Origin of the sequence: Mitsuaria chitosanitabida ATCC BAA-476 = NBRC 102408 (assembly GCF_001598255.1) — a bacterium.
Lineage (GTDB): Bacteria > Pseudomonadota > Gammaproteobacteria > Burkholderiales > Burkholderiaceae_C > Roseateles > Roseateles chitosanitabidus.
Genome location: NZ_BCYP01000005.1, coordinates 57003 through 112807, shown reverse-complemented (window position 1 = coordinate 112807; position 55805 = coordinate 57003). Strand labels below are relative to the sequence as shown.

Here is a 55805-nt window from a genome sequence, read left to right as displayed (position 1 = left end):
TCCGTGGGCGAGGGGGCCGCCAGCGCTCAGGCGCTTGCGTTGCGGACACGCCAAGCAAGGCCCGCCCCCCATCGAACGGCGCCGAGCGCCACGCTTCCCCTCGCCCACAGCGTGGGAGAGGGGTTGGGGGTGAGGGCCGTTGAAGTCAGCGAGCCCGGATTCCCCCTCTCCCGCTTGCGGGAGAGGGCTGGGGTGAGGGTCTTCGGGGCTCCCGCGGACATGCGACCAAGCCGCCCTCACCGCTCCTGCGTCCGGTTGTTCCCGTCCCGATTCGGACCGTCGTTGCGCGGCGGGCGCGGCGGCTCGACGCGTTGCGGCGGCGGGGGTGAAGGCCGAGGCGCCTCGACGCGTGGCGCCTGAGGCGCCGGCCGGGGGGCTTCCACCCGGGGCGGCTCCATGCGCGGCGCCTCGACACGCGGCATCTCACGCTGCGGCTCCGGACGCGCCCGCTCGGGGCGTTCGAAGCGAGGCTGCTCCACACGCGGTTGCTCGACCCGCGGCTGCTCCACACGCGGCTGCTCGAAACGCGGCGGCGCGACCCGCGCGGGCTGATCCTCCCGTCGATCCTGACGATCGCCCCGGCGCCCGTCCTGCCCGCCCCGATTGCCGCGCTCGGCCTGCTCGCGATCGCGCGCTTCCTGCGCCGCGCGCCAGGCCTCGCGATCCCCTTCGCTGCGCTCCTGCGGACGACGCACGTCGCGGCCGCCCTGAGGCTGACCGGGCACGTTCGGCGTCGGCTGCGGCACGACCGTCGGCGCCTCCGGCGCGGGCCTCACGACGTTGCGGAAGGCATCGCCAGGGCGCCCCTCGTTGCGGACGTCCGGACGCGCATCCGGTCGGCCATCGTGGTCGCGGTCGATGAAGGGACGGCCGCCGGGCTGGTTGTCCGGCCGGCCATCATGGTTGCGATCGACGAAGGGTCGCCCATCCGGGCGACCATCCGGCCGCCCCTCCGTCTGCGTGCCCGGCCGCGGCGGCCACGAACGCTGCGGCTGCAGCGCGGCCGCGGGCAGCGGCGCGGCGACCGGCCGCTGTGTGTACAGCGGGCCGTGCTCGCGCTCGTTGCGATAGATCGGCGGCGGGCTGCCCGGGCGCACGACCGTGGCCAGGTGCGGATCCGGATTCGCCCGGCGCCAGTAGCCGGGGCTGTAGTGGTACGGCGGGATCCAGGCCTCGCGCGGCGCCAGCGGCACCCAGGCGCCGTAGCGCGGCGGCGGCGGGCGCCGGCCGCTGCCGATCGAGATCGCCATGCTGATGCTGCTGCCCCCCACCCAGCCGACCATCGCCGGCGAGTACACCGGCCGCCGCACGTACGGTCCCGGCACCCAGCACCAGCGGTCGCGCCAGTAGGCCCAGCGGCCGTAATGGAAGGGGGCGAAGCCCCAGGGCATGTCGTCGACCCAGGTCCAGCCCCAGCGGCTGCTCCAGACCCAGCGGCCGTAGCGATACGGCGCCCAGTCGGCGACGACCACCGTCGGCACCCACACCGGCCCGTAGTCGGGGCTCTGCTGCCAGGCACCGTACTGGCCGAGGTCCTCGGCGCCGGTCATCTCCGGCGAGACATAGGGCTGGCCGCCGACCACCGGCGCGGGCGGCGGCGGCATCGCGTCGCGCGCGTCGTCGAGGAACAGCCGGGCGAAGCCGTCGCGCTGCAGGGGCTGGCGCTCGGTGCGCGGGCCGTTGTCCCACCAGAACTCGGCCTGCTCGTTGGTCGACATCCAGACCGGCTGGGCGTCGGTGGCGCGCGAGTCGAAACGCAGCTTGCCCTGCCAGGCCTGCGCCTGCGAGCCGCGGTCCAGCTGGGACACGCGGTACAGGCCCTCGCGCTCGAAGGCGAAGCGGCCTTCCAGGGTGCGCAGCGTCCACTCGTCGGCGCCGTCCTGGCTGCGCAGCCGCAGCGCGGCCGAGCCCTTGATGATCTGCACTGCCACGCGGTTATCGGACAGCGCGTTGAACTCGATCTCGCTGCGCTGGTCCAGCCACAGCGTCGAGGACCCCACCGTGAGCGTCGCCCCGGCGCCGTCATCGGCGCGCAGCCGGTCGCCCTCGCCCACGGTCTGGTTGCGGTGCATCTCGACCCACTCGCGCGCGTCGGCGTCATAGAGCCAGACCGCGCCGCTGAGGTCCGCGATGCGGCCGGCCCGGGTCGGGGCGTCGGCCAGCGCGAGGCCGTGCAGCAGCAGCGCCGTCAGCGCCACCAGCAGCGCCACGAGCGCGCGTGCCGAGGGCAGGCGCGGGAGGAAACGGATCGGGGATCGGATGTTCATGGCAGCGGACACTCCACCGGGATCCTCGCTTAACGCCATCACGACAGCGCGGTGCACCGGTGCTTACAACTTGACGCCCTGTTGCCCGTGCGTCAATCGCCCTTCGGCCACTAACGGCCCCCTCGGCGATCCGCGGCAGGCTCGATCGCGCCGAGCGCTTCAGGGCATTCCGGCCGCCCGGCCGTCGGCGCTCCGGATTCCTCGACGATCAATCGTCGGTGTTGGGGTCCATGCCAGGGAACAGCACCTCGGTGAAGCCGAAGCGGCTGAAGTCCTGGATGCGCATCGGATAGAGCGTCCCGATCAGGTGGTCGCACTCGTGCTGCACGACCCGGGCATGGAAGCCCTCGGCCTCGCGATCGATGGCCTGGCCGTCCGCGTCCACGCCGGTGTAGCGGATGCGCGAGAGCCGCGGCACCACGCCGCGCAGGCCAGGCACCGACAGACAGCCCTCCCAGCCCTCCTCGGTCGCATCCGACAGCGGGGTGATCACGGGATTGATGAGCACCGTCATCGGCACGGGCGGCGCCTCGGGATAGCGCTCGTTGCGCTGGAACCCGAAGACGACGACCTGCAGGTCCACGCCGATCTGGGGGGCGGCCAGACCGGCGCCGTTGGCGGCCTTCATGGTGTCGAACATGTCCTCGAGCAGCACCTTCAGCGCCGGCGTGCCGAACTCGGTCACGGGCTGGGCGTGGCGCAGCAGGCGCGGGTCGCCCATCTTCAGAATCTCGCGGATGGCCATCGGCAGGTCCTCGGCGGCGCATGGGCGCCGCGATGCGTGAACAGGGGGAGGCGGTCGTCACGGACGGCCCGGTGGCGGCTTGCGCCCTCGCCCGTCACGGGCGCGACGCGGTCACCGGGCCGATCGCGTAACCTCCGGGCCATTCTAAGAAGCCTGCCAAGACCGCAGCGCCGACACGACCCCGCGCCCGCCTCGGGCGCGCCCCGCGAGAACGGAGACCCGCGATGACCCGCCCCACCGCCACGAACGCCGCCAGCGCCACGCCCGTGACGACCGCCCTGCCCGACTACCTGGAGCCGATCGACCACGGCGTCTACGCCATCGACACGGCCTTCCAGCGCGACCATTTCGATGCCGCCTTCCTGGTCGTGGACGCCGGCCGCGCGGCCTTCATCGACACCGGCACACGGCTCGCGCTGCCGCGCCTGCTGGGCGCGCTGGAGGCGCTGGGGCTCGCGCGCGACGCGGTGGACTGGGTCATCCCCACGCACGTGCACCTGGACCATGCCGGCGGCGTCGGCACCCTGATGCAGGAGCTGCCCGCCGCCACGATGCTGGTGCATCCGCGCGGCCTGCGGCACATGGTCGACCCGAAGGCCCTGTGGCTGGGCGCGACGGCGGTCTATGGCGAGGAGGAGATGAAGCGCTCCTACGGCTCGCTCGTGGGCGTGCCCGAATCGCGCGCGCAGGCAAGTCATGACGAGCAGCGCATCGCGCTGGGCGGACGCACGCTGCGCCTGATCGACACGCCGGGACATGCGCGGCACCACCACTGCGTGTGGGACGAGAGCAGCCGGGGCTGGTTCACCGGCGACACCTTCGGCCTGTCCTACCGCGACTTCGACGATGCCGAGGGGCGCGCCTGGATCATGCCGACCAGCACGCCGGTGCAGTTCGAACCCGAGGTGCTGAAACACTCGATCGCCCGCATGATGGCGGCGCGACCGGCGCGCATGTACGTGACGCACTACAGCCGCATCGGCCGCGACGAGGCGGACGTCGAGCGCCTGGCCGCGCTGCTGGTCGCGCAGATCGACGACATGGTCGAGATCGCGACGCGCCTGAAGGACGCGTCCGATCGCCACGACGCGATGAAGCGCGAGCTGCTGGCGCTCTACCAGCGCCGCGTGAAGGACCACCTCGGCGACGCCATGCCGCCGACCCGCGTCGCCGCGCTGCTCGCGCTGGACGTCGAACTCAACGCGCAGGGGCTGGGGGTGTGGCTGGACAAGCTGGCCAAGGGCCAGCCAGACAAGGCCTGACCCCGCCAGGCTCGACGCCGGAGCGACAACGGCGGCACGAGGCCGCCGTTCTTCGTCCTGGTCATCGCCCTTGCGGGCGATCACGCGGCGATGACCGCGTCGCGCTCAAGCGTCCAGGTTGAGTTCCTGGATCTTGCGCGTGATGGTGTTGCGGCCGATGCCCAGCTTCTGCGCGGCCTCGATGCGACGGCCGCGCGTCAGGTCCAGCGCGGTCAGGATCAGGCTGGCCTCGAAGCGGCGCGTCAGCACGTCCCACACGTTGGGCTCGCCGGCCGCGAGCAGGCGGCGCGCCTCGCGCGCCATCTCCGCGACCCATGCGTCCGGCGACGGCGGCAGCGTCACGCCGCCTACCGGCATGGCCGGCATCGCCGGCAGGCTCGTCAGACCGCTGGCCGAGGGGACGACGTCCATCGGCAGCGCGGCCCCGGCCACCGGCGCGGTGGGCACGGCGAGCAGCTCCTGCGGCAGGTCCTTGGCCTCGACCACCAGGCTGGGCGCCATCACGCTCAGCCAGTGGCAGATGTTCTCCAGCTGCCGCACATTGCCCGGGAAATCGAAGTTCACCAGGCGCTGCAGCGCCGCCTCGGACAGGCGCTTGGGCTCGACGCCCAGCTCGTTGGCGCTGCGCTGCAGGAAGTAGCGCGCCAGCAGCGGCACGTCCTCGCGGCGCTCGCGCAGCGGGGGCAGCCGCAGGCGGATCACGTTCAGGCGGTGGAACAGGTCCTCGCGGAAGCGGCCTTCCTTGACCAGCGTCTCGAGGTTCTGGTGCGTCGCCGCGACCACGCGCACGTTGGCCTTCTGCGGGCTGTGGCCGCCGACCCGGTAGAACTGGCCGTCCGACAGCACGCGCAGCAAGCGCGTCTGCAGGTCCAGCGGCATGTCGCCGATCTCGTCGAGGAACAGCGTGCCGCCCTCGGCCTGCTCGAAGCGGCCGCGACGCGTCGCCTGCGCACCGGTGAAGGCGCCGCGCTCATGGCCGAAGAGCTCCGACTCCAGCAGGTCCTTGGGGATCGCCGCCGTGTTGATGGCGACGAAGGGCCCTTCCGCGCGCGGGCTGTGCTTGTGCAGCGCGCGCGCCACCAGCTCCTTGCCCGAGCCCGACTCGCCGGTGATCAGCACCGTCACGTGGCTCTGGCTCAGACGGCCGATGGCGCGGAACACGTCCTGCATCGCCGGCGCCTGGCCCAGCATCTCGGGCATCTCGACCTTCTCGGCCTCGCCCACGGTCTCGCGCTGGCTCTCCTCCTGCGCGCGCCGGATCAACTCCACCGCGCGCGGCAGGTCGAAAGGCTTGGGCAGGTACTCGAAGGCCCCGCCCTGGAAGGCGCTCACCGCGCTGTCCAGGTCCGAGTACGCGGTCATGATGATCACCGGCAGGTCCGGCAACTGCTTCTTGACCGTGCTCAGCAGCTCCAGGCCCGATCCGCCCGGCATGCGGATGTCCGACACCAGCACCTGCGGCGTGTCGTCCTCCAGCGCCGCGAGCACCTCGCGCGTCTGGCTGAAGCTGCGCACCGGCAGCCCTTCGCGCGTCAGCGCCTTCTCCAGAACAAAACGGATCGAATGGTCGTCGTCAACAATCCAGATCGACTTCATCTAAGGCTCCCCTTTCCCCCGTTGTCGGCTTGTGGCCGCGGCTCAGGGCAAAGGCAGGGTGATTCGGAAATCGGTCCGGCCCGGTTGGCTGTCGCAGTCGATCATCCCCTGGTGCTGTTGGGCGATCGTCTGCGCCAGCGTCAACCCGAGACCAGATCCCCCATCCGTTCCCGACACCAATGGGAAGAAGATGCGGTCCTTGATCTCCTCGGGCACGCCCGGGCCGTTGTCTTCGATATGCAATTCCAATGCCAAGCGCCAGCGCTGCTTGCCGATCGTGACCTGCCGGGCCACCCGGGTGCGCAGCACGATCAGCGCGTCGCCCTGCGCGATGCGGTCCCGCAGCGCATGCGCGGCGTTCTGGACGATGTTGAGGACGGCCTGGATCAGTTGCTCGCGATCGCCCCGGAAGTCGGGCAGCGAGATGTCGTAATCGCGCTGGATCGTCAGCCCGCGCGGGAACTGCACCAGCACCAGCGAGCGCACCCGCTCGCAGATCTCGTGGATGTTGACGTCGCCCACCACCTGCGCGCGCCGGTACGGCGCCAGCAGCCGGTCCACCAGCGACTGCAGCCGGTCGGCCTCGTGGATGATGACCTCGGTGTATTCCTCAAGCTCGGACCAGAGCGCCGTGGGCTGCAGCTCCAGCGCCAGCAGCTGCGCCGCGCCGCGGATGCCGCCCAGCGGGTTCTTGATCTCGTGGGCGAGGTTGCGCGTGAGCTCCTTGGTCGCGTGGACCTGGTCCAGGTTGCGCTCCTCGCGGTCCTGGCGCGTCTGCTGCGCGTTCTCGATCAGCTCGATGACCAGGCGCTCGGGGTCCTCGGTCTGGCTGACGATGACATGCACCGGCAGCAGGTCGTCATGCGTGCGCGGCCCGCGCCGGATCACCGCGTCGAAGCGGGAGCTGGAGAACGCGTTGCGGCTCACGCCCTCCAGCGCCTCGATCAGGCGGCCCGTGTCGACGAACCACTCGAGCAGGTTGCTGCCCTGCACCGCGCGGCGCGGGAGGTTGAACAGCGTCTCGACGGCGGTGTTGGCGAATTCGCAGACGCCGTCGGGACGGACCACCGCCACCAGGGTGGCGAGCAGGTCGAAGCAGCCGTAAGGCGTGTCGTTCGGTAGGGACTTCGGATTCATTCGGTGTCGCCCTCGTCGCGAGGGCTGGCGGCCTGCGCCCGACGCCGACATCCGTCGTCGTCAAGGGGGAGGCAGCTTGGCCAGCTCGCGCTTGATGGCCTGGACGTCGCTTTCCTGGCGCGTGACGCCGGCCTTGAGCTCGGCCACGCGGTCCTGGTACTTCTGGTAGTTGCGCTCGTCGCCGCGGCGCTCGGGCTGGCCGTTGTTGTACTCCTGCTGGAGCTTGGCCAGACGCGACTCGGCGTCGCGCAGTTCGTTCTCGAGCACAAGGCGGCGATCGCTGTCGCGGACCTTCTGGTCCTTGGGGTCGACGCGCAGGTCACTGGACATCCCCGACGACGAACCGGCGGTGGCCGGGGCGCGCGGCTTGACCGGCGCGATCACCGAGATCGGCGTGCCCTCGATGCTGCGGCAGCCCTTGTCGGCGGCCTCCTTGGGCGACAGCGCGTCGGTGTAGAGCACCGGGGGTCCCGGGCAGCGGTACACCACGCCCTGCGCCGATGCGCCGCCGGCCGCGCACAGCGCGGCCACGGCCAGCAGCCGCCAACTCCTCGCGCTCGCGAACCTCGAGGCTCCCGCGCGTCCCACCCGTTTCATCTGCAGCGTCATCTGCAATCCCTGCTTCTAACTGACCAGAGTCGGCGCCGATTGTGACGCAACGGGGTGGGGACTGTCTTGTTGCCGGGGACGGGTGCTGTTGCCAGGTGTACGCCTGCGCGCGCGACGACGCCGCGCAAAGGAAAAGGGACGGCCGAAGCCGTCCCCGCGCGTGCGACGCGATTCGCGGAGCGGGCCGTGCCGAGAAGGACATGGCGCTCTCCGCGCTCGCGATCACAGGGCGTAGTACATGTCGAACTCGACCGGGTGGGTCGTCATGCGGAAGCGCTGGACTTCCTGCATCTTCAGGTCGATGTAGGCATCGATGAAGCTGTCGGTGAAGACGCCGCCCTTGGTCAGGAACGCGCGGTCCTTGTCCAGGTATTCCAGCGCCTGATCCAGCGAGTGGCAGACGGTCGGGATCTTCGCGTCTTCTTCCGGCGGCAGGTGGTACAGGTCCTTCGTGGCGGCTTCGCCCGGATGGATCTTGTTCTCGACGCCGTCCAGGCCGGCCATCAGCAGCGCGGCGAAGCACAGGTACGGGTTGGCGCTGGGGTCCGGGAAGCGCGCCTCGATGCGGCGGCCCTTGGGGTTCGCCACGTAGGGGATGCGGATCGAGGCCGAGCGGTTCTTGGCCGAGTAGGCCAGCTTCACCGGGGCTTCGAAGCCGGGGACCAGACGCTTGTACGAGTTGGTGCCGGGGTTGGTGATGGCGTTCAGGGCACGGGCGTGCTTGATGATGCCGCCGATGTAGTACAGCGCGAAGTCGCTCAGGCCGGCATAGCCTTCACCGGCGAACAGGTTCTTGCCGTCCTTCCACACGGACTGGTGCACGTGCATGCCCGAGCCGTTGTCGCCGACGATGGGCTTCGGCATGAACGTGGCCGTCTTGCCGTAGGCGTGGGCGACGTTCTGGATGACGTACTTCTGCAGCTGCAGCCAGTCCGCACGCTCGACCAGCGAGCTGAACTTGGTGCCGATTTCCATCTGGCCCGCGTTCGCGACCTCGTGGTGGTGGACTTCGACGGGGATGCCCATCTGTTCCAGGATCAGGCACATCTCCGAGCGCATGTCCTGGCCGCTGTCGACCGGGGGCACCGGGAAGTAGCCGCCCTTGACGGTGGGACGATAGCCGCTGTTGCCGTGCTCGTATTCCTTGCCGGTGTTCCAGGCGGCTTCCTCGGACTCGATCTTCACGAAGCAGCCCGACATGTCCACGTTCCAGCGGACGCTGTCGAAGATGAAGAACTCGGGTTCCGGACCGAAGAAGGCGGTGTCGCCCAGCCCGGAGGACTTCAGGTAGGCCTCGGCGCGGCGCGCCAGCGAGCGCGGGTCGCGCTCATAGGCCTTGCCGTCGGTCGGATCGATGACGTCGCAGGTCAGGATCAGGGTCGGCTCTTCGAAGAAGGGGTCGACGTTGGCCGTGTTGGGGTCCGGCATCAGCAGCATGTCGGAGGCTTCGATGCCCTTCCAGCCGGCGATCGAGGAGCCGTCGAAGGCATGGCCCGACTGGAACTTGTCCTCATCGAAATGGGACACGGGCACGGTCACGTGCTGTTCTTTGCCGCGCGTGTCGGTGAAGCGGAAGTCGATGAACTTGACTTCATGCTCCTTCACCATGTTCATCACGTCGGCGACGGTCTTGGTGGCCATCAATCACTCCTAGGGGGCTGGATGAGAAAGAAAGATTCGTCGGGCCTGTGCCCAGCACGCGTTGATTTAGCAGTTTGCATGCCAACAAATGAAAGGGCCGTGACGGACAGGCGCCAGACCGGTGCACGGCGCGCAAGCCCTTGATGCCCAACGCGCCACGCCAGGGCGTCGCCGGCATCGCGGCCGCTCTCGCGCGCCGCCCTCGACAGAGGGGTCGGCGACAGGATCCCGAAGCGGTGCATCATCGCACCAATTCGGTGCCGACAGTGGCACCAAATTGGGCAATGCCCTCGCGGAGCGCGGCATAGGCGGCGTCCAGCGCGTCCGGTCCGCCCTTGACGCCCAGTTCGATGTGGCGCCCCCATTGCGGGTGGTCGACGCTGGGCAGCGAGAAGACCTTGATGCCGGGGAAGTCCTGCTCGATGCGCTCCATCAGCGGCGTGAGCGAGGCCTCCATCGCGCCCTGCACGATCAGCGAGCGCTCGCGCGTGACGACGGCCTGGTGCAGGTCGGCGTGGGCCTGGTCCAGCACCCACTCGATCATCGGATGGGCCATCACCGGGAAGCCCGGGACGAAGTAGGCGCGGCCGTCGATGGAGAAGCCCGGGATCTTGTTGTACGGATTCGGGATGATGCCGGCGCCCTGCGGGAACACGCCCATCTCCAGGCGGCGCCGGGTGTCCGGATGGTCGCGGTCGGGCGTGGTGCCCTGCTCCGCCGCCATCTGCTGGATGCGCTGCCAGATCAGCTCGGCGGCCTCGGGATGCAGCTCGAGCGGCCGGCCGAGCGCCGCGGCGGCGGCCTGGCGCGTGTGGTCGTCAGGCGTCGCGCCGATGCCGCCGCAGCTGAAGAACAGGTCGCCGCCGGCGAAGGCGGTGGCGTACTCGCGGATCAGCTGCTCGCGGTCGTCGCCCAGGTACTTGGCCCAGGACAGCGACAGGCCGCGCGCGCCGAGCAGCTCGATCACCTTGGCCAGGTGCTTGTCCTGGCGCTTACCGGACAGGATCTCGTCGCCGATGATGAAGAGGCCGATGTTCATGCGAAGGCTCACAGGGAGGCTGAGGGAGAGGTCGGAGGACCGGCCCTCGCGTTCCGCGCGGCGCCGGTCGCGGTGATCGGTCGGGCGCTCAGGGCCCCGTCGGGGCGGGCTTGTCCAGCGCGGGCCGGCCGGGCTCGGGGTCGTCGTCCAGGAGCGGGGGCTGCGTCGCGTAGTTGGCGGGCAGCGCGTCCATCACGGGATCGGGATCACGCGCGGCGACGGTGTCGGCGCGGCGCATCTCCTGCAGCGCCGCCAGCGCGTAATGCGCGAACCACAGCGAGCTGAAGGCGAAGACCAGCGTGTACAGCCACACCGACACCAGGATCAGCACCGGCGCGAAGGCGATGGTCAGCGCGCCCAGCGCCCAGATCGCCGCGGGGGCCGCGCCGAGGTAGCCGGTCGCCAGGCCCAGCAGCATCAGCGGCAGGCGATGCTCGTTGATCAGCCGGCGGCGCTCGGGCGCGGAGGCGTGCTCGGCCAGCACGTCGAAGGTGAAGACGCGGTAGCCCAGCCAGCCCCAGATCAGCGGGGGCAGGATCAGCGCCAGCGGGGGGATCAGCCAGAACGGGAGCGACGCGATCAGCGCCACCACCGCCACCACCGTGTGCAGCAGCGACCAGCTGAAGCTGGCGACGAAGCCGCCGCCGTGCTTGCGCTCCAGGCCGGGGAAGCGGCGCTGGCCGACCAGGTCGACCATGGAGGGCGTCATCATCAGCGCCACCAGCAGCAGGCTCAGCACGACCAGCGCGGGCACCGCCATCGCCAGCACGATCATCGGCGCGAGCACGGTGCGGAAGGACGCGGCGCCCAGGCTGTCCAGCCACTTGAGCAGGCCGTCGACCAGGCTCCAGGACTCCATGGTCGCGCGCACGCCGGAGACCGCGCCTTCCCAGAAGAAGTAGCCCAGCCCGAAGGCCAGCGCGGCCGACACGATCAGCGGCAGCAGGGACAGGCCGATCACCCGCGGGTGCAGGCAGTACGCGGCCGCGCGCCAGAACGAGTCGGCGATGCGGCTCATCGGCTTGATCATCAGTCGTTTCCTCCGGCCGGCGCCCGGCCCGTGATGTCGATGGGCGCGCCACCGGCGGGCGAATCGCCGCCGGGCGCGGCCGCGATCTTGTCACGTCCGAAGAGCCGTTTCAGTCCCAGCCACTGCTGCGACCAGAAGCCGCTGCCGTAATCGCGGCCGCCCTCTTCCGGGAGCTGGTCGCGCACGCCGGTCGGATCCCAGCGGTCCTCGAAGTTGGCGGTGCGGAAGATCACGTCCCACAGCGGGAAGAGCACGGCGAAGTTGTGGCCGCCCAGCGTGCCACGGCCGAAGCCCTCGTGGCCGATGCCGATCGAGTGGTGCAGGCGATGGAAGCGCCGGCTCACCAGCAGGCGCTCGCCGATCAGGCCGAAGCTCACGCGCAGGTTGGCGTGCTGCAGGTTCTCCAGCAGTTGCGAGATCGCCGTCAGCGCGACGAACTGGCCCGGCCCGACGCCGATCAGCCGCGCCACCAGCACCACCGCGCCGTCGATCAGGATGTCATCGAGCAGGTGATTGCGGCTGTCGCTCCACATCGTCATCTGGCGCTGGCTGTGATGCAGCGAGTGCAGCGACCACCACCAGTTCCACGAGTGCTGCGCGCGATGCAGCCAGTACTGGAGCAGGTCAAAGGCCAGCAGATAGACGATGAAGCTCAGCCAGGCCTGGTCGGTCACGCCGGGCCAGATCGCGTCGAGCTGGAACGTGGGGATGCCCTGCATGCGCATCTCGCCGACCAGGCTGTCGGCCAGCGGCTCGAGCGAGAAGAACATCGCCAGCCGGAACAGGCCCAGGCGCTGGATCAGCGTGTAGAGGATGTCGACGCGGATCGCGCGGCGGTCGGTCACGGCCTCGGCCGGACGCCAGCGCTGCAGCGCGCCGATGACCGCCAGCATGACGACGATCTGCAGCAGGCCGACGAGCAGCCAGCCGGTCGCGTCGAACGCGTCCTCCAGCAGGTTGCCGAAGCCCAGGTGAAAGACGATCGGCTGGATGACGCTCTCGAAGAGCGCCTGCTGCGCCTGACCGAAGAGATCGGTGAACCAGTCCATCACGGGTCGTGTCTCCTGCCCCCACACGTCAAGGGCTCAATGCCTCAATGCCTCAGCGGCTCGATCGCTCAACGCGGCCTGGGCGCGTCCTTGCCCGCCTTCAGCGCGAGCGCCTCCGCGGGCTTGCGCATCCACGCGGCGTACTCCGGATGATCGCGCAAGGGCGCGAAGCACATGCCGCGCGACTTCAATCCCTGCAACAGCGGCTCCAGCACCGCGGGCGCCCAGGGGTCCTGGCGCGACCAGATGCCCAGGTGCGCCATCAGGATATCGCCGGGCTTGATGCGGCGCAGCGCCTGCTCCAGCAGCGCCTGGTTGGGGAACTTGTCGCTGGGCAGCTCGTCGCCGAGAAAGCCGGCCGGGCTCCAGCCGACATGGCGAAAACCGCAGGCCTGCGCGGCCGCCAGCAGCGCCGGAGAGGTCCGCCCCGCCGGCGCGCGGAAGATCATCGCCATCGGCTTGCCGGTCATCTCGAGAAAGCGCTGGGCGGGCCGCCTCAGGTCCTCGCAGTACTCGGCCGAGCTCAGCACCACGGTCTGCGGCACCTGCTCGCCCGCCGCGCGTCGGAAGCGGAACCTGCCGTCGGGAAGATCCGCCGACCACGCGTCGTGATACCAGGTGTGCGAGCCGAAATCGTGGCCCTGCTCCGCCAGCGTCTTCCACCACGGGGCCCACTTGTCGTCCATGGTCTGGCCGCCGTCCATGGTCGGTTCCTGCGCGAGGAAGAAGGTGGCCTTGGCGTCGAAGCGCTTGAGCGTGTCGACGATCAGCGGGGCCACGCCCATGTGGCCGGTGTCGAAGGTCAGGTAGACGGGCTTGTCGCACGGGGGCGCCGACGACTCGGGCTGCGCGAAGCCCGGCAGCGTCACCGCCAGGCCGAGCGCCAGCGCGAGCGCGCGCCGCGGGAAGGACGGGATCTTCACGGTACTGCTCTCAGATCAGGTCGGGACGGACGGGGCGCACGGACGCCCGCGTCATTGACGCGGCATCTGGTCCAGCGTCCAGACGCCGTGCGGCGACTTGCCGACCTTGACCTGCGTGAGGATCTGCTTGCTCTGCAGGTCCATCACGGTGAGCTTGCGTGCCCAGCGCGACGTGAACATCAGCGTGCGGCCGTCGGGCAGGATCTCCATGTCGTCGGGGCCGCCGGGCGCCTTGAGCGTGTCCACCACGCTGAAGTCCGCCAGCGCGATCTTGCTGATGGTGTTGGCCGCGCGGTTGCTCACCAGCACATGCTTCTTGTCGCCCAGCGCGCGGAACGAGTGCGCGCCGTCACCCGTCTCCAGCTTCTTGACCAGCTTGGGCTGCGCGCCGGTGACGTCGTAGACCTCGACGCTGCGCTCGCCGGTCAGCGCGACCAGCAGGTGCTTGTCATCGGGCGTCAGGTACAGGTCGGCGGGCAGCTTGCCGACGGGGATCTTCCAGCGGGGGGCCATCGTGTTCAGGTCGATGGCCAGCAGCTCGCTGCTGTCCTGCAGGCTGGCGTAGACGACGCTGCTCTTGCTGTCGATGGACAGGTGGCTGGGCGTCTTCGGGGCGGAGAAGCGCTTGAACAGCGCCAGCGGCTGGGCCGCGTTCTGCGGCTGCCACTTGTAGATGTCGACGTGGTCCAGCCGGTTGCCGGCCAGCACCAGGTACTTCATGTCGGGCGAGAAGCGCAGGTGGTACGGGTCCGGGATGCCGCGCACGGTGCGCTGCACTTCGGCCGTCACCGGGTCCAGGAACGTGAGCGAGTCGCCCAGCGCGTTGGCCACGATCATGGTCTTGCGATCGGGCGTGAGGTAGAGGTGGTGCGGTTCCTTGCCCGTGGGGATGCGCTTGATCTCGCGGAAGTCCTTGGGGCTGATGACGCTGATGTCGGCGTCCAGCGAGTTGAGCACGAAGATCGGGCTGGTCGCGCCGTTGCCGGTGGTGGCGGACGCGGTCGCCGGCGTCAGGGACGCGGCGGCGGAGAGGGACAGGGCCAGGGCAGCGGCGATCGGCCGCGCGAGACGGAACAGCATGAAGTCCTCGGGTCCTCGGAGTCGTGGGGCGCGTGTGACGCGGGTGGCGCGTCGGGCCGGCCCGGGCATGGGCGAGCGTCGCGCAGCCCTGAAGTGTAGGCGGGTTGTCCCTGAGCCCTGGCTGAAACAGCGGCGCGAAGGCCCTGCTGATGCGGGGGCGCGCTCGCTGCGGGCACAAGTCTTGAGCTTTTCGGAACGCGGGGACGGTCCGGGCCGTGGGGACGCCGCCACGACCCCTCGACCCCGCCCGCGGTTGCATCCGGTTGCGGAAGACTTGCCGCCAGGGTTGCGGCAAGGATGCGCATGACGAACGTGGCGACGCGGGCTCGAGGCCCGCGTCGGGAAGCGTCGGACGCGCGGGCCCGACGGGTGGATCACTCGTCGTTGTCGCCGCCGAGGATGCCGCCCAGCAGGCCCGCGGCACCGAATCCACCGAGGAGGGAGCCCTCCTCGCGCGAGCCGCCGCGCTGCGGCGCGGCCGCGAACACGCGCGAGGCCAGGCGCGAGAACGGCAGGCTCTGCAGCCACACCTCGCCCGGTCCGGTCATCTTGGCCAGGAACAGGCCCTCGCCGCCGAACAGGGCGGTCTTGATCTTGCCCACGTACTGGATCTCGAAACTCACCGACGGGGTGTAGGCCACCACGCAGCCGGTATCCACCAGCACGGTCTGACCCGGCTGGAGGGTCCGACGAACCACGGTCCCCCCTGCGTGCACGAACGCCAGCCCATCCCCATCGAGCTTCTGCATGATGAACCCTTCGCCACCGAAGAAGCCCGTCGACAGGCGCTGCTGGACCGCGATGCCCAGCGACACGCCGCGGGCCGCGCACAGGAACGCGTCCTTCTGGCAGATCAAGGTCCCCCCCAGCTTGCCCAGATCCATCGGGAGGATCTTGCCCGGATACGGCGCCGCGAAAGCGACCCGCAGCTTGGTATGAGCCTGGTTGGTGTAGATCGTGGTGAAGAGCGATTCCCCGGTCACGAGGCGCTTGCCCGCGCCCAGCAGCTTCCCGAAGAACCCGCCCTGGTTGGCGGACCCGTCGCCGAACACCGTGTCCATGCCGATGCCGGCATCCATGAACATCATGCTGCCGGCTTCGCCGATCGCAGCCTCGCCGGGGTCCAGTTCGACCTCGACGAACTGCATCTCGGCACCCTTGATTTCATAGTCGACAACGTCCATGGCCATGGTGATCACCCTCTGTCACATCTCAACGAATGGGGCGCGATATTAACGTTTCGAGCCCTTTCTATACTGCGGTCATGACGCCCATGTCTCCTGACGAAAGCGCAACAACTCTCAAGCCCGGCGACAGCTACGTGCAGTCCTTCGCCCGGGGTCTCTCGGTGATCCGGGCCTTCGGCGCGGATGCCCCGCGGCAGACGCTGACGGAGGTCGCGCGCCGTTGCGGCCTCACCCGCGCCGGCGCCCGTCGCATCCTGCTCACGCTCCAGACACTGGGCTACGTGCGGGCCGAGGGCCGGCTCTTCGAGCTCACGCCCAAGATCCTCGACCTGGGCTTCGCCTACATCTCGTCGCAACCGCTGTGGCAGTTCGCCGAGCCGCTGGTCCTGCAGCTCTCCAGCGACCTGAAGGAATCGAGCTCGATCTCGGTGCTGGACGGTGGCGACATCGTCTTCGTCGTGCGCATCCCCGCGCGCAAGGTGATGACGACGACGCTGGGCATCGGCAGCCGCCTGCCGGCCTGGAGCACCGCGATGGGACGCGTCCTGCTGGCCGCGTTGCCGCCCGAGGAGCGCGACGCGCTGATCGACCGGGCCGAGCTGACCCCGTACACGCCCCGCACGGTGCGAACCCGCGAGGACCTGCGCGCCCAGGTCGAGCAGGCCCGGCGGCAGCACTGGTCGCTGGTGGACCAGGAGCTGGAGGACGGCGTGGTGTCGATCGCCGTCCCGATCACGGGCCGCGACGGGAAGGTCGTGGCGGCGATCAACCTGAGCACGCATGCGAACCGGACCTCGCCGGCCTTGCTCGTGGAGCAGGGGCTGCCGCGGCTGCAGGAGACGGCGCAGAGCCTGTCGCGTCTCTTGCAGATCAAGGGGTGAATGCCGCTCCAGGATGAGGAAGGGCTGCCGATGGCAGCCCTTTCCTTTGCCTGCTTCGAGCGGCGCGTTCCCCCGGCCCGAAGACCTGCGGTCTTCGGGCGTTCGGGCGTTCGGGCGGCGTCGTTCAGTCCACCGGACTGAACTCGGTCCGCCCTCACCCCATGTGCAAGCCCCCGTTGCAGCTGAAGTCGGCGCCCGTCGTGAAGCCCGAATCCGGCCCCGCCAGCCAGGCCACGACGGAGGCGATCTCCTCGGGCTCACCCAGGCGCTTGACCGGGATCTGCGCGACGATCTTCTCCAGCACGTCGGGACGCACTGCCTTGACCATGTCGGTGCCGATGTAGCCCGGGCTGACCGTGTTCACCGTGACGCCCTTGGCCGCGAGTTCCTGCGCCAGCGCCATCGTGAAGCCGTGCATGCCGGCCTTGGCCGCCGAGTAGTTGGTCTGGCCCGCCTGGCCCTTCTCGCCGTTGACCGACGAGATGTTGATGATCCGGCCCCAGCCCTTGTCCACCATGCCCGGCACCACCTGCTTGGTGACGTTGAACATGCTGTTCAGGTTGGTGTCGATGACGGTGTCCCACTCGTCGCGGGTCATCTTCAGGAACATGCGGTCCTTGGTGACGCCGGCGTTGTTGACCAGGACCTCGATCTTGCCGTGCTCCGCGATCGCCTTGTCGAAGGCGGCGACGGTGGAGTCCCAGTCCGCCACGTTGCCGACCGAGGCGTGGAACGTGTAGCCCAGGGCGGACTGCTCAGCCAGCCATTTCGCGTGGTCACGGCTGGGGCCGCAACCGGCGATGACCTTGAAGCCTTCCTTGTGGAGGCGCTGGCAGATGGCGGTACCGATGCCGCCCATGCCGCCGGTGACGTATGCAACTTTCTGACTCATCTTGCTTGCCTCCTGATCGGCGCCCCGCGCCGCCGCGTCCGCGGCCGGGGTGCCTCATGTAAGAACGGAACCGACGCGATGGAAATCGATGGGGCGCGTTCCGCGCGCGCGTCCCGGATCAGCGCTCGACGCAGAGGGCCACGCCCATGCCGCCGCCAATGCACAGGCTGGCGATGCCCTTCTTCGCATCGCGCTTGATCATCTCGTGCAGCAGCGTGACCAGGATCCGGGCGCCGGACGCGCCGATCGGGTGACCCAGCGCGATCGCGCCGCCGTTGACGTTGACCTTGCTCAGGTCCCAGCCCATCTCCTGGTGCACGGCGCAGGCCTGCGCGGCGAAGGCTTCGTTGATCTCGAGCAGGTCCAGGTCCTTGGCCTGCCAGCCGGCGCGGGCCAGCGCCTTCCTCGACGCGGGCACCGGGCCCATGCCCATGACCTTGGGGTCGACGCCGGCGCTGGCGTAGGACGCGATGCGCGCCAGCGGCGTCAGGCCCAGCGCCTTGGCCTTGGCATCGGTCATCAGCACCAGACCCGCGGCGCCGTCGTTCAGGCCGGAGGCGTTGCCCGCGGTCACCGAACCGGCCTTGTCGAAGGCGGGCTTCAGGCCGGACAGCGCCTCGGCGTTGGTCTTGCGGTTGATGAACTCGTCGGCGGAGAAGACGATCGGATCGCCCTTCTTCTGCGGGATCGTCACGGGCACGATCTCGGCCGTGAAGCGGCCCGCGTCCTGCGCGGCGGCCGCCTTCTGCTGGCTGGCCAGCGCGAGCTCATCCTGCTGCGAGCGGCTGATGTGGTGTTCCTTGGCCACGTTCTCGGCGGTGATGCCCATGTGGTACTGGTTGTACACGTCCCACAGGCCGTCGACGATCATGGTGTCCACCAACTTCCAGTCGCCCATGCGCTGGCCGTCGCGCGAGCCCGGCAGCACGTGCGGGGACAGGCTCATGCTCTCCTGGCCGCCGGCGATGATGATGTCGGAATCGCCATCGCGGATGGCCTGGGCCGCCAGCATCACGGCCTTCAGGCCGGAGCCGCAGACCTTGTTGATGGTCATGGCCGGCACGGTCACGGGCAGGCCGGCCTTGATGACGGCCTGGCGCGCCGGGTTCTGGCCCACGCCCGCGGTCAGCACCTGGCCGAGGATGACCTCGTTGATCTGGTCCGCCTGCAGGCCGCTGCGGCGCAGCAGCTCCTGGATGACGGTGGCGCCGAGCTCGCTCGCGGGCGTCTTGGCCAGCGTGCCGCCGAACTTGCCGATCGGCGTGCGTGCCGCCGCGACGATGACGATGTCCTGAGGTGAAGTCATGTCTCGCTCCTGGTTCCGGTTCTGCTGAATACAGCGGGGATGAATGCTTCTGGAAGGAAGTCTTCGGGGATGAATGCGGGGGTGAGTTCGGAGATGGATGGGAAGGCTGGCGGCGCGCGGTCCGTCACGCGCGCTGCTTGACGTAGCGGCCCGGCGCCGGCTCGATGGCCGGGTGGGCGCGGTTGCCCGGCGCGCGTGGCGCGGCCTTGAGCGCGCCCGCGTGGCCGGCCAGCCACTGGTCCCAGTCGGTCCACCAGCTGCCGGGATGCTCGGTGGCGTTCTCCAGCCACTGGCGCTCGTCGGCCGGCAGCGCCGTGCCCTTGCCGATCCAATGGCTGCGCTTCTTCTTCTCGGGCGGGTTGATCACGCCGGCGATGTGGCCGGACGCGCCCAGCACGAAGCGCTTCTTGCCCTTGAACACCTGCGTGCTGCGATAGGCCGCGTCCCAGGGGACGATGTGGTCCTCGCGCGAGCCGTAGATGAACAGCGGCGCCGTGATCTTGCCCAGGTCGATCGGCTCGCCGCAGACAGTCAGGCGGCCGGGGATGCGCAGCTCGTTCTGCAGGTAGGTGTGGCGCAGGTACCAGCAGTACATCGGGCCCGGCAGGTTGGTCGCGTCGCCGTTCCAGTACAGCAGGTCGAAGGCCGGCGGGGCCTCGCCCTTGAGGTAGTTGCCGACGACGTAGTTCCACACCAGGTCGTTGGGCCGCAGGAAGCTGAAGGTCGTCGCCAGCTCCTGGCCGTGCAGCAGGCCGGGGCCGTTGACCGCCTGCTCGCCCAGCGTCATCTCGCGCATGCGCACCGAGGGCTCGTCGACGAACAGGTCCAGCACGCCGTTGCTGCTGAAGTCGATCAGCGTGGTCAGCAGCGTGATGCTCTCGGCCGGCTGCTGGCCGCGCGCGGCCAGCACGGCCAGCGCGGTCGCCAGGATGGTCCCGCCCACGCAGAAGCCCAGCGTGTTGATGGTCTCCGTGCCGGCGATCTCGCGCACCACCTCGATGGCCTTGATCGCGGCCTGGCCGATGTAGTCGTCCCAGGTCCAGTGCACGCAGTCCGCGTCGGGATTGCGCCAGCTCACCACGAAGGTGCGGTGACCCTGCGCCACCGCGTGGCGGATCAGCGAGTTCTCCGGCTGCAGGTCGAGGATGTAGTACTTGTTGATGCAGGGGGGCACCATCAGCAGCGGCCGCGCATGCACCTTGGCGGTGAGCGGCTTGTACTCGAGCAGCTGGAAGAAGGCGTTCTCGAAGACCACGTGGCCTTCGGTGGTCGCGACGTTGCGGCCGACCTCGAAGGCCGACTCGTCGGTCTGCGAGACGTGGCCGCGCTGCACGTCGGCCATCAGCAGCTGCACGCCGCGGGCGATGCTCTCGCCCTGCGTGTCCAGCGCCAGGCGCTGCGCCTCCGGATTGAGCGCGAGGAAGTTGCTGGGCGACGCCGCATCGACGAACTGCTGCACCGCGAAGCGGACCCGCGCGCGGGTCTTGTCGTCGCCCTGCACCTGCTCGGCCATGCGCTGCAGGGTGCGGGCATTGAGCAGGTAGAGCTGGGCCGTGAAGTGGGCCAGGCGGTTCTCGTTCCAGGACGGGGCGGCGAAGCGGCGATCCTTCAGCGGGGCCGCGGCCGGGGGCTGCGCGGGATCGTGCGACTCGCCGAGCGCGCCGTTCCACAGCGCGCCGGCCTGGCGCAGGTATTCGGACTGCAGCTGCGTCCAGGCCTCGGGCTGGATCTGCATCGCCTGCAGCTGCTTGAAGGCATCACCGAATCCTTGCGCGAGGCTGCTGGCCGCCTGCGCCGCCTGTTCGGCGAACTGGTTGTCTACGCTCATGGGTCTCCTCGAACGGATCCGAGCAAGAAGCTTGCCACAGGCGATCGACGAATCGCCGCGTGGCCATCGCATATGCTCAGGCGCTTTTGTAGCCCGTTCAGCTTACCTTCGCGTGACGGTGTCGTCGCGGTGCCCCCCCCATGGGTAGGTTCTCCCTTTTCATTGACCAGACATGCTGCTCGTCGCGATCGCCTGGATGTATGTGATGCTGATGATGGCGCTCGCCGAGGCCTTCAGCACGCAGGGCTCGGTGCTGGGCGCGGTGATGACCTTCGTCCTGTATGGCGTGCTACCGCTGTCAGTCGTGATGTACCTGATGGGCACGCCGATGCGGCGCAAGGCGCGCCGCCGCGCGGAAGCGGCCCAGGACGAACAGGGGCGACGCGACGAGGCCCCGCCCGTCACGGCGCCTGTCGGGGACGTTCGTCCCGGATCGACGGCCGACGACCCGGCCGCGATCTCAGCGCAGCCGGATGACGGCGGCCATCCGGCCGCTGCGCCGTCCGTCGACACGTTCGTGCCGGAACGAAAAGAAGCGTGACGGCTCGCTGAGCGTGCACCAGCCGCCGCCGCTCACGGACGCGAGGCCCGCGGCCTCGAGTCGACGCCGCGCCAGCCCGTAGAGATCGGCGCGCCAGCGGGGCTCGCCCTGCTCGTTGGGCTGGAAGCGGAAGAGCGCCTGATCGCGATGCAGCGGTTCGACGTCGAACGCGGCAAGCACGTCGGCACCGACCTCGAAGCGATCGGGGCCGATGCCGGCGCCCATCCAGGCGTGGACCTGACCCGGCTCGCAGCCCGCGGCCGCGCTCATCGCTGCCACGGTGTTCTCCAGCACGCCGCCCGCGAGCCCGCGCCAGCCGGCATGCGCGGCGCCCACGACGCCAGGCGCCGCGAACAGCACGGGCAGGCAGTCCGCCACCATCACCGCGCAGGCCAGCGCCGGGTCGGTGCTGATGCTCGCGTCGGCGGGCTCGGGGTCGGCGTCGGGATGCGCGTGCTCGGGTCGCAAGCGCAGCACGGTCGTTCCATGCACCTGCTTGAGGAAGACCGGCGCGCCGCCGATCGCCGCCGCGACGCGAAGCCGGTTCTCGATCACATGCGCCGGGTCATCGCCGACGGAGCGGCCGAGGTTCAGGCTCGCGAGTCCGGCGCGTTCGGGCTGGTCCGCGCCGCTGACGCCGCCGGCCCGCGTGGTCATGAAGGCCTCGGCGCCGGTCACCGGCCAGTCCGGCCGCAGCCAGTCGGGATGCGGCGCGAGGTCGCGCGGCTCACTCGGCATCGGGGCAGGCGCTGGGCTGGGTCTTGCTGAAGGCGTCCAGCGTCATGCAATGCGCGTGGATCCTCATGACCGTGGGCACGTGGTCGAGGCGGCAGTTGAAACGCTGCGCGTTGAACACCTGCGGCACGAGCACGCAATCGGCCAGGGTCGGCGAGTCGCCGAAGCAGAAGCGGCCGGCGCGCCGCTCCGCGGTCAGGCGGTGCTCGACCACCGAGAGCCCGCTCTCGACCCAGTGCTGGTACCAGCGGGTCTTGTCGTCCTCGGACAGGCCCAGGTCCTTCACCAGGTAGCGCAGCACCCGCAGGTTGTTCAGCGGATGGATCTCGCAGGCCATGTCCTGGGCCAGCGCGCGGATGTAGGCGCGGGAGAGCGCGTCGCCGGGCAGGAGGCTGGGCTCGGGGTGGAGCTCGTCGAGGTACTCGATGATGGCCATCGACTGCGTGACGATCGCGTCGCCGTCCTTGAGCAGGGGCACCAGGCGAGAGGCGGACACGGCGGCGTAGGACTCGTTGAACTGTTCGTTCTTCGCGAGGTGGACCGAGTGGTAGTCGTAGTCCAGGCCCTTGATCGCCATCGCGATGCGCACGCGGTAGGAGGCGGACGAGCGGAAGTAGTTGTAGAGCTCCATGGCGGGCGATGATGCCACGCGAGGCCGCTACACTGCGCCCCATGTTTCAAGCGCGGCGATATCAGTACTGCCCCACGTGCGGCGGCCCGACCGAGTACCGCGTCCCGGCCGATGACAACCGGGAGCGCGCGACCTGCACGGTCTGCGGCGCGATCCATTACGAGAACCCGCTGAACGTCGTCGGCACGCTCCCCGTGTACGGCGAACAGGTGCTGCTGTGCAAACGCGCGATCGAGCCGCGGCTGGGCAAGTGGACCTTGCCGGCCGGCTTCATGGAGCTGGGCGAGACCCTCGCCGAGGGCGCGGCCCGCGAGACGCAGGAGGAAGCCGGCGCCGAGATCGAGCTGCAGAACCTGTACTGCGTGATGAACGTGGTGCGCGTGGGCCAGGTCCACCTGTTCTACCGCGCCAGGCTGCTGAGCCCGCGCTTCGATCCGGGTCCGGAGACGCTGGAGGCCCGGCTCTTCCACGAGCACGAGATCCCCTGGGACGAGATCGCCTTCCACACGGTCCGCGACACGCTGCTGCGCTTCTTCGAGGACCGCCACCGGGGCGAGGGATATCCGCTGCATACGGCGGATATCGGCTGAACCTCGGCGTCGCGATCAGCGCCCCCCGGGGCGGGCCGGACCACGCTCACCCCCTCAAGGCTTGATCCCCTGCGCCGACGCCCAGGGGCCGGTGATCCCGTCGAGCTCGCAATCCCACAGCGCCTGCGCGTCCAGCGCATCGGTCACGCCCTCGGCATAGACCTTCAGCGCCAGACTCCGCAGCATCACCACCAGACTGCGCACGAATGCCGCGCGGCTCACATCGGCCGACACGCCCGACACGACCGCGCTGTCGAGCTTCACGTAGTCCAGACCGGCCTGGAAAAGACGATCAATCTGAGCCAGTCCCGCGCCCGCGTGTTCCAGCCCCAGCTGGACGCCCAGCGGCCGCAGTTGGCGGCCCAGTTCCTGCAGCGCCTCGAAGTGCTGCGCGGCCGCCGGCTCGGCCAGCTCCAGACCGATCAGGCGGCGCACCGCCGCAGGCGCGGCCTGCACCAGCTCGCGCGCCCGGGCGATGAAGCTGCCGTCGTTCAGCGAGGCCGGCGCCACGTTGACGCAGCGCGCGCGTTGGTCGTGCTGCGTCGCCTGCAGCGCCAGCGCGATCGCCTGCAGATCGGCCTCGGCGCTCAGGCGATGGCGCAACGCCAGCGGCAGCCAGCGCGCGGCGGGCTCGAACTCGCCGACGGGATTGAGCTTGAGCTGCAGCGGGCATTCCAGGTGCAGCACCTGCCGGTCGCGTCCGATCAGCGGGAACTCCAGCAAGCGGCTGCGCTGCTGCTGCAGCGCATCGGAGATCAGCGCCTTCCAGGCGCGCTCGCCCTGGGCGACTTCCTCGGACGGCGGCGCCTCGCGCAGCTCCAGGACCACGCCCTCGCCCTGCTCCGCCTTGGCCAGCGCCGCGTCGGCGGCGGCGAACCAGGCGCTCATCGGCTGGTCGCGCATCAGCTCGACCGCGCCCATCGCGACGCCCACGCCCGGGCCCAGGTTCTGCAGGCCGGCGCGCAAGGCCTCGGCCAGCGCCTGCGCCGTGTCGCCGACCACGTTGGGCGCCGGCAGCCACAGCGCGAAGTCCGATCCGTTCAGGCGGCCGGCCAGGCAACCGCGGACCTGCTCCGGGTAGACGCGCAGCGCCTGGGCGATCGCCACCAGCGCCTGGTCGGTGGCGCCGTGACCCAGCCGTTGATTCAAGCCCTGCAGATCCTTGAGGCGGACCAGCACCAGCCCCGCCCGCAGCGGACCGTCGTCGCGCTCCAGCGCGGAGCTCAGCTCCGCCACGAACTGCCGACGATGCGACAACCCGGTCAGCTCGTCGCACAGCAGCTGGTGATGCAAGGTGCGCAGCTGCTCGGCCTGGGCCTCGAACATCTGCCGCGTGCGCAGCACCATGGTGTTCATCGCGCCGGTGAGCTTGCGCATCTCGGGGACGCGCGGCTCCAGCACGGTCTCGAAACGGCCTTGCGCCACGCCCTCGGCCTGCTTGACGGCGGTGTCCAGCGGCCGGCGCAGCCGCGACAGCACCGCCGCGGCGGCGATGCCGGTGATCACGCCCACCGCCAGCAGCCAGGAGGCGGTGCTCAGCGTCGAACGCCACAGCGCCTCGTGCACGTAGCCGGTCTGACCGCGCAGCTCGATCTCGCCGACGGCCTTCCAGCCGTCCGACAGCTTGGCCGCGCCCGGCGGCACGTTCAGCGGCAGCAGCGCCACGAACCAGCCCGGCGCGTGCGTGATCTGGGGCGTCTCCAGGTGGCGCTCGAAGACCAGCTTGCCGGTCGCGTCGCGCCAGCGCACGCTCTCGTAGGCGCCGCTGTCGAATTGCGCCGAGATCAGCAGCGACATCAGCTCCGCGTCGCCCTTCTGCTGCGACAGCGCCAGCGCCAGCGCGCTCGCGTTGTCGGCGTTCTTGAGCTGGGCCTGCGTCTGCAGCAGGTCGCGCAGCGACCAGGTGCTCACCGCCACGCCGCCCAGCGCCGAGGCCAGCACGGCGCCCAGCACCAGGCACCAGATTTGTCGAATCAGGGACATGTTCCGAATTCTCCGTCGCCCATCAGAAACCTTCCGCCTTCGCCTTGGCCAGCAGGTCGCGCCACATCGACAGCCGCACCAGCGGATTGCCCGCCGACGTGGCACCCACGCCCGTCCACAGGCCCTCGCCGTTGAAGCTGAACACCGGCGTCAGATCCGGCCGCTGCGACGCGGGCCGGACCTCGGGGTTGATATTGTCCAGAATCAGCGGCTCCGATTCCGGCTGCGCATAGTAGGCCAGCACCATGTGCGCCTGGGGCCGCCCCTGGAACTGCGCCCGCACGTACACCATGCGCAGCTTGGCCTGCGGCACGCCCGCGGCCTGCAGGCTCATGTACTTGCCGATGGCGTAGTCCTCGCAGTCGCCGGCGCCCTTGTCCAGCATCTCCAGCGGCGTGGCCCAGTAGTCGATCTGACCCCAGACCTCCATGTCGTCCTTGAAGGCGACCCGCTTGTTGAAGAAGTCGTTGACCACCGCCAGCCGGTCGCGCTCGTCGGGCAGCGTGGCGGCGCGCTCGGCCATCTGGATCATGGCCTTGACGGCGGCCTGGGTCTTGACCGGGTAGCGCGAGGCGGTCTCGGTCAGCTTGTCCTTGTCCCAGGCCCAGGCGACGGCGCTCCACAGCCCCGCCACGCAGGCCAGCACGGCCAGGGCCGGCCGGACCTGGTTCAGCGCGCGGGTGACGAAGCGTGACATGCGCAGCAATGTATCTGTCTCCGAACCCACCCACGGGCGAGGCGCGTCGCGGGCGCCGACAAGCGGCAATTTGCCGCACCCCCGTCACGCGCCGGTCCGGAGGGTCACCGGATAATCCGGCGCTCAGATGAAGACCGAAGCCGTCCACCAGGAACTGGACCGCGCCCGCGCCAACGGCCCGCTGCGCCAGATCCAGATTCCGCCCTGCCCCGAGCTGCTGCAGCGCCTGCGCGCGGCGATGTCCGGCGCCCAGCCCGACCTGAACGAAGTCGCCCGCATCGCCGCGGCCGACGTCGCCATGTCGGCGACGCTGCTGCGCGTGGCCAACAGCCCCTTGCACCTGGTGGCAGGCAACGTGCCTTGCACCACCGTCGGCCAGGCCATGTACCGCCTGGGCCTGGACGAGACCGTCGCGCTGATGCAGGCCTTCCTGATCCGCCACGCGATTCCGGTCAACAGTCCGCACCTGCTGCGCTTCTGGCAGCGCTCGACCAAGCGCGCCGTCGCCATGGGCTTCATCGCCGGCCAACTGCCGGGCATGCGCGTGGACCTGGCCCAAAGCTACGGCCTGTTCTGCCACGTCGGCATGCCGGTGCTGCTGCAAAGCGTGCGCGGCTACGGCGCGACCATGGTCGAGGCCGCCGCCCGCATCGACCGCCCCTACATCAAGACCGAGAACGTCAATCACCGCACCGACCATGCGGTCGTCGGCGCGCTGGTGGTGAAGGTCTGGCACCTGGGCCCGGAGCTGATGACGGCGATCCGCCTGCATCACGACTTCGACGCGCTGCGCGACGAGAGCGTCGAGCCCGAGGTCCGCACGCTGATCGCCGCCGGCCTGATCGCCGAGCATCTGATGCGCCAGCACGAAGGCCTGGACGAGGACGCCGACTGGGCGTCCAACCGCGAGGCCGCGCTGGGCTGGCTGCACCTGTCCATGGACGAGCTCGAGCACTGGGACGACGCGCTGCGCCCGCTGCTCGACGAGGCCTGACCGCGCGCCATCGCCGTTCGACGACGGTTCCAACCCCGGTTCCCGACGCCGGCTCCCCCATGCGACAAGGCACCCGCGAAGGGGCCTCGGTCATGGCGGTGGCGAAGCGGTCGAATCGGAATCAGCCGCGCACGGCGACCCGTGCGGCGGCCAGGTCCCAGCGGGCGTTGCCCACGCTCTTGAACACGCGCGTGCGGCCGTCGTCGACGGGCCGGTCGCCCATCACCAGGTCCTCGAGCGAGGCCTGAGGCTCGAAGCGGCCCGCGGCCAGCAGATCACCGGCCTCCGCCTGCGCGCCGACGGGATCGTCGACCCAGACCTGCGCGTCGCGCAGCAGTTCCTGCGGCAGCTCGACCATGTCGTCGCGGAAGGCACCGACGCCGATCACCACCGCGCCCTCGCCCACGCCCGGCCGCAGCACGGGGACGCGGCTGGTCGTCGCGCAGACGACCAGGTCCCAGGCATGACGGGTCTGGGACTCGGGCGGCAGCGGCTCGACGCCGAGTTCCTCGACGAAGGCCGGCACCGATTGGTGTCCCTGCACGTGGATCGTCGCCTGCGGATGCAGGGCCTGGATGGCCTCGACATGGGCGCGCGCCTGCACACCGCCGCCGACCACCAGCACGCGCCGCGGCGCCTGGCGGGCCAGGTACTGGAGCGCGAGCATGCTGACCGCGGCGGTGCGGCGCGCCGTCAGCGCAGGGCCGTCCAGCACCGCCAGGCGCTGGCCGGTGCGGCTGTCCATCACGACGACCTCGCCCGAGATCGTCGGCAGGCCCAGCGCCGCGTTGAGCGGGTGGACGCTGACCAGCTTGGTGATGGCCAGGCGCTCGCTCAGGCAGGGCATGACCAGCAGAACGCCGTCCTGCTGCAGCGCCAGGCTGTGCCGCGGCGGGCAGGTGAGCCGGCCGTCGCGGTTCTCGCGACAGACCAGCGCCACCTCCTCCATCAGCAGCGCCCAGGGCAGCGCGCGCGCCGTCGCGGCGGCGTCCAGCACCCGCATCGGCTTACTTGCGCGCCGGCGGCACGTCGGTGCAGGAACCGTGCGCCACTTCCGCGGCCAGGCCGATGGACTCGCCCAGGGTCGGATGCGGGTGGATGGTCTTGCCGATGTCCACCGCGTCCGCGCCCATCTCGATGGCCAGCGCGATCTCGCCGATCATGTCGCCCGCATGCGTGCCGACGATGCCGCCGCCGATGATGCGGTGGGTCTCCTCGTCGAACAGCAGCTTGGTGAAGCCCTCGTCGCGGCCGTTGGCGATCGCGCGGCCCGAGGCGGACCAGGGCAGCAGCCCCTTCTTGACCTTGATGCCGCGGGCCTTGGCCTCGTCCTCGGTCACGCCCACCCAGGCCACTTCCGGATCGGTGTAGGCGACGCTGGGGATCACGCGCGCATCGAAGCGCGACTTGGCCAGCGCGTCGTCGCCGAGCAGCTCGCCCGCGATGACTTCCGCCGCCACGTGGCCCTCGTGCACCGCCTTGTGCGCCAGCATCGGCTGGCCGACGATGTCGCCGATGGCGAAGACGTTGGACACGTTGGTGCGCATCTGCACGTCGACCGGGATGAAGCCGCGATCACTGACGATCACGCCGGCCTTGTCCGCGCCGATCTTCTTGCCGTTGGGCGTGCGGCCCACCGCCTGCAGCACCAGGTCGTAGACCTGCGGCTCCTTCGGGGCCCCCTCGCCCTCGAAGGTCACCTTGATGCCTTCGGGCGTGGCTTCGGCCGCCACCGTCTTCGTGTTCAACATGATGTTGTCGAAGCGCGGCGCGTTCATCTTCTGCCAGACCTTGACCAGGTCGCGGTCCGCGCCGGTCATGAGCGTGGGCAGCATTTCCACGACGTCCAGGCGCGCGCCCAGCGTCGAGTACACCGTGCCCATCTCCAGGCCGATGATGCCGCCGCCCACGATCAGCATGCGCTTGGGCTTGCTGGTCAGCTCCAGCGCGCCGGTCGAGTCGATCACGCGCGGGTCGTTGGGCATGAAGGGCAGGCGCACCGCCTGCGAGCCCGCCGCCAGGATGATCTTGCGGAACTTCAGCGTCTGGGTCTTGCCGGTGCGCTCCTGGCCCTCGCCGCCGGTCTCCTCGACCGACAGGTGGTTGGCGTCCAGCAGCTGGCCGTAGCCACGGATGACCGTGACCTTGCGCATCTTGGCCATCATGGCCAGACCGCCGGTCAGCTTGCCGATGACCTTCTTCTTGTGGGTCAGCAGCTTGGGCAGCTCGACCTTGGGCTCGCCGAACTCGACGCCCAGATCGGCGAAGTGCTTGACCTCGTCCATCACCGCGGCGACGTGCAGCAGCGCCTTGGACGGGATGCAGCCCACGTTCAGGCAGACGCCGCCCAGCGTCGCGTAGCGCTCGACGATCGCGACCTTCAGGCCCAGATCGGCCGCGCGGAACGCCGCCGAGTAGCCGCCGGGACCGCCGCCGAGCACGATCACGTCGTACTCGCCTTCGGCGGGACCCGTATAGGTCGCGGCCTGCGGCGCCGCCACGGGCGCGGGTGCCGGAGCGGTCGCGGACGGTGCCGCCGCGGGGGGCGGTGCCGGTGCGGCGGCGGCCGGTGCGGGCGCTGCCGCGGCGTCGGCCTCCAGCACGACCAGCAGGTCGCCCTGGTTCAGCTTGTCGCCCAGCTTGACCTTGAGCTCCTTGACCACGCCGGCAGCCGAGGACGGGATCTCCATCGAGGCCTTGTCGGACTCGACGGTCACCAGGCTCTGCTCCGCCTTCACCGTGTCGCCGACCTTGACCAGCAGCTCGATGATCGCGACGTCCTTGAAGTCCCCGATGTCGGGAACCTTGACTTCAACCAATGCCATGTCCGGTCCTTCCGATCAGAGGGCGATGCGGCGGAAGTCCGCCAGCAGGGACGCGAAGTACACGTTGAAGCGTGCGGCCGCGGCGCCGTCGATGACGCGGTGATCCCAGCTCAGCGACAGCGGCAGGATCAGGCGCGGCACGAACTGCTTGCCGTCCCACACGGGCTGCGTCGAGGACTTGCACACGCCCATGATCGCGACCTCGGGGGCGTTGATGATCGGCGTGAAGTAGGTGCCGCCGATGCCGCCCAGCGACGAGATCGAGAAGCAGCCGCCGGTCATGTCGGCCGGGCCGAGCTTGCCGTCGCGGGCCTTCTTGGCCAGCTCCGACATCTCCTGGCTGATCTGGAAGATGCCCTTCTTGTCGCAGTCGCGGATGACCGGAACGACCAGGCCGTTCGGCGTGTCGGCCGCGAAGCCGATGTGGAAGTAGTTCTTCAGCACCAGCGTGCCGTCGCCGTCCAGCGAGGCATTGAACTCGGGGAACTTCTTCAGCGCCGCGACGGTCGCCTTGATCATGAAGGCGAGCATCGTGACCTTGATGCCGGACTTCTCGTTCTCCTTGTTCAGCTGGACGCGGAAGGCTTCCAGCTCGGTGATGTCCGCGTCGTCGTGGTTGGTGACGTGCGGGATCGTGACCCAGTTGCGATGCAGGTTGGCGCCGCTGATCTTCTTGATCCGCGACATCTCCTTGCGCTCGACCGGGCCGAACTTCTCGAAGTCGACCTTGGGCCAGGGCAGCAGGCCCGGGAAGGCACCTCCGCCCGCGCCCGCCGGCGCGGCCGCCTTCTGCGCGACCGTCTGCGCCGTGCCGGCCATCACGGCCTTCACGAAGGACTGGACGTCGGATTCGGTGATGCGGCCCTTGGCGCCGGAACCCTTCACTTCGTCCAGCGGCACGCCCAGCTCGCGAGCGATCTTGCGGATGCTCGGCGAGGCATGCGGCAGCTTGCCGCTGGGCTTGGTCGGCTCGTGCGGGGGCAGCGCGGCGGTCGGGACCTGGCGCTCGGCCGGTGCCGGGGCGCTCGCGGTCGCCGGGGCCGGCGCGGCGGCGGCCTGCGCGGGCGCCGGCGCGGCGGCGGCCGGTGCCGGAGCGGCAGCGCCGCCCGTGGCTTCGATCACGGCGATCTTGGAGCCCTTGGCGACCTTGTCGCCCAGCTTGACCAGCAGCTCCTTGATCACGCCGGCGTGCGAGGACGGGATCTCCATCGAGGCCTTGTCGGACTCGACGGTGATCAGGCTCTGCTCCACCTTCACCGTGTCGCCGACCTTGGCCAGCACTTCGATCACCGCGACTTCGTCGAAGTCGCCGATGTCGGGCACGACGATGTCGACCGGACCGGCCGAGGCGGCCGGAGCGGCGGCGGGTGCCGGGGCCGGCGCGGCCTGCGGCGCGGGAGCCGCTGCCGCGGGAGCCGGCGCGGCGGGCGCCGGCGCGGCGGCGCCGGCGGCTTCGCTCTCGACCACGACGATCAGGTCGCCCTGATTGATCGTGTCGCCGATCTTGACCTTCACTTCCTTGACCACGCCCGCCACGGAGGACGGGATCTCCATCGAGGCCTTGTCGGACTCGACGGTCAGCAGGCTCTGCTCCACTTTCACCGTGTCGCCGGCCTTGACCAGCAGCTCGATGATCGCGACGTCCTTGAAGTCCCCGATGTCGGGAACCTTGACTTCAACCAATGCCATTTCTGATGTCTCCGAGTCCGACGCTTAGGCGTACAGCGGGTTGATCTTGTCGACGTTGATGCCGTACTTCTTGATCGCTTCGGCGACCTTGGCCTGCGGGATCTTGCCCTCGTCGGCCAGGCTCTTGAGCGAGGCCACGACGATGTAATGGCGGTTGATCTCGAAGTGCTCGCGCAGCTTGCTGCGGAAGTCGCTGCGACCGAAGCCGTCGGTGCCCAGCACCTTGTACGAGCGGCCGGACGGGATGAAGGCGCGGATCTGCTCCGCGTAGTTCTTCATGTAGTCGGTCGACGCGATCACCGGACCCTGCACCTTGCTCAGCTGCTGCGTCACGTACGGCACGCAGGCCAGCTCGGTCGGGTGCAGCAGGTTCCAGCGCTCGGCGTTCTGGCCGTCGCGGGCCAGCTCGTTGAAGCTGGGGCAGGACCAGACGTTGGCGCCCACGCCCCAGTCGGCTTCCAGCAGCTTCTTGGCTTCCTGGCTCTCGCGCAGGATGGTGCCCGAGCCCAGCAGGTTGACCGTCAGCGGTTGAGCCGCGGCTTCTTCCAGCAGGTACATGCCCTTGAGGATCTGTTCCTCGGTGCCGGCCTTCAGGCCGGGCATCGGGTAGTTCTCGTTGAGCAGCGTCAGGTAGAAGTAGACGTTCTCCTGGTTCTCGACCATGCGCTTCAGGCCCGAGTGCAGGATCACCGCCACTTCGTGCGCGAAGGTCGGGTCGTAGCTGATGCAGTTGGGGATGGTGCCGGCCAGGATGTGGCTGTGGCCGTCCTCGTGCTGCAGTCCTTCGCCGTTCAGCGTCGTGCGTCCCGAGGTGCCGCCCAGCAGGAAGCCGCGCGCCTGCATGTCGCCCGCCGCCCAGGCCAGGTCGCCGATGCGCTGGAAGCCGAACATCGAGTAGTAGACATAGAACGGGATCATCACGCGGTTGTTCGTCGAGTACGACGTCGCCGCGGCGATCCAGCTGGCCATGCCGCCCGCTTCGTTGATGCCCTCTTGCAGGATCTGGCCGGCCTTGTCCTCGCGGTAGTACATGACCTGGTCCTTGTCGACCGGGGTGTACAGCTGGCCCTTGGGGTTGTAGATGCCGATCTGGCGGAACAGGCCTTCCATGCCGAAGGTGCGCGCCTCGTCGACCAGGATGGGCACGGTGCGCGGACCCAGTTCCTTGTCACGCAGCAGCGTGGTCAGGAAGCGGACGTAGGCCTGGGTCGTGGAGATCTCGCGGCCTTCCGCGGTCGGATCCAGCACGGCCTGGAAGGTGGCCAGGTCGGGCACCTTCAGCGATTCCTCGGCCTGCGGGCGGCGCTTGGGCAGGTAGCCGCCCAGCGCCTTGCGACGCTCCTGCAGGTACTGCATCTCGGGCGTGTCGTCGGCCGGCTTGTAGAACGGGATCTTGGGCAGCTCGCTGTCCGGGATGGGGATGTTGAAGCGGTCGCGGAAGGCCTTGATGTCCTCGTCCTGCAGCTTCTTGGTCTGGTGAGCGGTGTTCTTGCCCTCACCGATCTTGCCCATGCCGTAGCCCTTGACCGTCTTGATCAGCATGACGGTCGGCTGGCCGACGGTGTTCACCGCCTGGTGATACGCGGCGTAGACCTTCTGCGGATCGTGGCCGCCGCGGTTCAGGCGCCAGATGTCCTCGTCGGACATGTTCTCGACCATCTTCAGCAGCTCGGGGTGCTTGCCGAAGAAGTGCTTGCGCACGAACGCGCCGTCATTGGCCTTGTAGGCCTGGTAGTCGCCGTCCAGCGTCTCCATCATGACCTTGCGCAGCAGCTCCTGCTTGTCGCGCGCCAGCAGCGGATCCCAGTACGAGCCCCAGATCAGCTTGATCACGTTCCAGCCGGCGCCGCGGAATTCGCTCTCCAGCTCCTGGATGATCTTGCCGTTGCCGCGCACCGGGCCGTCCAGACGCTGCAGGTTGCAGTTGACGACGAAGATCAGGTTGTCCAGCTTCTCGCGCGCGGCCAGGCCGATCGCGCCCAGGCTTTCCGGCTCGTCCATCTCGCCGTCGCCCAGGAAGACCCAGACCTTGCGCTTGGAGGTGTCGGCGATGCCGCGGGCATGCAGGTACTTCAGGAAGCGCGCCTGATAGATGGCCATCAGCGGGCCCAGGCCCATGGACACCGTCGGGAACTGCCAGAACTCGGGCATCAGCTTCGGATGCGGGTAGCTGGACAGGCCCTTGCCGTCGACTTCCTGGCGGAAGTTGAGCAGTTGCTCTTCGGTGATGCGGCCTTCCAGGAAGGCGCGGGCATAGATCCCGGGCGCGCTGTGGCCCTGGATGTAGAGCAGGTCGCCGCCGTGGATGCCGTCTTCGCCGTGCCAGAAGTGGTTGAAGCCGCAGCCCAGCATGGTCGCCAGCGAGGCGAAGCTGGAGATGTGGCCGCCCAGGTCGCCGCCGTCCTCGGGGTTGTGCTTGTTGGCCCGCACCACCATCGCCATCGCGTTCCAGCGCATGTAGGCGCGCAGCCGCTCTTCGATGTCGATGTTGCCGGGGAAGCGCTCTTCCTTGTCGGCGGGGATGGTGTTGACGTAGGCCGTGTTGGCCGAGAACGGCACGTCGATGCCGGCCTGGCGCGCGTGATCGATCAGGGTCTCGAGCAGGAAGTGGGCGCGGTCGCCCCCTTCCTCACCGATGACGGCGGACAGGGCGTCCAGCCATTCCTTGGTTTCGAGAGCGTCGGTGTCATTGGCGGCTGCGCCGAGGAACGACTGGGGCTGCGCGGACATGGTGTGTCTCCTGGTTCTCTGAATCACCGACCTTCCGGCCCGCCGACGCATCGGTCCATCGATGCGTCGCGGTGGTCTCGGGGGCAAACGGCGCTCGCGTGGAGCCCGGAGCTTACGCATTCGGGCGCGCGCCGCCACCTGCCGGAAGGGCTATGGCGGCGGAGTGTCGCATAAGGCCGGCATTTTCCAAATAGCGCGATGCGTTTTCATATTATGGGATTTATAAGGTGTTTTCCCGAGGGTCGGCGCGCGTTTCCCTTTCACGATGCGATCAGGGAATGCCCGGGTCCGCCAGGCCCGGGCGAGGCGATGTCGGCTTGGATAATCGCGGTCTATGTTGTCCCGCCTCGATGTCCAAGGCTTCCTGCGCCGCGCCCTGAATCCCGTCAAACGCCTGGTCTCGGCGTGGTGGCGTCGGCAATCGCCGTCGCGGCAGGACCGTTTCGCGACGCTGGGCCCGCTGCTGTCGGTGGTGCTCTTCCTGGCGGCCATCGTCTCGGCCTTCTGGTACCTGCGCAACGAGGAAATCGAACGCGAGGCCGAGGCCGTCAAGCGCGACACCGAGATGGCGCAGCAGCAGATCCGCTCGCGCCTGATCGACAACGAGGACCAGCTCATCCCGCTGCAGCGCGACCTGGCCAACCGCGCGATCGACAACCTCGAGTTCACGCAGCGCGCGATGGCCATCGCGCGCAACCGGCCCGAGATCACCCACATCACCTGGCTGAACCAGCGCCGCGAGCGCCGGGTCAGCGTGGCCGCGATCGGCGAGCAGGCCGATTCCCTGATGACGCTGGACGGCAACGACCCGTCCATGCCCAACGGCCACGCCGGCAGCGAGCCCGAGCGCGCCTTCCAGGCCGCGCGCGACCGCCGCACCCGCGTGTACTCGGGCTCCTTCGGCGACGCCAACAACACCACCGTCTTCCAGCTGCAGCTGCCGCTGAGCGACCGCAACGGCTTCGCCGGCGTGCTGATCGCCGAGTACTCGGTCGAGGGCCTGCTGCGCTACTCGGTGCCCAACGAGCTGACCTCGCGCCACGCCGTCGCGGTGCTGGACCCGCGCGAGCAGGTCGTGGCCAGCACCGTCACGCCGATGCCGGGCCGGCGCATCGCCCGCGCGCCCATCTATTACGAGGTGCCGATGGCGCCCGCGCCCGGCCTGGTGCTGCGCGGCCAGGGCTACCGGACCTCGATCGGCCTGATCTCCAACACGCTGTTCTGGATGGTGATGGCGCTGTCGGTGCTGACCGTCTGGATGCTGCTGGGCACCTGGAAGCACATGCGCCGGCGCGCCCAGGTCCAGAACGCGCTGGCCGCCGAGACCAACTTCCGGCGCGCGATGGAGAACTCCATGCTGACCGGCATGCGCGCCATGGACCTGGAGACGCGCATCAGCTACGTCAACCCGGCCTTCTGCGCGATGACCGGCTTCGCCGAGTCCGAGCTGATCGGCCGCAAGCCGCCCTTCCCCTACTGGCCGCCCGACCGCTACGAAGAGAACCTGCGCCTGCTGCAGCAGGAGATGCAGGGCCGCAGTCCGGCCGGCGGTTCGGAAGTGAAGGTGATGCGCAAGGACGGCAGCATCTTCGACGCCCGCATGTATGTCTCGCCGCTGATCGACCCCAAGGGCAAGCAGAACGGCTGGATGACCTCGATGACCAACATCACCGAGGCCAAGCGGGTGCGCGACCAGCTGTCGGCCTCGCATGAGCGCTTCACCACGGTGCTGGAGGGATTGGACGCGGCGGTGTCGGTGCTGTCGGTGCAGCAGGGCGAGCTGCTCTTCGCCAACCGCAGCTACCGGCTGTGGTTCGGCGCCGACCCCAAGGGCCACGCGATGCTGGCGGGCTCGCAGCTGACGGGCACGACGAGCAAGGAGCCCTCGTTCGAGAACGACGAGGAGGTCGACGACTACGGCGGCCTGCCCGCGCAGCACCTGACCGAGGTCGGCGGCGACTCGCGCGAGGTCTTCATCGCGCAGCTGGACATGTGGTTCGACGTGCGCGCCCGCTACCTGCAGTGGACCGACGGCCGGCTGGCGCAGATGCTGATCGCCACCGACATCACCGCGCGCCGTCACGCCGAGGCTCAGCAGCAGCAGCAGGCCGAGAAAGCGCAGGTCACCAGCCGCCTGATCACCATGGGCGAGATGGCCTCCAGCGTCGCGCACGAGCTGAACCAGCCGCTGACGGCGATCAGCAATTACTGCAACGGGATGGTCTCGCGCGTGCGCGGCGACAACATCCAGAAGGACGACCTGCTGGCCGCGCTGGAGAAGACCGCCAAGCAGGCGCAGCGCGCGGGCCAGATCATTCACCGCATCCGCGCCTTCGTGAAGAAGAGCGAGCCACAGCGTCAGCCCGCCTTCGCGGCCTCGATCGTCGAGGACTCGGTGGAGCTGGCCGGCATCGAGCTGCGCCGCCGCAACGTGCAGATCCACACCTACGTCGCGCAGCGGCTGCCGGTGATGCGCGTCGACCCGATCCTGATCGAGCAGGTCCTGCTGAACCTGCTCAAGAACGCCGCCGAGGCGATCGACAACGCGGCGCTGCCGCCCTCGCGCCGCCACATCGAGCTGCGCGTCGTGCCCAAGCACACCGCGGAGCTGGGCGCCAACATCGAGTTCTCGGTGACCGACATGGGGCCAGGTCTCCCCGTCGAGGTCATCGAGCGCATGTACGAGGCCTTCTTCTCGACGAAGGCCGATGGACTGGGCATCGGCCTAGGGTTATGCCGGTCCATCATCGAGTCCCACCAGGGCAGGATACGCGCCGAGAACCTCTACAATGGCCCGTCCATCGTCGGGTGCCGGTTCGCGTTCACGATCCCTGTGGACATCCCCCGGCCCGAGCCCACGGGCGCGGGCACTGCACACAACACCGCAGCAACACCATGAGCTTGATTCCGAAGAAGGGTAATGTCTACGTTGTCGACGACGACGAGGCTGTGCGAGATTCCTTGCAGTGGTTGCTGGAAGGCAAGGACTACCGGGTCAAGTGCTACGACTCCGCCGAGAGCTTCCTGAGCCGCTACGACCCGCGCGAGGTCGCCTGCCTGATCGCCGACATCCGCATGGAAGGCATGAGCGGCCTGGACCTGCAGGACAAGCTGATCGAACGCAAGAGCCCGCTCCCCATCGTGTTCATCACCGGCCACGGCGACGTCCCGATGGCGGTGCAGACGATGAAGAAGGGCGCCGTCGATTTCATCGAGAAGCCGTTCAAGGAAGAAGAACTGCTGTCGCTGGTCGAGCGCATGCTGGACCAGGCCCGCGGCGCCTTCGCGACGCAGCAGGAAGCCGCCAGCCGCGACGCCCTGCTGTCGCGTCTGACCACGCGCGAGGCGCAGGTGCTGGAGCGCATCGTCGCCGGCCGCCTGAACAAGCAGATCGCCGATGACCTGGGCATCAGCATCAAGACGGTGGAGGCGCACCGCGCCAACATCATGGAGAAGCTCAACGCCAACACCGTGGCCGATCTGCTGAAGATCGCGCTGGGCGCGAACACGCAGGCGAAGGCCGGCTGAGCATCGAGAGCATGGGGAGGCCGCTGCGAAGCGGCCTCTTTCGTTTCCGGGCAGAGCGATCCTCTGCCCTTGCGCTTTTCTGATTCCCGCTTTTTGATTCCGGAGTACCGACCATGACCGCACAACTGATCGACGGCAACGCCCTGTCCAAGCAACTGCGCGCCGAGGTGGCCACGCGCGCCGCCGCGCTGACCGCCAAGGGCGTGAAGCCGGGCCTGGCCGTGGTGCTGGTGGGCGACAACCCGGCCAGCCAGGTCTACGTGCGCAACAAGGTCAAGGCCTGCGAGGACGCGGGCCTGCACTCGGTGCTGGAGAAGTACGAGGGCACCATGACCGAGGCCGAGCTGCTGGCCCGCGTCGACGCGCTCAACAACGATCCGAGCATCCACGGCATCCTGGTGCAGCTGCCCCTGCCCAAGCACATCGACGCGCACAAGGTGATCGAGGCGATCGCGCCGGAGAAGGACGTGGACGGCTTCCATGTCGCCAGCGCCGGCGCGCTGATGGTGGGCCAGGACGGCTTCAAGCCCTGCACGCCCTACGGCTGCATGAAGATGCTGGAGTTCATCGGCTATGACCCGAAGGGCAAGCACGCGGTCGTGATCGGCCGCAGCAACATCGTCGGCAAGCCCATGGCCATGCTGCTGCTGCAGGCCAACGCGACGGTCACCGTCTGCCACAGCGCGACGCCGGACCTGGCGCACTTCACCCGCCAGGCCGACATCGTGGTGGCCGCGGTGGGCAAGCGCAACGTGCTGACCGCCGACATGGTCAAGCCCGGCGCCGTCGTGCTGGACGTGGGCATGAACCGCACCGACGAGGGCAAGCTCTGCGGCGACGTGGACTTCGACGGCGTGAAGGACGTGGCCGGCTGGATCACCCCGGTCCCCGGCGGCGTCGGCCCCATGACCATCACCATGCTGCTGGTCAACACCATCGAATCGGCCGAGCGCTTCGCCGCGGCGCGCTGAACCGCGCAGATCGGCGCCGGGCGATGATCCATCGCCCGATCCGCGCCCGCCGCCGGACGCCCGCCCGCGGCGTCCCGGCGGGCGCCCGCGTCGCTCCGGGAGGGGACGTCGCGCGATCGCGCCGATAGCCGCTCTTGAAGGCCGCGATAGAAACCCCAAGCTCATCACGGCCCCAAACGCTGAGACACTGTCCCGGCATCCCCGCCAGACTCACGAGGCCTGCATGAACGACTCTTCCGCCCCGACGTCCTCCACCCCCGCCGCCGACGCGCCCAACCCGCTGCTGTCGACGGCCTCGCTGCCGGACTTCGCCGCCATCGATCCGTCGCACATCCAGCCCGCCGTCAGCGCGCTGCTCGCCGAGGCCCAGCAGGCGCTGGACCGCGTCACCGCGAGCGACGCGCCGGCCGACTATGAATTCCTGTCCCGCACCCTGAACGTCGCCACCGAGCGCCTGGGCACCGCCTGGGGCGCCGTCGGCCACCTGAACGGCGTGGCCAACACCCCGGCGCTGCGCGAGGCCTACAACGCCATGCTGCCGGCGGTGACCGAGTTCTTCACCGCGCTGGGCGCCAACGAGTCGCTCTACGCGACCTACAAGGCGATCGCCGCGCAGCCGGGCTTGTCGCCCGAGCGGACGCAACTGCTCAAGCACGCCACGCGCGACTTCGTGCTGTCGGGCGCCGAGCTGCAGGGCGAGGCCAAGGAGCGCTTCGCCAAGATCCAGGAGCGCGGCGCCGAGATCGGCCAGGCCTTCTCCGAGCACGTGATGGACGCGACCGACGGCTGGTCCTACTTCGCGACCGCCGAGGAGCTCAAGGGCGTGCCGGCCGACGTCGTCGCCAACGCGCGCGCCGCGGCCGACAAGGAGCGCGCCGACGGCAAGACCGTCCCGGAAGGCACGCACAAGCTGAGCCTGCACTTCCCGGTCTACATGCCGGTGATGCAGTACGCCGAGGACCGCGCCCTGCGCGAGCGCCTGTACCGCGCCTACGTCACCCGTGCCAGCGAGCTGGGCGACAAGCCCGAATGGGACAACAGCGCGCTGATGCAGGAGCTGCTGATGCTGCGCCAGGAGGAGGCCAGGCTGCTGGGCTTCCAGAACTTCGCCGAGGCCTCGCTGGTGCCCAAGATGGCGACCTCTCCGGCGCAGGTGATGGACTTCCTGCGCGACCTGGCCGCCCGCGCCCGTCCCTATGCGCAACGCGACCTGGACGAGGCCCGCGACTTCGCCAGGGCGGCGCTGCAGATGGACGAGCTCAAGGCCTGGGACCTGGCCTATGTCTCGGAGAAGCTGAAGGAGGCGCGCTACGCCTTCTCCGACCAGGAGGTCCGGCAATACCTGACCCTCCCGCGGGTGCTGGACGGCCTGTTCCGCATCGTCGACCGGCTCTTCGGCGTGCAGCTGGTGCCGGCCAAGGCCTCGGTGTGGCACGAGTCGGTGCAGTTCTGCGAGCTGCGCCGCGACGGTCAGCTGATCGGCCAGGTCTACCTGGACCTGTTCGCGCGCAACGGCAAGCGGCCGGGCGCCTGGATGGACGAGGTCCGCAGCCGCTGGGCGCGGCCGGACCTGGCCGGCACCGGCGCCGAGCAGATCCCCGTCGCGCACCTGGTCTGCAACTTCCCGCAGGGCGCCGACGGCAAGCCGGCGCTGCTGACCCATGACGATGTGACCACGCTCTTCCACGAGTGCGGCCACGGCCTGCACCACCTGCTGACGCGGGTGGCGGAGCTGGGCGTGTCGGGCATCTCCGGCGTCGAGTGGGACGCGGTGGAGCTTCCGAGCCAGTTCATGGAGAACTTCTGCTGGGAGTGGGAAGTGATCCAGCAGCTGTCCAGCCACGTCGAGACCGGCGAGCCGCTGCCGCGCGCGCTGTTCGACAAGATGCTGGCGGCCAAGAACTTCCAGGCCGGCCTGCAGACGCTGCGCCAGATCGAGTTCGCGCTCTTCGACATGAAGCTGCACGCGGAGCCGGGCTCCGAGACCCGCATCCAGGACCTGCTGGAGGAGGTCCGGGCCGAGGTGTCGGTGAATCCGCCGCCGGCCTTCAATCGCTTCCAGCACAGCTTCTCGCATATCTTCGCGGGCGGCTACGCGGCGGGCTACTACAGCTACAAGTGGGCGGAAGTGCTGTCGGCCGATTGCTGGAGCGCCTTCGAGGAGGAAGGCGTGTTCAATCCGGCGACGGGCCGCCGCTACCTGGACGAGATCCTGTCCATGGGCAGCGTGCGCGACGCGATGGACAACTTCAAGGCCTTCCGCGGCCGCGAGCCCACCATCGACGCCCTGCTGCGCCACCAGGGCATGGCCTGACCCCACGCGGCCACGCGGGCCGCGACAGGCGCCGATCGAGCCCCTCCTCGCGAGGGGCTTTTTCATGGCCGCCCGGACGAGGGGTTCTCCGCAGAGGCGGTGTCACGACTTCGCTGGCAACATCGTGTTCCGGGCGACGGCACCGGACCGTCGCCATCGAGGGAGACATCAGATGCCTTGCGACCGCCCGCTTGATTCATCGCCCGCCCGCGCCCGTCGCCTGAGCGCGCGAGTCCGGCGCGCGCTGAGCGCCGTGCCCCTGCTGGCCGCCGCCGGCGCCGCGATCGCGCTGTCGCCGGTGGCGCCTCCTCCTCCGCCGCCGCCGATGAAGGAAGTGCCCGTCGTGCCGCCCATCGTGCGGCCGCCGGAGCCGCGGCCCCTCCCTCCTCCACCGACACTGCCGCCGGTCAAGCCGCCGCCGCGCGAGCCCGCGCCGCGCTGGATCGCCTTCCGCGCGCCGGAAGCGACCACGCCGATCCGGTTGCGTCAGGTCGACGTGCAGGCCCGTCTCGGCGGCAGCACGGCGGTCACCCGCGTCGAGCTGACCGTCTTCAACCCCAACGCGCGCGTCCTGTCCGGCGAGCTGCAGTTCCCGCTCAACGCCGGGCAGGCGGTGACCGGCTTCGCGCTCGACATCAACGGCGTGCTGCGGCGCGCGGTGCCGGTCGAGAAGGCCAAGGGCCGGCAGGTCTACGAGGACACCGTCCGCGCGGGCGTCGACCCGGCGCTGCTGGAGGTCACCGAGGGCAACTTCTACAAGCTGCAGGTCTACCCGCTGCCCGCCGGCGGCACGCGCCGCGTGGTGCTGGAGATCCGCGAGTCCATCGAGGCGGCCGCCGCCGGCGCCGCGCCGGTGTGGCGCCTGCCGCTGCAGTTCTCGGGCGTGGTCGAGCAACTCGCGGTCGACCTGCGGGTGGACGGGCTGTCGCCGTCGCAGCTGTCGGCCTCCTGGGGCGCGGAACCGCTGACGCCCAGCGCGACGCCGGAGGGCACGCGCCTGAGCCTGCGGCGCGACGCCGCGGCCGCGGCGGGCGAGCTCCGCGTCGAGTTGCCCGCGCGCCTGCCGGCGCCGGTCGTGAGCACCGAGCGCTTCAAGGGCAAGACCTATCTGCTGGCGGAGGTTCCCGTCGACATCGCACCCTGGCCGCGGACCGCGCCGCGCACCGTGGGCCTGGTGTGGGACGCCTCGTCCTCCGGCGCCACCCGCGATCACGACCGCGAGTTCGCGCTGCTCGACGAGTGGCTGCGCCGGCTGGGGCAGGTCGAGCTGCGGTTGAAGGTCGTGCGCAACGATGCCGAGGCGGTGGAGCGCTTCGCGATCCGCGACGGCGACTGGCGCGCGCTGCGGCGCCGGCTCGAGCAACTGCCGTATGACGGCGCGACCGCGCTCGGCGCGATGACCGCGCCGGAGGGCGTCGACCTGACGCTGCTGTTCTCGGACGGCGTCGGCACCTGGGGAACAGGCTCGCTGCCAACGGTCGGCAAGCCGCTGTTCTCGTTCTCCGCATCGGCGGGCGCCGCCGAGTCGGCGCTGCGCCGCGCGGCGGAGGCCACCGGCGGCGCCTACGTCGACCTGCTGTCGACCTCGACCGAGGAGGCGCTGCGCCAGCTCGCGGAGGAACAGCCCCGCCTCCTCGACGTCACCGGCGTCGGCGCGGGCGAGTGGGAGATGAACTCCGTCCATCCGCAAGGCGGCCGGCTGCTGATCGCCGGCGTGATGGCCCAGGCGCAGGCACGGATGAAGCTCACGGTATCGACCGCGAACGGCTCGCCCCGCGTGATCGACGTGCCGTTGCGCGCGGGCGCGCCCGCCACCGAGGCCGGGGCCTCGGTGGCTCCGACCTCGCGGGACCTGGAGCCGGTCGGCCTGGCCGCCTATCGCTGGGCGAGCTTCCGGCTGGCGCGGCTGGACGCCGACCGCGGGATCCAGCGCCAGGCCGTGCGGCGGCTGGGCATGGACTTCGGGCTGGTGACGCGGGAGACCTCGCTGATCGTGCTGGACACGGTGGGCGACTACGTCCGCCACGAGATCGAGCCGCCCGCCGAGCTGCGCCGCGAGTGGGACAGCCTGGTGGCGCAGCGCACCAGCCTGCGGCAGCGTCAGCGGGCGGAGGCGCGGACCGACCTGATCGAGCGCTTCGAGGCGCTCGTGAAGTGGTGGAACGAGACGCCGGCCACGCGTGCCGCGGCGGCGCGTCGCGAGCAACTGGAGGCGAAGAAGGCCGCGCTGGCCGAGGCGCTTCGAGCGCCGCCGGTGACGCCGCCGCCGGAGCGCTCGATGCCGGTGCCCACGCCGGCCCCGGCCGAGCCGCAGAAGCAGGTGCCGGCGCCGATGGCCACACCATCGCCCTCGCCCTCGCCGGCGCCGATGCCCGCGCCCACTGTCGCGGCGCCGGCTCCCGCGCGCGATCCCAACGACGGGGTGCGACGCCCGATCGTGGCGGCGCCGGCCATGGACGCCGCGCAGATGGAGCGCCTGCGCGAGGTCGAGGCCCAATCCCGGCAGCGGTCGTCCTCGTCGGCATCGCCGGCCGCCGCGGCGGCTGCCGCGGCCGCGGCCGCGCGCGGCGACCGTTCCTCGACCGGCGCGCCGGGCGACATCGCGCTGCGCCCCTGGCGCGCCGACGAGCCCTACGCGCGGCGCCTGCGGGCCGCCGCCGACAAGGACCTGTATGCGATCTACCTGGACGAGCGGCCGTCGTACGCGAACAGCTCCGCCTTCTTCCTGGACGTCGCGGACCGCCTGGTCGAGCGCAAGCGGATCGACCTGGCGGTGCGGGTGCTGTCCAACCTCGCCGAGATGGACCTGGGCAACCGGCAGTTGCTGCGCATCCTGGCCTACCGGCTCAAGCAGGCCGGCCGATCGCGCGAGGCGATCCCGGTGCTGGAAGAGGTGCTGCGACTGGCGCCGGACGAGCCGCAGTCCTACCGCGACCTGGGTCTCACCTTCGCCGAGGCCGGCGAGCCGCAGCGCGCGGTGGACCTGCTGGCGGAGGTCGTGAACCGGCCGTGGCAGAACCGCTTCGCCGACATCGAGCTGATCGCGCTGGAGGAGCTGAACGCCATCGCGGAGCGCTCCCGCGCGAAGGGCAAGCCGCTGGACCTGTCGGCGATCGACGAGCGCTTGCGCCGTCCCTTGCCGCTGGCGCTGCGGGTGGTGCTGAGCTGGGACGCGGACAACACCGACATCGACCTGTGGGTCGACGACCCAGACGGCGAGCGCGCGTTCTTCCTGAACCCCAACACGCGCCAGGGCGGACGCATGTCGCGGGACTTCACCGGGGGCTACGGCCCGGAGCAGTTCGAGCTCCGCTTCGCCAAGCCGGGGACCTACACCGTGCGCGCCAACTTCTTCGGCCATCGGCAACAGGTGATCGCGCCGTCGACGACGCTGATGCTGCGACTGTCCACCGGCTTCGCGACACCGCGGCAACAGGACAAGGACATCGTCCTGCGCCTGAGCGGCACCGGCAGCGAGGTGGTGGTGGGGACGATCACGATCAAGTGACGGCGCCGGACTCGCGCGGCAACGATGGGAATCGTGGCCGCGCGGACCGGCTTGCACGCGTTCAGGGGAGAGCAACACCTGACCCGAGTCAGGCCGCGCGAGAAATCCACTGATCGGAGCCAGTACCAAATCGGCTGCACTCGCGCCGGCCGCGAGACCTGATGGCTAGCATCGACCGTCCGATGTTGAGACGCGAGTGTGGCGATGCAATTGACTCTGGCCTGGTGGAACACGGCGCTCTCGCCGACGCGCCGGCGCGATCGCGCGGAGCCGGCGCAACTGGAGGTCGCGGCGGGCGTGATCCGGCGGCTCATCGAAGCGGGCGCGGACCTGATCGTGCTGTGCGAGGTGTCGGAGCACAACATCGATCGCCTCCAAGATCGACTCGGCAAGTCGCTAGGAACACCGGGAACAAGGGCACCTACTTCCATGCCAAGGGCTCCATCACGCGCTGGAGGACCTTCGACCAGATGCTGTTCAGCGCGTCGCTGCTGAACGGACAGTCAGGCTGGCTGCTTCCCGAGGTCGACACCTGCGTGTTTCTCGACCCTCAGCTCGACAAGCTGGTACGCGACCGGGCAAGCATCTTCGACCATCTGCCCATCGTCGGGCGCATTCTCAGGAGTACCGGTCATGAATGATTTCAAGGAGGCCTTGGGCCTCGGACTGCAAGCGGCAGATCGCGCGACGATGGCAAGAGCCGAGATCGAAGCGATCTTCCTGGAACTGAATGCGGCACTCGAGGCGGCGACCGCCGGCCGCGCCAGCATCAAACGGACCAACCTGCCATCGATCGCCAGTCCCACGGCGAGAGCCTTGGCCAACGTGGAACACGGACGGCCCACGGCACTCGCGGTCTTCGGCGGCGGCGATCCTCCTCCGCGACGCGAGATCGCGAAGTGGCGCCAGCCCACGGGTGGATTTCCCTGCACGCTGGTGTGGGAGGAACGAAACGTGCAATGCGACGACGCGGAGGCCTTGCGAGCCGAGCTGATCGACCTCCTGCGATCGCCCACCGTCGGCTACGCCATCAAGTCCATCGTCGGCGTCGATTGATCGTCGGCGGACCGCCTACCGGCTCGCGTCGGCGGCCGGCTTCTTCCACGGCACCGTCTGGATCAGGCGCTTCACCTCGTCCGGCGGCAGGGGCTTGGAGAACAGCGTGCCCTGCGCCGCGGTGACACCGAGTTCCTCGAGCAGCGCGGCCTGCGGCTCGTCCTCCACCCCCTCGGCGAGGGTGCGCCAGCCCAGCGCGCGCGCCAGCGCGACGATGGCGCGCAGCTCGTCGCGGGCGCTCGCGTCGTCGGCGAGGCGCAGGACCAGGCCGCGATCGATCTTCAGCGTGTCGGCCGGCAGGCGCCGAAGCGCCGTGAAGGACGCGCCCCCCGCGCCGAAGTCGTCCACCGTCGCCCGGATGCCCAGCGCCGCGAGCGCGCTCAGCGACTCGGGCCGGGGCGACAGCGGCGTCACGCCGCGCTCGGCGATCTCGAGCCGCAGCTGCGGTCCTTCCGAGCCGCCCCCCAGCGCCTTCGAGGCCTCGCGGACCGCGTCGACGAAGTCCTCGCCGGCCAGCCAGTCCGTGCCGGACACGTTGACCGCGACCTCGCCCCGGAAGCCGATGTCCCGCCAGCGTCGCGCCTGCAGCGCCGCCTCGATCAGCGTCCAACGGCCCAGCGCCGGCATCTGCCCGCTGTCCTCGGCCGCCGGCACCACCGCGTCGGGCATCAGCACGCCGCGCTCGGGCTGGTTCCAGCGCAGCAATGCCTCGAAGCCCAGCAGCGATCGGTCGGACAGCGTCACCACCGGCTGATAGTGCAACTCGAACTCGTGCGCCGCCAGCGCGGGCGCGATGCGCTCCTGCAGCCAGCGGTGCATGGGCAGGAAGCGGGCGGCCACCGCGTCGAACAGGTGCACGTGACCCGCGCCGCCCAGTTGCGCGCGGGCCAGCGCGCTCTCGGCGGCCTTCAGCAGATCCAGCGGACTGAAGTTGGCCTGGCCCGTGTGCGCCCAGCCGGCGCAGGCGGTGAGCCGATGCGCGCCGGTGCGTCCCGAGGCGGCCCCCTCCTCGGGCGTGAGGGCGTCGAAGAGGAAGGGCTCCTCGATGCGCGCGAGCGCCCATTCGGGCACGCGCTCGACCAGCGTGCCGTCGGGCCCGACGCGAAGCTCGAACATCAGCGCGAAGCGATCGACATCCACGCGGGCGAGGACCCGACCCGGCCGGCCATGGCGCGGCATCAGGCGCTGGGCGCATTCGGCCAGCACGGCCTCGCCGATCGCCAGGCCGTGGCGATCGAGGAACTCGCGGAAGCCGTCGAGGCTCAGCATCACCACCGCGGCCGGCACGCCCGGCACCGGCGTCGCCAGGCGCTGGGCGAGCAGCTCGAGGAAGAGCGCGCGATTCGGCAGGCCGGTCGCGTGATCGTGCAAGGCATCGCGCGCCTGCGGCGCGTCCAGCCCGTGGAAGCGGTCGACATCGGCGATGTCGGTCAGCGTGCCGGCGACCCGCACCGCGCGCCCGTCCTGGAAGACGGCGCGACCGCGCACCAGCAGCGAGCGCGATCGGCCGTCATGGCGGAAACGCAGCACGTGATGCAGACGCGGCGCGCGCCCGGCGAGGTGCGTCTCGAGCGCGACGCCGAAGGCCGCGGCGGTCGGCTCGTCGAGCGCCTGCGTGAAGCCGGCCATGCCGTCCACGGCGGCCTCGTCCAGGCCCATCAGCGCGCGCCAGCGGGCCGAGACATCCAGGCGATCGCGTCCGATGTCCCAGTCCCAGAGACCGTCGTCGGCACCGCGCGCGGCCAGCGAAAGACGCTCCTCGTTCGCGCGCAGGCGGCGCGACGCCGACGCGCGCCGCACCAGCGCGGCGAGCGCGCGCAGCAGCAGCGCCATCGCGCTCGACGCCACGATCGCCAGCAGAGGCCAGGCGACGGGCAACAGCAGGCGTTCCTCCTCGAAGACCCATTGCGCGCCGGCGAGCCCGACGCCGATCAGCAGCAGGACGCCGAGCACACCGCGCCAGAGACGCCCGCGAGCCAGCAGCAGCACACACAGCAGCGGGAGCAGGCCCAGCGCCACGAGCGTCGCCGTCGCGGTCCAGACCGGGCGCATCGGCACGCGGCCGGTGAGGATGTTGTCGACCGCGGTCGCGAGGCGCTCCGGCGACGACACGGCGCCGAAGGGCGTGGGGCGGAAATCACCGCCCTCGCCCGCCGTCGTGCCGACGATGACGATGCGGTTGTGCAGCGCCTCCTCCGGCGCGCGGCCGTCGACGACCTCGCCGAAGGACAGCGTGGGGACGCTGCCCGCCGGGCCGATGGCGTTGACGGCCTGCCGGGTCAGCAGATCCACCGGCACCACGAGCGAGCCCCAGCGGATGTCGCGCGACCCGCGCAAGGTGGCCTCGGACCAGGGCTGGCGCATCGCGTCGCCCGCGATGCGCAGGGCCAGTGACGGATAGGCGTGGCCGCCGACGACCAGCGCCGACGCGATCTGACGCGGCGCGCCGTCGGCGTCGCGGAGCTCGAGCCAGTGACCGAGGGAGAAGGCCGCGGCGCGCAGCGGCTCCGGCGGCGCCTGCAGGGCGTCGACCCGCGCGGGACGGCGCGGCTCGCCCTCGACGTGAGCGAAGGCCTGAGCAGAGAGATCCGATGGCGTCGCGCGAGCGGAGGCCGGGGAGCCGGCTAGCGTGGTTGCGCCGGCTGCGTTGGTTGCGCCAGTCGCGCCGGTCCCGGCGGTTCCGGCGGTTCCGGCGGTTCCGGCGGTTCCGGTGGTTCCGGTGGTTGCGTTGTTTGCGCCGTTTGCGCCGTTTGCGCCGGTTCCAACCGTTGCGCTGCTTGCGCCGACTTCATCCGGCACGAGCGGCAGCAGCACGCGGATGCCGCCCCGCATCGCCGCGGCGAGGGCGTCGTCCCCGGTTCCGGAGTCGGTCATGCCCTGGTCGATCGCGATCAGCCGGGGACCGGCGGCGCGCAGTCGCTCGACCAGCGCGGCGAGTTGCTCACGCGTCGGCGATGGGGTGCCGAACCGTTCGGCGCTCCGGTCGTCGAAGGCGACCACCACCACCGGGTAGATGGTGCCCGGGGCAAGCGGACCGCGCCAGCGCATCTGCGCGTCGGCGGCCAGGCCGTCGATCGAGGCCAACGGGCCCGCCTGCGGGCGGGTCATCCAGAGTCCGATGACCGCCGCGGTCACCAGCAGCAGGCCCAGCAGCTGGACCCACGCCCCACGCGACGGCCACCGCGGGCGTCGCGGGCGTCGCGGCGCATCGGTCCCGGTCTGGCGTTGTCCCCTCATGTCATCGAGCTCCCGCTCCGGCGCAGGCCGGCTCGCGGCGATCGTATGCCAAGGGCGCGGGCGCCGATCTCCCGATCAGCGCCCGGAACGGCCGCGAGATCCCGCGGCCGTGACCTGGGGTCAGGGCTTGTCCTTGAAGTCCCCGACCGTGGACACGACGAAGCCGTCCAGCTTGATCCGCTTGCGCCAGGCCTGGTTGACCTGATCGACCGTCGCCGCCTGCACGGCCGCGTCGCGTTGCGCCGCCTGCGCCCAGGTCTCGCCCTGGTCCGCCTGCGTGATCAGCGCCATCGACAGCACGGCGTCCGACGCGCGCGCCTGCCGGCGGCCTTCCAGCACGTCCTTCTTCGCACGCTCCAGCTCCGAGGCGGTGATGCCGTCGCGGGTCAGGCGCTCCAGCTCCTCGCGCACCAGCGTCAGCATCTGCTCACGGTTCTGCGGCGCGAAGGTGCCGGAGATCGTCAGGTCGGCCTCGTCGCCGTAATGCGCGGCCGACAGCGACGCGCCCACCCCGTAGCTCAAGCCCGCCTGCTGGCGGATCCGCACGGACAGGCGGTTCTCCAGCGCGCCGCCGCCCAGGATGTGGACCGCCAGGCTCAGCGGGATGTAGTCCGCATCCCGATCGTTGAGAGGGAAGTCCACCCGCATCTTCATCGCCGCGCTGGTCTTGTCGCGCGCGATCGCGTCGAAGCGCGCGGCCGGGATCACGTCGGCCTTGTCCACCGGCTGGACGAACGCGGGCGCCGACGGCTTCTTCCAGCCGCCGAACAGCTGTTCCACGGCCGTGTCCAGTCCGTCCGGGATCGCGCCGACCACCGACACGCGCGCGTCGTTGGCCGACCAGTAGTCCGCATGGAAGCGCTTGAGGTCGTCCAGCGTCGTCGCCTTCACCGACGCGAGCTGCTCATCGATCGACATCACGTAGTCCGGGTCGCCCAACTTCACGCCGCGGGCCCGGTTGTAGTGGTCACGCGTGGCGGCCTGGCGCAGCACTTCCAGCTCCTGGCGCGAGCCCTCCAGCCCCGCGACCGACGCGCGCTGCAGGCGGTCGAAGGCATCGGCCGGCAGCAGCGGGTGCTGCATCAGGTCGGCCGCCAGGGCCAGCACCTCGATCAGCTTGTCCTTCTCGGTGCTGATGGTCAGCGTCGCGCCCTGGTCCTCGCTGACGACGTTCAGCTCGGCGCGCAGGGCGATCAGCTTGTCCTGCAGCGCCTGCTTGGACACGGACGGACTGCCCTCGCCCATCAGCGCGGCGATCAGGTCGGTGCCGTGATGGCGGAAGGTCTCGTGGCGCTCCCCCCAGCGCAGCTGCATGCGCAGCTCCACCGTGTTGCCGCGCGTCTGCTTGCCCAGCGTCAGCAGCTCGATGCCCGAGGGCAGGCGCTTGACGGCGCTGCGCTCGGCCAGACGCTGCGGCGTGGGGTCGAAGCGCTCGCCCTCCTCCACCTTGGGCGGGCCCTTCAGGTCGGCCAGGCGCTGTTCCAGCGGGGGCGCCACCGGGATCTCCACGCGCTCGACCTGGTCGGTCGGGAAGTAGCGGCCCAGCGTCCGGTTGGCCGGGCGCAGGTAGGCCTTGCGCACGCGCTCGACGTCGGCCAGCGTCACCTTGGGGATGTCCTCCATGAGCTGGAACAGCAGCCGCCAGTCGGTCGCGCCGAGGTTGGAGATCTGCTGGATCAACGCCTCGGGCTGCTTCATCTGTTCACGGTAGGAGACCAGCGCCATGTCGCGCACGCGCTTGAGCTCGGACTCGTCGAACCTGGCCTCGGTGCGGCCTTCGGCGATGTCGAGCAGCTTCTTCTCGACCGCCGCCTCGTCGCCGCCCGGTGGCAGCACGGCGAAGGCGCGCACGCCGCCCGGGTCCGCGTCGCCCAGCCCCTGCAGGCCGGCGGCCAGCGCCACCTTGGGCTCGACCAGCTCCTTGTAGAGCTGGCCGCTGGGCTGCAGCGACAGCATCATGCCCAGCACCAGCAGCGGCGCCGAATCCGGATGGGTGATCGCGGGCACGTGGTAGTAGGCCATCAGCGCCGGCTGACCGCCGACACGGCGGACCACCACGGTGCGCTCGCCGTCCTGCGGCGGCTCGACGGTGTAGGGACGCGGGATGGGCGTCGCGGGCGTCCTGATCGGGCCGAACAGCTGGCTCACGCGCGCCAGCACCGCCTTCGGATCGAAGCGGCCGGCGACCATCAGCGTCGCGTTGTCGGGCCGGTAGTAGCGCTTGTAGAAGGCCTGCAGGCGCTCGATGGGCACGTTCTCGATGTCGCTCTTGGGGCCGATGGTGTCGTGGCCGTAGTTGTGCCAGTCGTAGGCCGCGCCGATGACGCGCTTGTTCAGCACCGCGAAGGGCTGGTTCTCGCCGCGCTCGTACTCGTTGCGGACGACGGTCATCTCCTTGTCCAGGTCGGACTTGGCGATGAAGCTGTTGACCATGCGATCCGCTTCCAGCGTCAGCGCGAAGTCCAGCGTCGCCGGATCGGCGTTGAAGTTGGCGAAGTAGTTGGTGCGGTCCGAGGTGGTCGTGCCGTTGAAGCGCATGCCGCGACGCGCGAAGGCGTCGGAGATGTCCTTGTGCGCGGGCGTGCCCTTGAACATCAGGTGCTCGAGCAGGTGGGCCATGCCGTACTCGCCGGGCGACTCGTGGCGGCTGCCGACGCGGTAGGTGATGTTGACCGTCGTGGTGCTCTGCGCGTCGTCGGGGAACAGCAGCAGCTGCAGGCCGTTGGCCAGGCGGTACTCGGAGATGCCGCCGATCTCCCGCACGAACCGGGCCGAGGCGACCGGACCGGCCGGCGTCGCGCCGGTGCCCTTCGGGGCCTTGGCGGCCTTGGCGGTCGGGGTCGCCCTCGCGTCGAGCGGATCGGCCTGGGCGCCGGCCCAGACGGCGCCCAGCGCCAGCGTCAGCGGGAGCAGCGCCCAGCGGCGCGGAGACATCGAGAACTCGTTCCTCATTGATCGTTCCTGTACCGCGAACGCGCGGCGTCGCGGCGATTGTGGGGGCAGCGCGGCGCGCTCCCGGAGAGCCGCCGGCCGCCTGAAGCCACCCGGCAACACGGATGGCGACTCCCCCCTCTATGTGATCGCGGACGGGCGCCCTCGGCGCCAGCGCGCACGCTCGCCACGAGGCCGCCCGACCGCGCGGGGCTCGGCGGCCGCACAGTGGCCGGACCTTGGCGAGGCGTTCACACCTCGATCACGCGAGGGTGATGCAAGTCCCTGCCGGCGACCAGGGCTTGACGGGGCCCTCGACGACCCGATGGCGGGGTGGCGAGGATGCGGCCTTGTCCGACACGCCCGCGCGCCTGGAGCCGACGCGGCTCCACCGCCGCCGAGCCTAGGCTGATCGCCAGGTTCGCCGGAGAACGTCATGCGCCACTTCCCGCCCCTCCCGCAGGTTTTCCATCTCGGCCATCACGCGGCCGGGCGTCATCGCCCGGCGCATCACGGCGTGGTGTTCTGGCTCTCGCATGCCGCCTTGCTGCTGGCGCTGCTGCTGATCGCGACCGAGGTGTCCGCGCAGCAGGCGGGCGACCTGAAGGCGCGCTACGAGCAGATGGCGCCGCAACTGGCGCACAGCCCCTTCCAGAAGCCGATCGTGCTGAGCTCGGTGGATGACACGCAGCATCCGACCGGCGAGATGCATGCGGTGGTCGATCACGACTTCGGGGCCCTGGCGGGCGCGTTGCGCGACGCGGACGCGTGGTGCGAACTGCTCACCTTGCCGGCCAACGTCAAGAAGTGCGTGGTCGACGACGAGGCGCGGCCCTCGACGCTGCACATGGCGGTGGGGCGCAAGTTCGATCAGCCGATCGAGGACGCGTATGCGCTGGACTTCCGGTTCCAGGTCGTCGCCTCGCGGCCGGACTATCTGCTGGTGGAGATGAGCGCGGCCAAGGGGCCGATGGGGACGAGCGACTATCGGATGACGCTGGAGGCGATCCCGCTGGACGCGCGGCGCAGCTTCGTGCGGCTGCGCTATGCGTATGCCAACAACTTCGCGGCGCGCGTGGCGACGAGCGCCTATTTGGCGACGACGGGACGGGGCAAGGTGGGGTTCACCATCGTCGGCCATGAGGAGGACGGCGCGCCGCGCTACGTCGGCGGGATCCAGGGCATCGCGGAGCGCAACACCATGCGGTACTTCCTGGCGATCGAGTCGTATCTGGATACCTTGCCGGCGCCGCAGGATCAGCGCTTGGACAAGCGGCTGAGGGATTGGTTCGCCGCGACCGAGCGCTATGCGCGGCAGTTGCATGAGCAGCCGCTCGAGGAATACCTCGCGATGAAGCACAAGGAGGCGCGCCGGCAGATGGCGCAGGCGGCGGGGGAGTGACCGAGGTCTGCCTCGAAAGACCCTCACCCCCGCCCTCTCCCGCAAGCGGGAGAGGGAGCGAGAAAGACCGAGCGCTTCCGGCCCCCTCGCCCACTTGCGGGAGAGGGAGCGAGAAAGACCGAGCGCTTCCGGCCCCCTCTCCCGCTTGCGGGAGAGGGTTGGGGTGAGGGTCTTAAGGTCTCGGTCTCGGAATCTGTCTCGCCGCGAACTGGGCCCCGATGAGGATGGAGGCCATGAGCCACAGCGGTGCCGCCGCGACGCTCGCGGTGGCGAGGGCGCCGAAGCCCAGGGGCATGGCGACCGTCGCGCCGTTGGCGGCGAGCATGCGCAGGCCGAGGGCCTGTCCATGGCGATCCGGCGGCGTGACCTGGTGCATGGTCGCGAGGACCATGGGCTGGACCGCCCCCAGCGCGATCCCGAGCACGGCCGATCCGAGCATCAGTCCCAGCGTTCCCGGCAACCACGCATAGACCAGCAGCACGACCGTCGCGACGGTCATGGCGACCTTGAGCGCCCGGATCTCGTCGATGCGATGGGCCCAGCGGACGATGGCCAGGCGCACCAGCGTCGCGGCCGTGGCGAAGCTGCCGAGCACCAGCCCGATGCTGGAGGCCGAGAGCCCCTTCGCGTGACCGACGACGGGCACGACGAAGCTGTGGGCGTCCCAGCAGGAGGACATCGCGACGTTGACGATGAGCAGATGGCGCAGACCGCGATCGCGCAGCAGGTCCCAGGCGGGGCGCGGCTTGCTCTTGGACTCGGTCACCGCGATCGCCCGACGCGGCACCTGCCGCGCGACGCCCCACGCCGCGATCGGCAGCAGGGTCGACAGCACCAGCGCGGCGCTGAAGCCGGCGGTGTCGATGACGATGCCGGTGATCACCGGCGCCAGCGCGTTGGACAGCGCGGGGCCGAGCGCCACCCAGCTGAACACGCGCTTGAGCTGCGAGGCGTCGGCGGCCATCAGTCCGGCCTCGCGCTGGATGGCGACCACGGCGACCGCCACCGCGCCGCCGCAGAGCAGGCAACCGACGGCCATCAGCCAGAGCGCCCCGGCGAGCTGCGCCAGCAAGGCGATCACCGCGCCGCAGAAGGCCATCGCGATGCCGATGCCCACCGGGCGGTGGAAACCGAAGCGATCGGCGAGCCGACCCGCCCAGAGCGACAGCCCCAGCGGCGCGACCGCGAACAGGCTGAGCAGCACGCCGACGATCCAGCCGCCGTAGCCCTGATGCAGGACCCACAGCGTCGCCGCCACCCGCGTCGTCGCCATGCAGGCGTGGACCGCCACCAGCGACGCGATCACCGACGCGAAGCCGGTGCCCGCGTCCTGCGTCGTCGAGCCCGCGGCGGGATCGCTCATCCGGCGACGCCTTCCTCATCGGTGTCCGCGTCGGACTCGGCGCCGAGCTGCAGCACCCGCGTGATCTGGTCCTCGGGCAAAGCCTCGACGGCCTTCAGCTGTCGTGTCATGACTCGGGTCCGGCGCTCGGCCATCTCGATGTTGTTGCTGGCCTCGTCCAACTTCTTCTTCGTCTTGGCCAGCACGTCGCCAAACTTGCCGAACTCGGTCTTCACCGCGCCCAGGATGTCCCACACCTCCGCCGAACGCTTCTCCAGCGCCAGCGTGCGGAAGCCCATCTGCAGGCTGGACAGCGTGGCCAGCAACGTGGTCGGGCCGACCAGCATCACCTTGTGCTCGCGCTGCAGCGCCTCGCTCAGGCCGGGGCGGCGCAGCGCCTCGGCGTACAGGCCCTCGGTGGGCAGGAACAGCAGCGCGAAGTCCGTCGTGTGCGGCGGGCCCAGGTATTTCTCGCGGATGGTCTTGGCCTCGAGCCGCAGCCGCGTCTCGATCGCGCGGCCGGCCAGCTCGGCGGCCGGCGCGTCAGCACGCTCCTGCGCCTCGAGCAGACGCTCGTAGTCCTCGCGCGGGAACTTGGCGTCGATGGGCAGCCAGAGCGGCTTGCCGTCGTCGCGCTGACCCGGCAGCTTGAGCGCGAACTCCACGCGCGCGCCGCTGCCCGGCAGCGTCTCGACGTTGGAGGCGTACTGCTCCGGCGTGAAGACCTGTTCGAGCAGCCCCGCGAGCTGCACCTCGCCGAAGATGCCGCGCGTCTTCACGTTGGTCAGCACACGGTTCAGCGAGCCCACGTCGCGCGCCAGGGTCTGCATCTCGCCCAGGCCGCGGTAGACCTGCTCCAACCGCTCGGCCACCTGCTTGAAGCTCTCGCCCAGCCGCTGCTCCAGCGTGGCGTGCAGCTTCTCGTCGACGGTGGCCCGCATCTGCTCGAGCTTCTTCTCGTTGTCCTGCTGGATCGATTGCAGCCGCGCCTCGACCGTCCGGCGGGTCTCGGCCAGTCCGGCCTCGTTGCGCTGGGCCAGGGTCTGGAGCTGCTCGGTCAGCACGGTGGTCGTGCGCGAGGCCGCGGCGTCCTGCGCCTCGCGGGCCGACGCGGCCTGCTGGGCCAGCGCCTGCTGCAGCTGCGCCAGCTGCACGCGGAAGGCGTCGATCTGCTCGTTCTGCGAGCGCGCCGTGTCGCCGCCCTGCGCCATCAGCGCCTGCTGGAACTGCGTCAGCGTGGTCAGCGTCTCCTGGCGCAGGCCGGCGTTCCCGCGGCCGACCTCCTCGCGCAGGCCGGTGTTCACGCGGCCCAGTTCGTCGCGCAGCGCGCGCTCCAGGCGCTCGAGGCGTTCCCCCGACTGCTGCATCAGCGGGGCCAGCGCCGCCGCGGGGTCGCCGCCGGACTGTCGTCGCAGCAACCTGACGCCGACCGCGATGACGATGAGAAGGAGGAGGGACAGCAGGGCCGCGCCCGCGATGAGCGCGACCATCCAGAAGGGCAGATTCATGCGCCCGATTCTCTCAGCGCTTGAGCACCTCGGGATTCAGCGCCGTGGGCGGCACGCCACCGGTGAGCGCGGCGATCAGGTTGTCGACGGCGAGGTTGCTCATCGCGCGGCGCGTGGCGAT

The 55805-nt window shown here is 70.1% G+C and carries 41 protein-coding genes (1 of these 41 only partly in view); 13 read left to right on the top strand and 28 right to left on the bottom strand.

The features are described from left to right. Positions 1 to 236: 236 nt before the first annotated feature. Positions 237 to 2267 carry a DUF6600 domain-containing protein gene (locus MCHT01_RS02960; RefSeq protein WP_067062167.1) on the bottom strand — a complete coding sequence of 677 codons (2031 nt, stop codon included), beginning with the start codon at positions 2265 to 2267 and terminating at the stop codon, positions 237 to 239. Positions 2268 to 2475: 208 nt separating this feature from the next. Then, on the bottom strand, positions 2476 to 3012 hold the full coding sequence (def, locus tag MCHT01_RS02955) for a peptide deformylase (RefSeq protein WP_067062164.1): 537 nt from the start codon (positions 3010 to 3012) through the stop codon (positions 2476 to 2478). Positions 3013 to 3236: 224 nt separating this feature from the next. On the opposite strand from def, the gene MCHT01_RS02950 reads away from it, so the two are divergent. Continuing rightward, complete coding sequence (locus tag MCHT01_RS02950) at positions 3237 to 4274, top strand: MBL fold metallo-hydrolase (RefSeq protein ID WP_084451704.1); 1038 nt, start codon at positions 3237 to 3239, stop codon at positions 4272 to 4274. A 105-nt stretch (positions 4275 to 4379) separates the two neighbouring features. Here the strand turns inward: MCHT01_RS02950 and ntrC are convergent, their stop codons facing one another. From ntrC to MCHT01_RS02900, 10 genes are all read right to left on the bottom strand, one after another. Then, a complete protein-coding gene (gene ntrC, locus MCHT01_RS02945; protein WP_067062161.1) occupies positions 4380 to 5870 on the bottom strand; it encodes a nitrogen regulation protein NR(I) in 1491 nt (496 codons plus the stop codon). A 42-nt stretch (positions 5871 to 5912) separates the two neighbouring features. Then, positions 5913 to 7007, bottom strand: a complete 1095-nt coding sequence (gene glnL, locus MCHT01_RS02940) for a nitrogen regulation protein NR(II) (RefSeq protein ID WP_067062159.1) — start codon at positions 7005 to 7007, stop codon at positions 5913 to 5915. Between the two features lie 60 nt (positions 7008 to 7067). Continuing rightward, positions 7068 to 7616, bottom strand: coding sequence for a hypothetical protein (locus MCHT01_RS02935; protein ID WP_245643140.1), 549 nt, complete (start codon positions 7614 to 7616; stop codon positions 7068 to 7070). A 222-nt stretch (positions 7617 to 7838) separates the two neighbouring features. Next, the gene (gene glnA / locus MCHT01_RS02930) at positions 7839 to 9257 is read right to left on the bottom strand and encodes a type I glutamate--ammonia ligase (protein ID WP_067062156.1); all 1419 of its coding nucleotides are present in this window, start codon (positions 9255 to 9257) and stop codon (positions 7839 to 7841) included. 241 nt (positions 9258 to 9498) lie between these two features. Beyond that, entirely contained in the window at positions 9499 to 10296 is a 798-nt protein-coding gene (locus tag MCHT01_RS02925; RefSeq protein ID WP_067062153.1) for a competence/damage-inducible protein A, read from the bottom strand. A gap of 88 nt (positions 10297 to 10384) precedes the next feature. Continuing rightward, on the bottom strand, positions 10385 to 11326 hold the full coding sequence (locus MCHT01_RS02920; protein ID WP_245643139.1) for an EI24 domain-containing protein: 942 nt from the start codon (positions 11324 to 11326) through the stop codon (positions 10385 to 10387). Next, entirely contained in the window at positions 11326 to 12375 is a 1050-nt protein-coding gene (locus MCHT01_RS02915) for a sterol desaturase family protein (protein WP_084451702.1), read from the bottom strand. The genes MCHT01_RS02920 and MCHT01_RS02915 overlap by 1 nt, the downstream gene beginning before the upstream one ends. A gap of 68 nt (positions 12376 to 12443) precedes the next feature. Further along, positions 12444 to 13298, bottom strand: coding sequence for a polysaccharide deacetylase family protein (locus MCHT01_RS02910; protein ID WP_084451700.1), 855 nt, complete (start codon positions 13296 to 13298; stop codon positions 12444 to 12446). Positions 13299 to 13349: 51 nt separating this feature from the next. Beyond that, positions 13350 to 14378: a YncE family protein gene (locus MCHT01_RS02905; protein WP_148661355.1), complete on the bottom strand. Its 1029-nt coding sequence runs from the start codon at positions 14376 to 14378 to the stop codon at positions 13350 to 13352. Positions 14379 to 14752: 374 nt separating this feature from the next. After that, positions 14753 to 15568: a TIGR00266 family protein gene (locus MCHT01_RS02900; protein ID WP_067062183.1), complete on the bottom strand. Its 816-nt coding sequence runs from the start codon at positions 15566 to 15568 to the stop codon at positions 14753 to 14755. A 74-nt stretch (positions 15569 to 15642) separates the two neighbouring features. Here MCHT01_RS02900 and MCHT01_RS02895 point away from each other — a divergent pair, with 74 nt between their 5' ends. After that, a complete protein-coding gene (locus MCHT01_RS02895; protein ID WP_067062150.1) occupies positions 15643 to 16446 on the top strand; it encodes an IclR family transcriptional regulator domain-containing protein in 804 nt (267 codons plus the stop codon). A gap of 154 nt (positions 16447 to 16600) precedes the next feature. On the opposite strand, the gene phbB is transcribed toward MCHT01_RS02895, so the two are convergent. The 3 genes from phbB to phaC all read right to left on the bottom strand — a co-directional run bounded on the left by phbB (position 16601) and on the right by phaC (position 20472). Then, positions 16601 to 17338 carry an acetoacetyl-CoA reductase gene (phbB, locus tag MCHT01_RS02890; protein ID WP_067062148.1) on the bottom strand — a complete coding sequence of 246 codons (738 nt, stop codon included), beginning with the start codon at positions 17336 to 17338 and terminating at the stop codon, positions 16601 to 16603. Positions 17339 to 17456: 118 nt separating this feature from the next. Next, positions 17457 to 18644: an acetyl-CoA C-acetyltransferase gene (locus MCHT01_RS02885; RefSeq protein ID WP_067062145.1), complete on the bottom strand. Its 1188-nt coding sequence runs from the start codon at positions 18642 to 18644 to the stop codon at positions 17457 to 17459. 124 nt (positions 18645 to 18768) lie between these two features. Further along, positions 18769 to 20472, bottom strand: coding sequence for a class I poly(R)-hydroxyalkanoic acid synthase (gene phaC / locus MCHT01_RS02880; RefSeq protein ID WP_067062142.1), 1704 nt, complete (start codon positions 20470 to 20472; stop codon positions 18769 to 18771). Between the two features lie 172 nt (positions 20473 to 20644). Here phaC and MCHT01_RS02875 point away from each other — a divergent pair, with 172 nt between their 5' ends. After that, entirely contained in the window at positions 20645 to 21013 is a 369-nt protein-coding gene (locus MCHT01_RS02875) for a hypothetical protein (RefSeq protein ID WP_067062140.1), read from the top strand. Here the strand turns inward: MCHT01_RS02875 and pgeF are convergent. Together pgeF and maiA are read right to left on the bottom strand one after the other, a co-directional pair. Further along, positions 20933 to 21751: a peptidoglycan editing factor PgeF gene (gene pgeF, locus MCHT01_RS02870; RefSeq protein ID WP_067062137.1), complete on the bottom strand. Its 819-nt coding sequence runs from the start codon at positions 21749 to 21751 to the stop codon at positions 20933 to 20935. The genes MCHT01_RS02875 and pgeF overlap by 81 nt on opposite strands. After that, positions 21741 to 22379, bottom strand: coding sequence for a maleylacetoacetate isomerase (maiA, locus tag MCHT01_RS02865; RefSeq protein WP_067062134.1), 639 nt, complete (start codon positions 22377 to 22379; stop codon positions 21741 to 21743). The genes pgeF and maiA overlap by 11 nt, the downstream gene beginning before the upstream one ends. A 41-nt stretch (positions 22380 to 22420) precedes the next feature. On the opposite strand from maiA, the gene MCHT01_RS02860 reads away from it, so the two are divergent. Then, positions 22421 to 22969, top strand: a complete 549-nt coding sequence (locus MCHT01_RS02860) for an NUDIX hydrolase (protein ID WP_067062131.1) — start codon at positions 22421 to 22423, stop codon at positions 22967 to 22969. Positions 22970 to 23023: 54 nt separating this feature from the next. Here the strand turns inward: MCHT01_RS02860 and MCHT01_RS02855 are convergent, their stop codons facing one another. Both MCHT01_RS02855 and MCHT01_RS02850 read right to left on the bottom strand, forming a co-directional pair. Beyond that, the gene (locus tag MCHT01_RS02855; RefSeq protein WP_067062128.1) at positions 23024 to 24952 is read right to left on the bottom strand and encodes a bifunctional diguanylate cyclase/phosphodiesterase; all 1929 of its coding nucleotides are present in this window, start codon (positions 24950 to 24952) and stop codon (positions 23024 to 23026) included. Positions 24953 to 24974: 22 nt separating this feature from the next. Beyond that, a complete protein-coding gene (locus tag MCHT01_RS02850; protein ID WP_067062180.1) occupies positions 24975 to 25649 on the bottom strand; it encodes a transglutaminase-like cysteine peptidase in 675 nt (224 codons plus the stop codon). Positions 25650 to 25776: 127 nt separating this feature from the next. Between MCHT01_RS02850 and MCHT01_RS02845 the strand changes: the two genes are divergently transcribed. Further along, positions 25777 to 26643, top strand: a complete 867-nt coding sequence (locus MCHT01_RS02845; RefSeq protein ID WP_067062126.1) for an HDOD domain-containing protein — start codon at positions 25777 to 25779, stop codon at positions 26641 to 26643. Between the two features lie 121 nt (positions 26644 to 26764). Here MCHT01_RS02845 and MCHT01_RS02840 read toward each other — a convergent pair whose 3' ends face one another. The 4 genes from MCHT01_RS02840 to aceE are packed head-to-tail and all read right to left on the bottom strand — an operon-like array spanning position 26765 to position 33887. After that, positions 26765 to 27646, bottom strand: coding sequence for a delta(1)-pyrroline-2-carboxylate reductase family protein (locus tag MCHT01_RS02840; RefSeq protein ID WP_067062123.1), 882 nt, complete (start codon positions 27644 to 27646; stop codon positions 26765 to 26767). 4 nt (positions 27647 to 27650) lie between these two features. Next, positions 27651 to 29468 (bottom strand): dihydrolipoyl dehydrogenase, encoded by a 1818-nt coding sequence (gene lpdA / locus MCHT01_RS02835; RefSeq protein WP_067062120.1) that lies wholly within the window; start codon positions 29466 to 29468, stop codon positions 27651 to 27653. Positions 29469 to 29483: 15 nt separating this feature from the next. Beyond that, on the bottom strand, positions 29484 to 31157 hold the full coding sequence (aceF, locus tag MCHT01_RS02830; RefSeq protein ID WP_067062118.1) for a dihydrolipoyllysine-residue acetyltransferase: 1674 nt from the start codon (positions 31155 to 31157) through the stop codon (positions 29484 to 29486). Between the two features lie 24 nt (positions 31158 to 31181). After that, positions 31182 to 33887: a pyruvate dehydrogenase (acetyl-transferring), homodimeric type gene (aceE, locus tag MCHT01_RS02825; RefSeq protein ID WP_067062115.1), complete on the bottom strand. Its 2706-nt coding sequence runs from the start codon at positions 33885 to 33887 to the stop codon at positions 31182 to 31184. Between the two features lie 334 nt (positions 33888 to 34221). On the opposite strand from aceE, the gene MCHT01_RS02820 reads away from it, so the two are divergent. From MCHT01_RS02820 to MCHT01_RS02795, 7 genes are all read left to right on the top strand, one after another. Beyond that, positions 34222 to 36786: a PAS domain S-box protein gene (locus MCHT01_RS02820; protein WP_067062112.1), complete on the top strand. Its 2565-nt coding sequence runs from the start codon at positions 34222 to 34224 to the stop codon at positions 36784 to 36786. Further along, positions 36783 to 37415: a response regulator transcription factor gene (locus MCHT01_RS02815; protein WP_067062109.1), complete on the top strand. Its 633-nt coding sequence runs from the start codon at positions 36783 to 36785 to the stop codon at positions 37413 to 37415. Before MCHT01_RS02820 ends, MCHT01_RS02815 begins: the two co-directional genes overlap by 4 nt. 113 nt (positions 37416 to 37528) lie before the next feature. Further along, positions 37529 to 38386, top strand: coding sequence for a bifunctional methylenetetrahydrofolate dehydrogenase/methenyltetrahydrofolate cyclohydrolase FolD (gene folD / locus MCHT01_RS02810; protein ID WP_067062107.1), 858 nt, complete (start codon positions 37529 to 37531; stop codon positions 38384 to 38386). Between the two features lie 223 nt (positions 38387 to 38609). Then, entirely contained in the window at positions 38610 to 40700 is a 2091-nt protein-coding gene (locus MCHT01_RS02805) for a M3 family metallopeptidase (protein ID WP_067062105.1), read from the top strand. Positions 40701 to 40872: 172 nt separating this feature from the next. Continuing rightward, entirely contained in the window at positions 40873 to 44208 is a 3336-nt protein-coding gene (locus MCHT01_RS02800) for a DUF2135 domain-containing protein (RefSeq protein WP_067062102.1), read from the top strand. A 470-nt stretch (positions 44209 to 44678) separates the two neighbouring features. Then, a complete protein-coding gene (locus MCHT01_RS26650; RefSeq protein WP_169806088.1) occupies positions 44679 to 44849 on the top strand; it encodes a hypothetical protein in 171 nt (56 codons plus the stop codon). Next, positions 44842 to 45264 (top strand): hypothetical protein, encoded by a 423-nt coding sequence (locus MCHT01_RS02795; RefSeq protein WP_067062100.1) that lies wholly within the window; start codon positions 44842 to 44844, stop codon positions 45262 to 45264. Before MCHT01_RS26650 ends, MCHT01_RS02795 begins: the two co-directional genes overlap by 8 nt. A gap of 15 nt (positions 45265 to 45279) precedes the next feature. On the opposite strand, the gene MCHT01_RS02790 is transcribed toward MCHT01_RS02795, so the two are convergent. Together MCHT01_RS02790 and MCHT01_RS02785 are read right to left on the bottom strand one after the other, a co-directional pair. Beyond that, positions 45280 to 48501: an EAL domain-containing protein gene (locus MCHT01_RS02790; protein WP_067062097.1), complete on the bottom strand. Its 3222-nt coding sequence runs from the start codon at positions 48499 to 48501 to the stop codon at positions 45280 to 45282. Positions 48502 to 48621: 120 nt separating this feature from the next. Beyond that, on the bottom strand, positions 48622 to 51453 hold the full coding sequence (locus tag MCHT01_RS02785) for a M16 family metallopeptidase (RefSeq protein WP_067062095.1): 2832 nt from the start codon (positions 51451 to 51453) through the stop codon (positions 48622 to 48624). A gap of 415 nt (positions 51454 to 51868) precedes the next feature. Here MCHT01_RS02785 and MCHT01_RS02780 point away from each other — a divergent pair, with 415 nt between their 5' ends. Continuing rightward, complete coding sequence (locus tag MCHT01_RS02780; protein WP_067062092.1) at positions 51869 to 52834, top strand: hypothetical protein; 966 nt, start codon at positions 51869 to 51871, stop codon at positions 52832 to 52834. A 172-nt stretch (positions 52835 to 53006) separates the two neighbouring features. Here MCHT01_RS02780 and MCHT01_RS02775 read toward each other — a convergent pair whose 3' ends face one another. The 3 genes in view from MCHT01_RS02775 to MCHT01_RS02765 are tightly spaced (at most 13 nt apart) and all read right to left on the bottom strand, a layout consistent with a single transcriptional unit that may run on beyond the window. Further along, positions 53007 to 54197 (bottom strand): MFS transporter, encoded by a 1191-nt coding sequence (locus MCHT01_RS02775; protein ID WP_067062090.1) that lies wholly within the window; start codon positions 54195 to 54197, stop codon positions 53007 to 53009. Beyond that, on the bottom strand, positions 54194 to 55684 hold the full coding sequence (locus MCHT01_RS02770; protein WP_067062087.1) for a DNA recombination protein RmuC: 1491 nt from the start codon (positions 55682 to 55684) through the stop codon (positions 54194 to 54196). Before MCHT01_RS02770 ends, MCHT01_RS02775 begins: the two co-directional genes overlap by 4 nt. A 13-nt stretch (positions 55685 to 55697) precedes the next feature. Further along, positions 55698 to 55805, bottom strand: partial view of a 2-hydroxyacid dehydrogenase gene (locus MCHT01_RS02765; protein WP_067062085.1) — the final stretch only. Its footprint extends 876 nt past the window's final position; only the last 108 of its 984 coding nucleotides appear in the window; its start codon lies off the right edge, out of view — the gene reads right to left on this strand; the stop codon is at positions 55698 to 55700.

What these genes read in the sequence shown, in the direction of transcription:
- MCHT01_RS02960 (WP_067062167.1), bottom strand. Translation starts at nt 2,267, where the DNA reads ATGAACATCCGATCCCCGATCCGTTTCCTCCCGCGCCTGCCCTCGGCA.
- def (WP_067062164.1), bottom strand. Translation starts at nt 3,012, where the DNA reads ATGGCCATCCGCGAGATTCTGAAGATGGGCGACCCGCGCCTGCTGCGC.
- MCHT01_RS02950 (WP_084451704.1), top strand. Translation starts at nt 3,237, where the DNA reads ATGACCCGCCCCACCGCCACGAACGCCGCCAGCGCCACGCCCGTGACG.
- ntrC (WP_067062161.1), bottom strand. Translation starts at nt 5,870, where the DNA reads ATGAAGTCGATCTGGATTGTTGACGACGACCATTCGATCCGTTTTGTT.
- glnL (WP_067062159.1), bottom strand. Translation starts at nt 7,007, where the DNA reads ATGAATCCGAAGTCCCTACCGAACGACACGCCTTACGGCTGCTTCGAC.
- MCHT01_RS02935 (WP_245643140.1), bottom strand. Translation starts at nt 7,616, where the DNA reads ATGACGCTGCAGATGAAACGGGTGGGACGCGCGGGAGCCTCGAGGTTC.
- glnA (WP_067062156.1), bottom strand. Translation starts at nt 9,257, where the DNA reads ATGGCCACCAAGACCGTCGCCGACGTGATGAACATGGTGAAGGAGCAT.
- MCHT01_RS02925 (WP_067062153.1), bottom strand. Translation starts at nt 10,296, where the DNA reads ATGAACATCGGCCTCTTCATCATCGGCGACGAGATCCTGTCCGGTAAG.
- MCHT01_RS02920 (WP_245643139.1), bottom strand. Translation starts at nt 11,326, where the DNA reads ATGATCAAGCCGATGAGCCGCATCGCCGACTCGTTCTGGCGCGCGGCC.
- MCHT01_RS02915 (WP_084451702.1), bottom strand. Translation starts at nt 12,375, where the DNA reads ATGGACTGGTTCACCGATCTCTTCGGTCAGGCGCAGCAGGCGCTCTTC.
- MCHT01_RS02905 (WP_148661355.1), bottom strand. Translation starts at nt 14,378, where the DNA reads ATGCTGTTCCGTCTCGCGCGGCCGATCGCCGCTGCCCTGGCCCTGTCC.
- MCHT01_RS02900 (WP_067062183.1), bottom strand. Translation starts at nt 15,568, where the DNA reads ATGGCCATGGACGTTGTCGACTATGAAATCAAGGGTGCCGAGATGCAG.
- MCHT01_RS02895 (WP_067062150.1), top strand. Translation starts at nt 15,643, where the DNA reads ATGACGCCCATGTCTCCTGACGAAAGCGCAACAACTCTCAAGCCCGGC.
- phbB (WP_067062148.1), bottom strand. Translation starts at nt 17,338, where the DNA reads ATGAGTCAGAAAGTTGCATACGTCACCGGCGGCATGGGCGGCATCGGT.
- MCHT01_RS02885 (WP_067062145.1), bottom strand. Translation starts at nt 18,644, where the DNA reads ATGACTTCACCTCAGGACATCGTCATCGTCGCGGCGGCACGCACGCCG.
- phaC (WP_067062142.1), bottom strand. Translation starts at nt 20,472, where the DNA reads ATGAGCGTAGACAACCAGTTCGCCGAACAGGCGGCGCAGGCGGCCAGC.
- MCHT01_RS02875 (WP_067062140.1), top strand. Translation starts at nt 20,645, where the DNA reads ATGCTGCTCGTCGCGATCGCCTGGATGTATGTGATGCTGATGATGGCG.
- pgeF (WP_067062137.1), bottom strand. Translation starts at nt 21,751, where the DNA reads ATGCCGAGTGAGCCGCGCGACCTCGCGCCGCATCCCGACTGGCTGCGG.
- maiA (WP_067062134.1), bottom strand. Translation starts at nt 22,379, where the DNA reads ATGGAGCTCTACAACTACTTCCGCTCGTCCGCCTCCTACCGCGTGCGC.
- MCHT01_RS02860 (WP_067062131.1), top strand. Translation starts at nt 22,421, where the DNA reads ATGTTTCAAGCGCGGCGATATCAGTACTGCCCCACGTGCGGCGGCCCG.
- MCHT01_RS02855 (WP_067062128.1), bottom strand. Translation starts at nt 24,952, where the DNA reads ATGTCCCTGATTCGACAAATCTGGTGCCTGGTGCTGGGCGCCGTGCTG.
- MCHT01_RS02850 (WP_067062180.1), bottom strand. Translation starts at nt 25,649, where the DNA reads ATGTCACGCTTCGTCACCCGCGCGCTGAACCAGGTCCGGCCGGCCCTG.
- MCHT01_RS02845 (WP_067062126.1), top strand. Translation starts at nt 25,777, where the DNA reads ATGAAGACCGAAGCCGTCCACCAGGAACTGGACCGCGCCCGCGCCAAC.
- MCHT01_RS02840 (WP_067062123.1), bottom strand. Translation starts at nt 27,646, where the DNA reads ATGCGGGTGCTGGACGCCGCCGCGACGGCGCGCGCGCTGCCCTGGGCG.
- lpdA (WP_067062120.1), bottom strand. Translation starts at nt 29,468, where the DNA reads ATGGCATTGGTTGAAGTCAAGGTTCCCGACATCGGGGACTTCAAGGAC.
- aceF (WP_067062118.1), bottom strand. Translation starts at nt 31,157, where the DNA reads ATGGCATTGGTTGAAGTCAAGGTTCCCGACATCGGGGACTTCAAGGAC.
- aceE (WP_067062115.1), bottom strand. Translation starts at nt 33,887, where the DNA reads ATGTCCGCGCAGCCCCAGTCGTTCCTCGGCGCAGCCGCCAATGACACC.
- MCHT01_RS02820 (WP_067062112.1), top strand. Translation starts at nt 34,222, where the DNA reads ATGTTGTCCCGCCTCGATGTCCAAGGCTTCCTGCGCCGCGCCCTGAAT.
- MCHT01_RS02815 (WP_067062109.1), top strand. Translation starts at nt 36,783, where the DNA reads ATGAGCTTGATTCCGAAGAAGGGTAATGTCTACGTTGTCGACGACGAC.
- folD (WP_067062107.1), top strand. Translation starts at nt 37,529, where the DNA reads ATGACCGCACAACTGATCGACGGCAACGCCCTGTCCAAGCAACTGCGC.
- MCHT01_RS02805 (WP_067062105.1), top strand. Translation starts at nt 38,610, where the DNA reads ATGAACGACTCTTCCGCCCCGACGTCCTCCACCCCCGCCGCCGACGCG.
- MCHT01_RS02800 (WP_067062102.1), top strand. Translation starts at nt 40,873, where the DNA reads ATGCCTTGCGACCGCCCGCTTGATTCATCGCCCGCCCGCGCCCGTCGC.
- MCHT01_RS26650 (WP_169806088.1), top strand. Translation starts at nt 44,679, where the DNA reads ATGCTGTTCAGCGCGTCGCTGCTGAACGGACAGTCAGGCTGGCTGCTT.
- MCHT01_RS02795 (WP_067062100.1), top strand. Translation starts at nt 44,842, where the DNA reads ATGAATGATTTCAAGGAGGCCTTGGGCCTCGGACTGCAAGCGGCAGAT.
- MCHT01_RS02790 (WP_067062097.1), bottom strand. Translation starts at nt 48,501, where the DNA reads ATGAGGGGACAACGCCAGACCGGGACCGATGCGCCGCGACGCCCGCGA.
- MCHT01_RS02785 (WP_067062095.1), bottom strand. Translation starts at nt 51,453, where the DNA reads ATGAGGAACGAGTTCTCGATGTCTCCGCGCCGCTGGGCGCTGCTCCCG.
- MCHT01_RS02780 (WP_067062092.1), top strand. Translation starts at nt 51,869, where the DNA reads ATGCGCCACTTCCCGCCCCTCCCGCAGGTTTTCCATCTCGGCCATCAC.
- MCHT01_RS02775 (WP_067062090.1), bottom strand. Translation starts at nt 54,197, where the DNA reads ATGAGCGATCCCGCCGCGGGCTCGACGACGCAGGACGCGGGCACCGGC.
- MCHT01_RS02770 (WP_067062087.1), bottom strand. Translation starts at nt 55,684, where the DNA reads ATGAATCTGCCCTTCTGGATGGTCGCGCTCATCGCGGGCGCGGCCCTG.